Annotated in this window: 31 protein-coding genes; 15 read left to right on the top strand and 16 right to left on the bottom strand. The window is 31.7% G+C overall.

What is annotated here, in order from left to right:
* The first annotated feature begins 108 nt into the window (after positions 1 to 108).
* Positions 109 to 882 carry a hypothetical protein gene (locus EYW44_RS17675; RefSeq protein ID WP_132725712.1) on the top strand — a complete coding sequence of 258 codons (774 nt, stop codon included), beginning with the start codon at positions 109 to 111 and terminating at the stop codon, positions 880 to 882.
* A 114-nt stretch (positions 883 to 996) separates the two neighbouring features.
* Here the strand turns inward: EYW44_RS17675 and EYW44_RS17670 are convergent, their stop codons facing one another.
* A complete protein-coding gene (locus EYW44_RS17670; RefSeq protein WP_132725710.1) occupies positions 997 to 2,607 on the bottom strand; it encodes a CTP synthase in 1,611 nt (536 codons plus the stop codon).
* Between the two features lie 221 nt (positions 2,608 to 2,828).
* Here EYW44_RS17670 and rpmH point away from each other — a divergent pair, with 221 nt between their 5' ends.
* The 3 genes from rpmH to EYW44_RS17655 all read left to right on the top strand — a co-directional run bounded on the left by rpmH (position 2,829) and on the right by EYW44_RS17655 (position 6,675).
* Positions 2,829 to 2,990, top strand: a complete 162-nt coding sequence (gene rpmH / locus EYW44_RS17665) for a 50S ribosomal protein L34 (protein WP_132725707.1) — start codon at positions 2,829 to 2,831, stop codon at positions 2,988 to 2,990.
* A 118-nt stretch (positions 2,991 to 3,108) separates the two neighbouring features.
* Positions 3,109 to 5,961, top strand: a complete 2,853-nt coding sequence (gene carB / locus EYW44_RS17660) for a carbamoyl-phosphate synthase large subunit (RefSeq protein ID WP_132725705.1) — start codon at positions 3,109 to 3,111, stop codon at positions 5,959 to 5,961.
* 60 nt (positions 5,962 to 6,021) lie between these two features.
* Positions 6,022 to 6,675 (top strand): hypothetical protein, encoded by a 654-nt coding sequence (locus EYW44_RS17655; protein ID WP_132725702.1) that lies wholly within the window; start codon positions 6,022 to 6,024, stop codon positions 6,673 to 6,675.
* A 133-nt stretch (positions 6,676 to 6,808) separates the two neighbouring features.
* Here EYW44_RS17655 and EYW44_RS17650 read toward each other — a convergent pair whose 3' ends face one another.
* Positions 6,809 to 9,316, bottom strand: coding sequence for an outer membrane beta-barrel family protein (locus EYW44_RS17650; RefSeq protein ID WP_132725698.1), 2,508 nt, complete (start codon positions 9,314 to 9,316; stop codon positions 6,809 to 6,811).
* 312 nt (positions 9,317 to 9,628) lie between these two features.
* On the opposite strand from EYW44_RS17650, the gene EYW44_RS17645 reads away from it, so the two are divergent.
* Both EYW44_RS17645 and EYW44_RS17640 read left to right on the top strand, forming a co-directional pair.
* Positions 9,629 to 10,933 carry a hypothetical protein gene (locus EYW44_RS17645; RefSeq protein WP_132725695.1) on the top strand — a complete coding sequence of 435 codons (1,305 nt, stop codon included), beginning with the start codon at positions 9,629 to 9,631 and terminating at the stop codon, positions 10,931 to 10,933.
* Between the two features lie 165 nt (positions 10,934 to 11,098).
* Positions 11,099 to 11,464, top strand: coding sequence for a CoA-binding protein (locus EYW44_RS17640; RefSeq protein ID WP_132725693.1), 366 nt, complete (start codon positions 11,099 to 11,101; stop codon positions 11,462 to 11,464).
* Here the strand turns inward: EYW44_RS17640 and EYW44_RS17635 are convergent.
* Genes EYW44_RS17635 through pyrR form a run of 5 tightly spaced genes read right to left on the bottom strand, consistent with a single transcriptional unit; the run spans position 11,448 to position 14,571 of the window.
* Positions 11,448 to 12,395 (bottom strand): ribonuclease Z, encoded by a 948-nt coding sequence (locus tag EYW44_RS17635; RefSeq protein WP_132725690.1) that lies wholly within the window; start codon positions 12,393 to 12,395, stop codon positions 11,448 to 11,450. The two genes, EYW44_RS17640 and EYW44_RS17635, sit on opposite strands and share 17 nt — an antisense overlap.
* Positions 12,396 to 12,400: 5 nt before the next feature.
* Positions 12,401 to 12,721: a T9SS type A sorting domain-containing protein gene (locus tag EYW44_RS17630; protein ID WP_132725687.1), complete on the bottom strand. Its 321-nt coding sequence runs from the start codon at positions 12,719 to 12,721 to the stop codon at positions 12,401 to 12,403.
* Between the two features lie 23 nt (positions 12,722 to 12,744).
* Positions 12,745 to 13,077: a hypothetical protein gene (locus EYW44_RS17625; RefSeq protein ID WP_132725685.1), complete on the bottom strand. Its 333-nt coding sequence runs from the start codon at positions 13,075 to 13,077 to the stop codon at positions 12,745 to 12,747.
* Between the two features lie 4 nt (positions 13,078 to 13,081).
* Positions 13,082 to 14,014 carry an aspartate carbamoyltransferase catalytic subunit gene (locus tag EYW44_RS17620; protein WP_132725682.1) on the bottom strand — a complete coding sequence of 311 codons (933 nt, stop codon included), beginning with the start codon at positions 14,012 to 14,014 and terminating at the stop codon, positions 13,082 to 13,084.
* The gene (gene pyrR, locus EYW44_RS17615) at positions 14,014 to 14,571 is read right to left on the bottom strand and encodes a bifunctional pyr operon transcriptional regulator/uracil phosphoribosyltransferase PyrR (protein ID WP_132725680.1); all 558 of its coding nucleotides are present in this window, start codon (positions 14,569 to 14,571) and stop codon (positions 14,014 to 14,016) included. The genes EYW44_RS17620 and pyrR overlap by 1 nt, the downstream gene beginning before the upstream one ends.
* Before the next feature lie 139 nt (positions 14,572 to 14,710).
* On the opposite strand from pyrR, the gene EYW44_RS17610 reads away from it, so the two are divergent.
* The gene (locus EYW44_RS17610) at positions 14,711 to 16,603 is read left to right on the top strand and encodes a SulP family inorganic anion transporter (RefSeq protein ID WP_132725677.1); all 1,893 of its coding nucleotides are present in this window, start codon (positions 14,711 to 14,713) and stop codon (positions 16,601 to 16,603) included.
* 98 nt (positions 16,604 to 16,701) lie between these two features.
* Here the strand turns inward: EYW44_RS17610 and EYW44_RS17605 are convergent, their stop codons facing one another.
* Together EYW44_RS17605 and EYW44_RS17600 are read right to left on the bottom strand one after the other, a co-directional pair.
* Positions 16,702 to 17,409: a LytR/AlgR family response regulator transcription factor gene (locus EYW44_RS17605; protein ID WP_132725675.1), complete on the bottom strand. Its 708-nt coding sequence runs from the start codon at positions 17,407 to 17,409 to the stop codon at positions 16,702 to 16,704.
* A 3-nt stretch (positions 17,410 to 17,412) separates the two neighbouring features.
* Positions 17,413 to 18,393: a sensor histidine kinase gene (locus EYW44_RS17600; protein WP_243643693.1), complete on the bottom strand. Its 981-nt coding sequence runs from the start codon at positions 18,391 to 18,393 to the stop codon at positions 17,413 to 17,415.
* Positions 18,394 to 18,700: 307 nt separating this feature from the next.
* Here EYW44_RS17600 and EYW44_RS17595 point away from each other — a divergent pair, with 307 nt between their 5' ends.
* Entirely contained in the window at positions 18,701 to 21,019 is a 2,319-nt protein-coding gene (locus tag EYW44_RS17595) for a TonB-dependent receptor domain-containing protein (protein WP_132725673.1), read from the top strand.
* Positions 21,020 to 22,623: 1,604 nt separating this feature from the next.
* On the opposite strand, the gene EYW44_RS17590 is transcribed toward EYW44_RS17595, so the two are convergent.
* The 5 genes from EYW44_RS17590 to EYW44_RS17570 all read right to left on the bottom strand — a co-directional run bounded on the left by EYW44_RS17590 (position 22,624) and on the right by EYW44_RS17570 (position 27,244).
* Complete coding sequence (locus EYW44_RS17590; RefSeq protein ID WP_132725670.1) at positions 22,624 to 23,382, bottom strand: hypothetical protein; 759 nt, start codon at positions 23,380 to 23,382, stop codon at positions 22,624 to 22,626.
* A complete protein-coding gene (locus tag EYW44_RS17585) occupies positions 23,357 to 23,797 on the bottom strand; it encodes a toxin-antitoxin system YwqK family antitoxin (protein WP_132725667.1) in 441 nt (146 codons plus the stop codon). The genes EYW44_RS17590 and EYW44_RS17585 overlap by 26 nt, the downstream gene beginning before the upstream one ends.
* 124 nt (positions 23,798 to 23,921) lie before the next feature.
* Positions 23,922 to 25,673 (bottom strand): M14 family metallopeptidase, encoded by a 1,752-nt coding sequence (locus tag EYW44_RS17580; RefSeq protein WP_132725664.1) that lies wholly within the window; start codon positions 25,671 to 25,673, stop codon positions 23,922 to 23,924.
* A 62-nt stretch (positions 25,674 to 25,735) separates the two neighbouring features.
* Complete coding sequence (coaD, locus tag EYW44_RS17575) at positions 25,736 to 26,188, bottom strand: pantetheine-phosphate adenylyltransferase (protein ID WP_132725661.1); 453 nt, start codon at positions 26,186 to 26,188, stop codon at positions 25,736 to 25,738.
* An 81-nt stretch (positions 26,189 to 26,269) separates the two neighbouring features.
* Positions 26,270 to 27,244 (bottom strand): D-alanine--D-alanine ligase, encoded by a 975-nt coding sequence (locus EYW44_RS17570; RefSeq protein WP_132725658.1) that lies wholly within the window; start codon positions 27,242 to 27,244, stop codon positions 26,270 to 26,272.
* Positions 27,245 to 27,365: 121 nt separating this feature from the next.
* Between EYW44_RS17570 and EYW44_RS17565 the strand changes: the two genes are divergently transcribed.
* The 4 genes from EYW44_RS17565 to EYW44_RS17550 all read left to right on the top strand — a co-directional run bounded on the left by EYW44_RS17565 (position 27,366) and on the right by EYW44_RS17550 (position 42,173).
* The gene (locus tag EYW44_RS17565; protein WP_132725656.1) at positions 27,366 to 27,923 is read left to right on the top strand and encodes a PASTA domain-containing protein; all 558 of its coding nucleotides are present in this window, start codon (positions 27,366 to 27,368) and stop codon (positions 27,921 to 27,923) included.
* A gap of 137 nt (positions 27,924 to 28,060) precedes the next feature.
* Positions 28,061 to 29,092, top strand: a complete 1,032-nt coding sequence (locus tag EYW44_RS17560; protein ID WP_132725653.1) for an RluA family pseudouridine synthase — start codon at positions 28,061 to 28,063, stop codon at positions 29,090 to 29,092.
* Positions 29,093 to 29,621: 529 nt separating this feature from the next.
* Positions 29,622 to 39,881, top strand: coding sequence for a T9SS type B sorting domain-containing protein (locus tag EYW44_RS17555; protein ID WP_132725651.1), 10,260 nt, complete (start codon positions 29,622 to 29,624; stop codon positions 39,879 to 39,881).
* A gap of 66 nt (positions 39,882 to 39,947) precedes the next feature.
* A complete protein-coding gene (locus EYW44_RS17550; RefSeq protein ID WP_132725648.1) occupies positions 39,948 to 42,173 on the top strand; it encodes a gliding motility-associated C-terminal domain-containing protein in 2,226 nt (741 codons plus the stop codon).
* 100 nt (positions 42,174 to 42,273) lie between these two features.
* Here the strand turns inward: EYW44_RS17550 and cmk are convergent, their stop codons facing one another.
* Together cmk and porQ are read right to left on the bottom strand one after the other, a co-directional pair.
* A complete protein-coding gene (gene cmk / locus EYW44_RS17545) occupies positions 42,274 to 42,957 on the bottom strand; it encodes a (d)CMP kinase (RefSeq protein ID WP_132725645.1) in 684 nt (227 codons plus the stop codon).
* A gap of 95 nt (positions 42,958 to 43,052) precedes the next feature.
* Positions 43,053 to 44,099: a type IX secretion system protein PorQ gene (gene porQ / locus EYW44_RS17540; RefSeq protein ID WP_132725642.1), complete on the bottom strand. Its 1,047-nt coding sequence runs from the start codon at positions 44,097 to 44,099 to the stop codon at positions 43,053 to 43,055.
* A 164-nt stretch (positions 44,100 to 44,263) separates the two neighbouring features.
* On the opposite strand from porQ, the gene EYW44_RS17535 reads away from it, so the two are divergent.
* The 3 genes from EYW44_RS17535 to EYW44_RS22335 form a co-directional block, all read left to right on the top strand.
* On the top strand, positions 44,264 to 46,501 hold the full coding sequence (locus EYW44_RS17535) for a gliding motility-associated C-terminal domain-containing protein (RefSeq protein WP_132725639.1): 2,238 nt from the start codon (positions 44,264 to 44,266) through the stop codon (positions 46,499 to 46,501).
* Positions 46,502 to 46,506: 5 nt separating this feature from the next.
* Positions 46,507 to 48,393, top strand: coding sequence for a PorP/SprF family type IX secretion system membrane protein (locus EYW44_RS17530; protein ID WP_132725636.1), 1,887 nt, complete (start codon positions 46,507 to 46,509; stop codon positions 48,391 to 48,393).
* Between the two features lie 99 nt (positions 48,394 to 48,492).
* A partial coding sequence (locus tag EYW44_RS22335) for a hypothetical protein (protein ID WP_165872263.1) occupies positions 48,493 to 55,751 on the top strand: 7,259 nt, incomplete at its 3' end.

Raw genomic sequence — 55,751 nt, 5'->3', positions numbered from 1 at the left:
ATTTTATCGTAATTTGCTTGAAAGTTGTGCATGTTAAATTATGGTGTGGTAACTACAAATTACTGCTTTATAGCAGAATGCTCAACTTTTTTCTTCTTATAATTCAAAATGCACAACGGGTTAATAGTAAATAAATATAAAAGTAGAATGGGGCATCAGTCAATTGTGCATGGTAGAATACTATTGGATAGAGATTTTAAAGCATCTCAAGAATTTATTCGTTCGTTAGGAAACGATGATACATATCCACAATTAAATGCAGAAATGTTTGGTGTTGGTATAAAAGAACCAAGATCTTATCAAGATCCGGTAATTGTGTTTGGTGGAACTTATAAGGCGGTTGAATATGATTGGACAAGTTTTATTTTAAAGTTTGAACATATTTTAAGAAATGTAGGTTTCAATACAGCTAAAATAGAATTAGAAACGGAGGTTTTAGGAACTTATAACTTCTTTTGGAAATCGAAGCATCCAAATTACTTTTTTGAATCAGAAGAGGAATTAATAGAAACGGATGAATGGTTTTTTGGTTATGGAAAACGAGGAATGTGGGGATTTTTAGATACTGATTTAGAAAAGCATCAAATTTTTGATTTAGAAGGTTTCAAATACCCAATTACATTTTCTGATGATCAAAAAAAGGTTTTTCAAGATATTATTGATGCTACAGAAAAAATTGACGGACAAAAGTTCCATCCTTATAAAGATGAATTCCTTTTTAGAGAAACTTATGATTTACTGTTTCCTATTTTAAATAAATTAAGGTTTGAACGTAAAATTGATTTTGGATTTGACCCTGTAAAAGATAAAGATGGGAATAGTATTATGACATCAAAAGGATTTTACATCATATTACATGAAAATATAAGAGCTAAATTGTAAGTGATTGTTTATTTGAAGTAATGAAGTTGGTAGCAAAAAACAATAAAATAGTATAAAAAAAATGACTACTATAGTTACAACCATAGTAGTCATTAAATATTTTATGTAGTAAGTTTATTTTTTAGATTGCGCAATAGCAGCCTCAATAAAACTTAAAAATAAAGGGTGCGGATTTAATACCGTACTTTTATATTCAGGGTGATATTGAACACCTACAAACCAAGGATGTTCAGGAATTTCAACAACTTCTACTAATCCAGTTTTCGGATTAATACCAGTTGCTTTCATACCACCATTTTCAATTTGCTCTTTAAATTCACTGTTAAATTCATAACGGTGTCTGTGTCTTTCGCTAATCAAAGTACTCTGGTATGCGTCAAAAGCTTTAGAATCTTTAGAAAGTTCACAATCCCATGCACCTAAACGCATCGTTCCACCTTTTTCAGTAACATCTTTTTGCTCTTCCATTAAATTAATAACAGCACAAGCAGCGTTTTCATTCATTTCAGTAGAGTTTGCTTCAGATAAACCTAAAACATTACGAGCAAACTCAATTACTGCCATTTGCATACCTAAACAAATACCTAAAAACGGAATATTGTTTTCACGCGCATACTTTACAGCCTTAATCTTTCCTTCAATTCCACGTTCTCCAAAACCAGGAGCAACTAAAATACCATCTAAATTTTCTAAATGCTTTTCAGTATCAGTATCTATTTCTTCAGAATGAATCCAACGAACATTCACTTTAACTTCGTGAGTAGAACCTGCGTGAATAAACGCTTCAGTAATTGATTTATAAGAATCATGAAGTTCAACATATTTACCAATTAAACCAATTTCTATGGTTTGCTTTGGATTTTTATATTTTTGAACAAACTCGTTCCAAGCAACTAATTCAGGTTGTTTTTTAGAACATAAGTCTAATTTTTCTAAAACCACACGATCTAACCCTTGATCAAACATTAAGTTAGGAACATCATAAATAGTTTCAGCATCTAAAGACTGAATTACATCTTGCTTTTTTACATTACAAAATAAAGCAAGCTTTCTTTTAATGTCTTCAGAAATTTCATGTTCAGATCTACAAACTAAAATATTTGGACCAATACCACTTTGCATTAGCATTTTTACAGAGTGCTGAGTTGGTTTTGTTTTTAATTCACCGGCTGCTGCTAAATAAGGAACTAATGTTAAGTGAATCACAATAGCATTGTCTTCACCTAATTCCCATTGTAATTGTCTAACAGCTTCTATATATGGTAACGATTCAATATCACCAACGGTACCACCAATCTCTGTAATTACAATATCATAATTACCAGTGTTGCCTAAAATTTTAATTCGGTGTTTAATTTCGTCAGTAATATGAGGAATTACCTGAACGGTTTTTCCTAAAAATTCACCTTTACGTTCTTTATTAATTACCGATTGGTATATTCTACCAGTAGTAACATTATTCGCTTGCGAAGTTGGAATGTTTAAAAAACGCTCGTAGTGACCTAAATCCAAATCAGTTTCAGCGCCGTCATCAGTTACATAACATTCACCATGTTCGTACGGATTTAAAGTACCTGGATCAATATTAATGTATGGATCTAGTTTTTGAATAGTAACAGAATATCCTCTTTCTTGAAGTAACTTGGCTAAAGAAGCAGCAATAATTCCTTTACCAAGAGAAGAAGTAACGCCTCCTGTTACAAATACATATTTTGTGTTGTTCATGTTAGTGTTAGGTTTGGGCAAAAGTACTAACAATGTCAAATATCGCAAATAAAAAAGCGATGAAAATTTGCTAAATTTGTCCGCGAAAAAAATATTCTAAAAAAAATATTTTTTAGTTTGTTGAAACAAAAAACTGTTGTATATTTGCCAACGCTTTTAGCAGTCGGAATTTCATAAAAGCAAATACATATATTAAAGAATTTTTTTAAAGATATAAACTAATGCCGAAAAGAACATACCAACCATCGAAAAGAAAGAGAAGGAACAAGCATGGTTTCCGTGAAAGAATGGCTTCTGCTAATGGTAGAAAAGTGTTAGCTAGAAGAAGAGCAAAAGGAAGAAAAAAACTATCTGTTTCATCTGAAACTAGACCAAAGAGATAATGATTTATTATTAATCATATAGAGGTGTTACTGTTTATTAGTAGCACCTTTTTTTATACCTAATCATTTTTTTTATTTTTACACAACAACAACATAACAAAAACACAACGTATTACAGATGCCTAAAAGAGAAGAGTTAAAATCGATTTTAATCATAGGTTCAGGACCTATAGTAATTGGTCAAGCATGCGAGTTCGATTATTCAGGTTCACAAGCCCTACGTTCGCTTAGAGAAGACGGAATAGAAACGATATTAATCAATTCTAATCCTGCAACAATAATGACAGATCCGTCAATGGCTGATCATGTTTACTTATTGCCATTAAATACGAAATCGATTATTCAAATCTTAAAAGAACACCCACAAATCGATGCTGTTTTACCAACAATGGGGGGACAGACTGCTTTAAATTTGTGTATTGAAGCAGACGAAAAAGGAATTTGGAAAGATTTTGGAGTTGAAATTATTGGAGTAGATATTGATGCTATTAACATTACTGAAGATAGAGATCAATTCCGTATTCTAATGGAGAAAATTGGTGTACCAATGGCACCTCAAGCTACAGCAACTTCATTCTTAAAAGGAAAAGAAGTGGCGCAAGAGTTTGGTTTTCCATTATGTATTAGAGCATCTTTTACTTTAGGTGGAGCAGGAGCGGCTATTGTTTACAACGAAGAAGACTTTGAAGAAGCATTATCAAGAGGATTAGAAGTATCTCCAATCCACGAGGTAATGATTGACAAGGCAATGATGGGATGGAAAGAGTACGAATTAGAGTTATTAAGAGATGATAACGATAATGTAGTAATTATCTGTTCTATTGAAAATATGGATCCTATGGGAATTCATACTGGAGACTCTATTACGGTTGCACCAGCCATGACTTTATCTGACAAAACGTATCAAAGAATGCGTGACATGGCAATTAAAATGATGCGTAGTATTGGAGAGTTTGCAGGTGGATGTAATGTACAGTTTGCAGTTTCTCCAGATGAGAAAGAAGATATCATTGCAATTGAAATCAATCCGCGTGTATCTCGTTCTTCTGCATTAGCTAGTAAGGCAACTGGGTATCCTATTGCAAAAATCGCTTCTAAATTAGCTATCGGATATACATTAGATGAATTAAATAACCAAATTACAAAGTCTACTTCAGCTTTATTTGAGCCTACTTTAGATTATGTAATTGTAAAAATTCCTCGTTGGAATTTTGATAAGTTTGAAGGTTCTGATAGAACATTAGGACTTCAAATGAAAGCAGTAGGAGAGGTAATGGGAATTGGACGTTCTTTCCAAGAAGCATTACATAAGGCTACTCAATCATTAGAAATTAAACGTAACGGTTTAGGTGCTGATGGTAAAGGATACAAAGATTACAATCAAGTAATAGATAAGTTAACCAATGCAAGTTGGGATCGTGTATTTGCTATTTACGATGCTATTGCTATGGGAATTCCATTAAGCAAGATCTACGATATCACTAAGATTGATATGTGGTATTTAAAGCAATACGAAGAATTATTCCATTTAGAGAAAGAAATTTCTACGTATACTATTGATACACTTGATAGAGAGTTATTATTAGAAGCTAAGCAAAAAGGATATGGAGATCGTCAGATTGCACATATGTTAAAATGTTTAGAAAGTGAAGTGTATAAAAAGCGTGAAGACTTTAAAATTAAGCGTGTTTACAAATTAGTAGATACTTGTGCTGCTGAGTTTAAAGCACAAACACCATATTATTATTCTACTTTTGAACAAGAGATTGAAACAGCAAACGGAGAAAGATTTGTAGATAACGAAAGTGTTGTTTCTGATAAAAAGAAAATCATTGTTTTAGGATCTGGACCAAACCGTATTGGACAAGGAATTGAGTTTGATTATTGTTGTGTACACGGAGTATACGCTGCTAAGGAAGCAGGATATGAAACAATCATGATCAACTGTAACCCTGAAACTGTTTCTACTGATTTTGATACTGCTGATAAGTTATACTTTGAGCCTGTTTTCTGGGAGCATATCTATGATATTATCAAACATGAAAAGCCAGAAGGTGTAATTGTTCAGTTAGGTGGGCAAACGGCTTTAAAATTAGCTGAAAAGCTAGATAGATATGGTATTCCAATTATTGGAACAAGCTATAAAGCTTTAGATTTAGCTGAGGATAGAGGTAGTTTCTCTACATTATTAAAAGAAAATAACATTCCTTATCCAAGATTTGGTGTGGCAACAAATGCTGATGAAGCTTTAGCTTTAGCAGACGAGTTAGATTTCCCAATCTTAGTACGTCCTTCATATGTATTAGGAGGTCAAGGAATGAAAATTGTGATTAATAAAGAAGAATTATTAGAGCATGTAGTAGATTTATTACGTAAGATTCCTAATAACAAATTATTATTAGATCACTACTTAGAAGGAGCAATTGAAGCAGAGGCAGATGCAATTTGTGATGGTGAGAATGTTTACATTATTGGTATCATGGAGCATATTGAGCCTTGTGGAATTCACTCAGGAGATTCAAATGCTACATTACCAGCATTCAATTTAGGAGAGTTAGTATTAGATCAAATTAGAGAGTATACTAAAACAATTGCTTTAGCATTAGACACTGTTGGTTTAATCAATATTCAATTTGCAATTAAAGACGACAAGGTATACATTATTGAAGCAAATCCAAGAGCTTCAAGAACGGTTCCTTTTATTGCAAAAGCTTATAAAGAGCCTTATGTAAACTATGCAACTAAAGTGATGTTAGGAGATAAAAAGGTAACTGATTTTGATTTTAATCCGCAATTAGAAGGATTTGCAATTAAGCAACCAGTATTCTCTTTTAACAAGTTCCCTAATGTAAATAAGAACTTAGGACCAGAGATGAAGAGTACAGGTGAAAGTATCTTATTTATTGATAATTTAAGAGATGATCAGTTTTACGATTTATATGCAAGAAGAAAAATGTATTTAAGTAAATAATAAATTTTCTTCTTCAAAAATTATTTAAAAAAAGCATAAATTAGCTTATAAACATTTATAATGAGTTTGTTTGTAAGATCTAGTTTGTGCTTTTTTTTATTCTTCTATATTTCAGTTTGTTATTCGCAAATTGATGGAGATGCTGTTTTTTCGTTACCAAAACTTACTAATACAGAAATGTTAGGAGTGGTTGCTCCAAACCTTGGAAGTATGGTTTATAATACTACAGATGATGGTATTTACAAGTATAATGGCTCAACATGGATTCGAACAGATGCTTCTAGTTCTCTTAAAACAGTTGTATTAAATAGAACAGGTGGTTACAATTTGCCAAATGCTACGAATACTTATTTTGATTTTCCTATAAATGCAGCGCATACTCAATCTATAGATACTGATGTTTTTACAGTAATTGGTAACGGTCGTATACGAGTTTTACAATCAGGAACATATTTAATTTCTGCTGAATTGTCTACATCTAACATACCTTCTGGTAATACTAAATATATTATTGGAGCTTTTAGAAATAATGGCTTAATAGGATATTTAACTAGAGGCTCAGTAAGTTTATCTAGTCAAGATTGGTGGGGTGGTACAGGTGTTTTAATGTACAATTTAAATGCTAATGATGAAATTAGAATACGTTATGTTTTAAATGCAGGAAGAACACTAAACGGTAGGTTTATGAATATTGGAGTTACTAAAATTAAGTAATCTTTTATTTCAAGTCTTTCATTTTTTCAGTTAGATAAATAAAAAAATCCCCACAATATGAATGTGAGGATTCAAAATCATTAAAAATGAATTTTATTTTAGTTAAATGAGTTTAACAGTGTGTATGTGTTTATTAAAAGAAACCGCCACCGCCTTGTTTCTCATTATTATCTCTACGTCTTCTAGATTTAGCTTTGTTTTTTCCACCACCAAATCTGTAGTTAAATCCAATGTAAGCAGTTCTACTTTCCCATTTAAATCGCCCATTTTGAACAAATGGATTACTTGAGTTAAATTGGAATCTCATTGTATTAAAAATATCATTTACTCTAAAAGTTAAGTTTCCTTTTCCTTTTAATACGGTATAGTTTGCACCTAAGTTAACCATAGACATTGGATCTGTTTTCCATTGAATGTCTTCTTGTGCACCTCTATACATAGCAAATAATTGCAATCTAAGTTTTTTAGATACTGTAAAACTATTGCTAATTCTAGCATTGAAAACATTATTTTGAACTTCTAATCTATTTGCTGAAGGATTTGTTAAGTCGGTTGTTCCAATTTGTGTTTGAGAATAAAAGTCAGTACTTGCATTAGCTCTCCACCATTTTGCAATTCTGTAATTAGCCGATAATTCTAACCCATATGCATTAGTATCATCAAAGTTTTGAAACGTTAATATTTGTCTGGTTTCACTAGGATCTAATGGATCTCTAAAAGTAGCACGAGAAATTACATCGTTAATATTTCTGTAAAACGTACCTAAAGTAATAGAACCACCTTTAATTTTTCTTGTATAATTTAGTTCTACTGAGTTGGTGAATTGAGGAACTAAGTTTTCGTTTCCTACAGAGGTAATTAAAGGAGTACTCCATTCTCTAATAGGGTTTACTTGCTGAATACTTGGTCTGTCAACACGTTTACTATAACTTAATTGAAATTGATTTTTCTCAGATGGATTATATGTAAAGAAAGCAGATGGATATACTGTAAAAATTTCATCAGTTACTTTTTCATAAGTTAAAACTCCGCTATCATTTAAGCTAGAGAAGTTTCCTTCAATTTCGTATTGTTCAAAACGAGCACCTAACTGCATTGTAAGTTTACCAAATTTATGTCCGTAATTTACGTATCCAGAGTATACATATCTATCATAGGTAAAGTTAGAATCTCCAATAGGGGTAGTTCCACTAATTTGAACATTACCATTAGTATCTAAAATTAAATTTCCGTTACCATCTCTTAAAAATGTATTTCTTTCCTGATTTGTATTGTTAATGTTATCTGTTTTATTTGTTCTATACTCTAATCCTAACTCAAGTTTTCCTTTTTTAGAAATCGGATTAGTATAATCTAAATTCATTAAAACATTTTCTCCTTCATTACGAATATCATTGAAATAGTTTAATAATCTAAAATCTCTATCAGTACTTGTTAAAAGTAAGTCTCTGTTAACTAATAATTGAGGAGAATCGTTTAAAGAGTAAGTAGACTCAAATTCAATATTATGACCTTCTTTATCAAAATCATGTTTATAATTTACATTATAGTTTTGTGTTTTGTTGTCAGAAATTTGACTGTTTGGAGCATTGCTTAAAACATTACCAGTTGCATCAGTAATTAAAGCGCGACCATCAGCATCACTATCAAACCAGTTTTGAGTTGTGTAAAAAGAAAAAGTGTTTTTGTCGTTGATGTATATATCTGCACCAAATTTTACTAAATGAGATTCATTATCATTTGCAAAAATGAAATCTTGAGTATTAATACCAGGTCTTCTTACGAATCCAAAATTATAACGCTCACCTCCGTTAAAACCATAGTTTGCAAAGAAATTAACTTTTCCAGTTTTATAGTTCATGTTAGTAGAGGCATTGTATCTTACATAATGACCAGTTTCTACTCCGGTATTAATAGATCCATTAAAGCCCATATTAGCGTTTTTATTAAGCACAATATTAATAATACCACTCATACCTTCTGGATTGTATTTTGCAGATGGATTTGTGATTAATTCAACACTTTTAATTGAGGTTGAAGGTAACTGACGTAATAATTGAGAAGCAGGGATATTTGTAGGTTTACCATCAACTAATACACGTACATTTTCATTACCACGTAAGCTAATATTTCCAGTCTGACTATCAACACTTACAGATTGTACGTTGTTTAATAGTTCAGAAGCGGTAGCACCAGCTGAGGTTAAATCTTTACCTACATTAATTACTTTTCGGTCTACTTTTTGAACGATAGAAGATGTTTCGGCACGAATTTCAACTTCATCTAATGTTGTAGAGTCTTCTTCAATTAAAATAGTACCTAATTTGATATTTCTATTTTTTGAGCTGACCATAATTTCTTTAGAAATGGTTTTGTAACCAATAAATTGTATTTCAACAATACTTTTTCCTTCAGGGATTTTAGGAACGTTAAAAGCTCCTTTTTCATCTGTAATACCTCCTGTTAAAATTTTATTAGCAGTGTCTTTAATAATAATATTTACATAAGGTAAAGGTTCGTTTGTAGCTTTGTCAACCACCTTACCAGAAATTTTTCCTGGTTTTGGTAAGTTTTCTTTTTTCATTTGTGAAAATGAAGTCATACTTATTAGCAGTATGAATACACAAATAATTCTTTTCATTGTACTTGTTGTTAGTTATTCTTATTTGCTTACTAGACATTTTAGAGAATGAATTGTTACTAAAAAAAACTCTTTTAAGTTTTATTTAACTCAAATTAACAGTTTTAAGAAAAGCTGGTTTATTTCTTTTTTGGGTGATTTTAAAAGATTTAATTTTTTGTTTTTGAATGTTTTATTTGAGGTTTAGCTATGGAGTTGTTTAACTCTATAAAAAATCATTTAAAAAGTTAATAAACTAATTATTATGTTAATTACATGTAGGGTTTTGTATGAGTGTGTTGTAATCTATTAAATTATAATACCATAACAAAAATGCATACAAATACTCAAAGTAATAGTTTTTCACAAAAGCTATTTATTCAATTAAAAGCTAAATCAACGCTGTTTTTCATAACAAAAATATGCTTGTTGATATTCACATTGGTAATCACTTCATGTAGTAAAGATGATGATGTAAATATTAATCAGAGCTGTGCGGAGGTTTCATTAAAAGTAAAAGAAGATGAAAATGATAAAACAAAAGTTACCGTTGAGGCAACTTCATCAATTACTGATGGAATAACTTATACATGGAAAGTAACAGATAAAAATGGAAGTAAAGAAGTAGTAAACGGTAATTCTAAAGGAAGTATTTCTTGGCAATTAGAAGAAGGTGAAACTAAGTTTTGTGTTACTGTAAAAACTTCGGATTGTACTGAAGGAGTTGAAAAATGTATTACTTATAATTTTTCATGTGAAAATAAGAAAGAAATAATTGACTCTAAACCAAAGGCTGTTTATTCAAAGCCAGTGTTTAAAGACGGGTATATGTATTATGCAAAACAGCAATTAAATTTTTTGAATATTTCAAAATTAGCAATTTATAAATTGAATCTTACAGATAAAAATGCTACTCCTACACAAATATTGAATGTAGAGGAAAATATATTTGGAGATGTGAAAGATTTGGTTTTCAAAGATGATATTCTATATATTTCATTAGCTCATATTGTTCTTCATTCAAAAGTATTTAAAGTAGATACTAGTGTGGCAAACCCAACACTAGTTGAAGTGTTAGACTTAAAATTTAAAAATCAAATTTTAGGAATGAATGTGAAGGGGAATGATATGTATTCTGTAAGCATGTTAAGAGCTAAATTATACAAGTCTGATTTAACTAAAACAACTTTTGAATTGGATGAACTTACTACTTTTGGAAAAAAGGATCCTTTTGAAGAAAGAACATGGACATTAGATATGGTATCTAAAGGAAATGAGTTATATATATTGGCAAGAAGTAAAGCTGATGGTTACCACGTTATTAAAGTAGATTTAAATGATGCTAGTTTAACACCTACAATAATTATTTCTAATATGAAGGAATCAAATAGTATAGAATTATATGGAGATGATTTATATCTTCTTTTTAAAAATAAAGATGCAGCTGACGATTGGGTTGGTAATTGGATAGGGAAAATTAATACTTTAGATAGTGCTTCTTCGATAGATAAAGTTGGTGAAGATTATAACTTTCAACTTCATGATTTTTCTTTTCATAACGAATTTATGTTTATATCTATACTAGATGTTAGTGAAAGTAAATATGAATTAGTTAAAGTACCTTTGTGTTCATTGTAACTATAAAAGATTATTAAAAATGAATTCCTCAATACTTAAGTGTTGAGGTTTTCTTTTTTAGAGTTTGATGGTGATTTAAAAGTTTTTTAGTTTCTTTATTGAAATATTTTTAGTTCAATTACGACTAGAGAATAAATGCACTTAATTGTTGTTAAATTATAAATAATGAAAAATCAAAAAACATTAGTATTAGGAGCTTCTTTAAAACAAGAAAGATATTCTAATATTGCTATAAAAAGATTGTTAGATAATAATATAGAGGTAGTAGCTTTAGGAGCAAAGAGAGGAGAAGTTTCTGGAGTAACTATTGAAGTATCACCAATATTACTTTCTGATATTGATACAATCACTTTGTATTTAAGTCCGAAAAACCAACAACAATATTACGATTATATAAAAGAATTACAACCAAGACGTGTTATATTTAATCCAGGTACAGAAAACATGGAATTAATTGAAATCTTGCAAAAAGAAAAAATACATGCTGAAATAGCATGTACTTTGGTTTTATTATCTACGAAACAATTTTAATTAATTTCTCAGAACGATCTAATGAATATTTTTTACCTGTTTCAGCAGCAACTACATTTTCAAATACCTTTTCTGCTTCTTCTTTAAAACAAGTTACATCTGAATATCTACTAGAATAATGTCCTACAATTAATTTACCAACATTTGCTTGTTTGGCTATCATAGCAGCTTGTTCCGCTGTAGAGTGCTTTGTTTTTAAACACAAATGTTCTAAATCTTTCAAAAAAGTAGCTTCATGGTAAAGTAAATCTACGTTTTGTATAATTGGTACAATATCGGGTTTGTACATTGTATCGCTACAAAAAGCAAAACTCTTAGGTTTTTCTGGATCGATAGTAAGTTCTTCATTAGGAATTACTTCTCCAGATTCTAAAGTGAAATCTTTTCCTGCTTTTAAATTATGATAATCGCAGGTTTCAATTTCATCGTACATTTTAATATTGTCAATATGTAATTTTCTTGCTTTTGGTTTTTCAGTAAATAAAAAACCATTAGTATACACTCTATGAGTTAAAGGAATTGTATGCACAGTCACCTTATCATCTTCAAAAATTAATTCGCTATTTTTTGAAGATAATTCATGAAAAACAATTTCATATCGTACATGTGACATAGAAAGCTTTAACTGTAATTCAGTAACTTCCTTAATTCCTTTAGGTCCAAAAACATGTAAAGGTCTTTCTCTATTTAAAATACCAAAAGTGGATAATAAACCAATAAGACCAAAAAAGTGATCGCCATGAAGATGAGAAATAAAAATATGATTGATTTTAGAAAAACCAACTTTATATTTTCGCATCTGACGTTGAGTGCCTTCACCACAATCAATTAAGAAGTGACGATTGTTAATTTCAAGATACTGAGATGTTGGATGTGCATTTACTCTTGGTGTAGCAGAATGACATCCTAAAATTGTTAAATGTATACTCATCTATTTTATTTAATGACAAATCGTTTAGATATAATCTCTTTACTAGTTTGTATAGCATAGATGTACATACCTGAACTTAAGTCATTACGTTTAAAGGGGAGCTTGTTTTCTCCTCTATGGGCAGTAACTTTTTTTAAGTATACGGTTTTCCCGAGTACATTTTTAACACTAATCAAAACCTCTTGTTTGTTAGTTGAATTAAATGAAATAGTAGTGTTGTTAAAAAACGGATTTGGTGATGCCACCAGCTTGTTTACTGATTTTTCCTGGGAAAAAATAGCAATGGTGCTTAGGAAGCAAAAAATTAATAGTAATTTTCTAATCATATTTATTGGGGATTGGGTAATTATTAAAAACCTAAGTCACGTTGAATATTCTCCATCTCTAAAACATCTTCAGCTTCTTGCAACGTTGGAACAATGTTAAACTGCTCCGGAAAACGATCTACGTCAATATTTGGGTAAACAACTACAAAAGTTGTGCCGTTATCTTGGTGTAAATCAGAATATTTCAAAAATAAAGAAATTTCGTCGAAACTTATATCTAGTTTCGATGAAAGGTATATAAATATATTGTTTTTAGCAAATTTATGATGATGATCTTCAAAATAAGTCCCAAAAGCAGGAAATCCCCCTTCTTCTAAAGAAAATAAAACATAATCATTTTTCTGTTCGTGTTTCATAACATTACCTTTTTATTTGCTGTGCTAACAAGTATATAACTGCCATACGAACCGCAACTCCATTTTCAACCTGATCTAATATAATAGACTGTGAACTATCAGCAACATCACTTGTCAATTCTACACCACGATTAATAGGACCAGGGTGCATAATAACAATATCCTTACCAACATTATCTAGTATCTGTTTATTAATACCAAACAACTGAGTGTACTCTCTAGTAGATGGAAAATATTTAATAGCCATACGTTCGTGTTGTACACGAAGTACATTGGCAACATCACACCATTCTAAAGCCTTTTTTAAATCAGTTTCAACTTCTACACCTAAGCTAGTAATATATCTAGGAATAAGTGTTGTAGGACCACAAACTTTAACTTGTGCTCCTTGTAATTGAAGTGCAAAAATATTAGATAATGCTACACGAGAATGTAAAATATCACCAACAATAACTATTTTTTTACCTTTTAAGTTGCTGTTTAAAGCTTCACGCATAGAAAAGCTATCTAATAAAGCTTGAGTAGGATGTTCATGAGTACCGTCTCCTGCATTTACAATCTTAGCATCTACATGTTTAGATAAGAAAACTCCAGCACCAACATTTGAATGACGCATCACTACAATATCTACTTTCATAGACAAAATGTTGTTAACAGTATCAATTAGTGTTTCTCCTTTTTTTACGGATGATTGTCCTGCTGAAAAGTTAATAACATCTGCAGATAACCTTTTTTCAGCCAGTTCAAAAGATAATTTTGTACGTGTACTGTTTTCAAAAAATAAGTTGGCAATTGTTATATCTCTTAAAGAAGGAACTTTCTTAATAGGACGATTGATAACTTCTTTAAAATGCGCTGCAGTTTCAAAAATAAGTTCTAAATCATTTTTGTTTAAGTACTTTATTCCTAATAAATGTTCTACACTTAACTGCTTCATTAATAGTCTGTCTTAGCTTGTTTTGGTACTATGTATATTTCGTCTTTTTCGTGCTTTTCTTTCCAATGCACTACTACTTTTTCGTCATTAATGGCATCTACTTGTCTACCTCTGTAATTTGGCTGAATAGGTAAGTGTCTACTAAATCTTCTATCTATTAAAACAAGAAGTTCAATTAAAGTAGGACGACCATACGCTTGTAATGCAGTTAAAGCTGCACGTACACTTCTACCAGAATATAAAACATCGTCAATAATAACTACTTTCTTATTTTCTATTAAAAAATCTATTTTAGTAGGAGTAGCTTCTAAAGGAGCATTTTTCCTTCTAAAATCATCACGATAAAAGGTGATGTCAAGTATTCCTACTTTTAAATCTTTTATATTGTAGTTATTAGTTAAAATTTGATGAATTCTTTCAGCTAAATAAATGCCTTTAGGTTGTAAACCGATAAGAACGGTATTGGAAAAATCGCCATGATTTTCAATTAACTGGCAAGCTAATCGATGTAAAATTATCTCAATTTCCTTTGACGTAAGTAGTGTTTTTCTGCTCATTATGGCTATCAATTTAATTGATAGTTACAGACAACAAAATTATGACAAAAATACTTGAAGGCAAAATTAAACTTAAAGAAACATCAATACTTTAAATAATAACTATATTTGCCAACTTTTACAAAATACTTGTGTTATTATGATGAAATATATTAGAAATAAGAAGATTAACATAAAGGATGATACTTTAGCAGGGGTTACTGTTTCTTTGGCAATGATACCAGAAGTAGTGGCATTTGCATTTGTGGCACAAATTAGTCCAATAGTAGCTTTGTTTGGTGCTTTTGTTATAGGATTGATAGCAGCACTTTTTGGAGGTAGACCTGGATTAATATCTGGAGCAGCTGGAGCAGTAGCAGTAATTTTTGTTCATATGATACAAGAAGGACATGCAAAAGGATTATTATTTGATCAGTCAGTTGAAAATATGGGGTATTTCTATTTGCTAGCAGCTGTGGTATTAATGGGAATAATACAAGTGTTAGCAGGTATATTTAAGCTTGGTAAATTTGTTAGATTAATTCCGCACCCAGTAATGATGGGATTTGTAAATGGTTTGGCTATTGTAATTTTTATGGCTCAGTTAGGAATGTTTAAAGAGAACGTGAAAAACGTTTATGGAAGTAACATGCGTAAAACTGAATCTAAAGAGTTAGTTTATAAAGTAGAAAATAACCAAGTTAAAGATGTTGTGTCAGGAGCTACTTTATTTTCAATCAACAATTCATCAGTTATAAATACTCAAACAAACAATCAAGTATTTAAAATTTCAAACGGGCAAGTATTTGATATTAATACTAAAAAAGTGGTATTTAATATAAATGATGAAGGATTCTTTTCTGTAAAAGATAGTGGAGTAGTGAAGTCTTGGATGCAAGGAAATACATTATACACAATGATAGGCTTAGTTCTGTTAACAATGCTTATTGTTTGGGGACTGCCTAAATTAACAAAGAAAGTTCCAGCTGCATTAACAGCTATTTTAATTGTGACATTAATTTCAATTTTTGGTGGATTGAACTCAATTAATGTAGGTGATTTTATTAGAGATGGAGGAGGAGCAGGATTAAATGGTTTTGATGAAATATCTAGTAAATTAAATATTTTCAGTACTTGGAGTCATCTTCCTTTTAATTTTGATACACTTAAGTTTATTGCTCCGTATGCATTTTTAGCGGCTTCTGTTGGTTTGATAGAAACTTTAATGACGATGAATTTAGTAGATGAATTAACAGATTCTAGAGGTAATGGAAACAAGGAATGTGTTGCACAAGGAGCAGGTAATATATTGAGTGGTTTATTTGGTGGTACCGGAGGATGTGGTATGATTGGACAAACAGTTATTAATATTAATGCAGGTGGTAGAGGAAGATTATCTGGAGCAACAATGGCAGTTACATTATTGATATTTATTTTATTTGCAGATAAGTATATAGAGCAAGTGCCAATTGCTGCGTTAGTAGGAGTAATGTTTATGATGGTTATTGAAACATTTGCTTGGTCTAGTTTCCGAATTATGAAGAAGATACCAAAATCAGATGCTTTTGTTTTAATTATTGTATCTGCGGTTACTGTGTTTTTCGATTTAGCAATTGCAGTATTTGTAGGGGTTATTATTTCAGCATTATCATTCTCTTGGGAGAATGCAAAACGAATTAGAGCGCGTAAACGTATGCGTAAAGATGGTACTAAAGTATATGAAATTTGGGGACCTTTATTTTTTGGAAGCATTACTTCATTCAATGAGAAATTTGACATAAAAAATGATCCTCAAAATGTGGAAATTGATTTTGTAGAGAGTAGAGTATCTGATCATTCTGCTTTAGAGGCATTATTTGTTTTAGTAGAAAAGTATCAGGCAGCTGGTAAAAACATTAGACTAAAACATTTAAATGAAGATTCTAAAGTATTAATGTATAAAGCTAGTGATAAGTTTCATGATGTTATTATTGAAGATGTAGATGATCCTCGTTATCATTTAGCAGAAAATCCTGAAGCTTTTCCAAAATCATTACATGAATATGAGTTTTAAAAATCAGTAAGATTTAAATAAAAAGTCCCAAAATGAAAATTTCATTTTGGGACTTTTTATTTTATAAGCTCGTTAGCAGAGATTATTTTAAAGTAAAACTATTCTTTAAAGCTTTTTAAGAAGCTGGTTACTTCATCTCGATAACTAACTCCAATCGGAATTTCTACGGAGTCAATTTCTATGTTGTTTGTAGAAAAAGCAGTTATTTTTTCAGTGTTTAACAAGTAAGAACGATGTGTTCGAAGAAAGTCTTTGTTCCTTAGCTCATGTTCAATATCACTGATTTTATATTTAGCAACGATACGTTTATCGTTACTTAAATGAATTTTAATGTAATCTTTTAAACTTTCAATGTATAAGATATCGTTTGTAAAAACTTTATGGTGTTTGTTGCCTGATTTTATAAAAATGAATTCATTCACTTGTTTTGGAGGTTCAAAAACAACTGTTTTGTTATTTCTCAATAATTTATCTGTAGCTTTTAAAAAGCGTTCAAAAGTGATGGGCTTTAATAAATAATCTATCACCTCTAAATCGTAACTTTCTGTAGCGTAATCTCTATATGCGGTTGTTAGAATTGTTTTTGGAGGATTTTTTAATGTTTTTAAAAAATCAATACCAGTAAGTTGTGGCATTTTGATGTCTAAAAACAGTACATCTACTGTTTCTGTATTTAATTTTTCAAATGCTTTGATAGCGCTATTACAGGTAGCTACTACTTCTAAAGAATCAATTTTAGCAATATGATTTTCTAAAAGTTTAATAGCCAATGGCTCATCGTCAACAAGTAAACATTTTAAAGGCATTTATTATTTGGTAATAGTTAAGGTTACAGTAAATTCATTCGATGTTTGTTCAATATCTAAATTATAATTATTTTCATAAATCAAGTCTAATTGTTTTCTAATATTCAACAAACCAATTGCTTTTTTATGTTGATTTTGATAATATTTAGAAACTGAATTTTGGATACAAAAAGTCAATTTTTCATCAAAACTTTCTACAGAAATCTCAACACTTGGAGAACCATCATCTTCACCAGCACCATGTTTAAAAGCATTTTCAACTAAAGAAAGCAAAATTAAAGGAGGTACGTTAGTCTCTTCAATAATATTACTGTTTACAGATACTTTTAAACGTTCGTCATATCTTAACTTTTCTAGCTCTATATAATTTTCAATCAGTGTTAATTCATTTTGTAAAGGAACCAATTTACTATCACTCTTATACAAAACTTGGTCTAAAATTTCAGATAGTTTGGCGATAGAGGTAGAGGTTTTTGGTGAATTGTCTATGGATAATGAGTAAATATTGTTAAGTGTATTGAATAAAAAGTGTGGATTTAATTGACCTTTTAAGGTTTTTAATTCTATTTCTGCTTTCTCCTTAGCCAACTTCAGTTTTTTCTCTTTTTCTTTTTCTTCATTTAAAAAAAACTTAACTGCAACAAAAATGAAGCTAGGGAATAGAATATTAGGAATGTATTTTTTTAGTAGCCATGCATAATGTCCAAATATTTCTAATATAGATTCTTGTCGGAAAGGTTGGGTTATAGTTAAAGGTTCTGCAACATATACAATAAGAATTCTACTAACAACAGCTAATAAGTAGATTCCTATAGAAAAAATAAGAATAGCTAATACATATTTTTTTGTTTTTACATACCGAGGTATTAAAAAATAAACGATAAAATATGAGGCTATTATTTTAACAAAGAATCCGCAAGAATTGTAAATCAACTCCTCTTTAATACCAGTGTTATAAGGGTTCTGATCATTTAGTATAATCAAGTCCTGAAAAATAGAAGAAATAAAGAGGATGGCCCAAAAAAGGATGTGTTTGATCACTCTATGTTTTCTAAAAAAGGCTACTGTTTTACTAGTTATTTCCATTAAAACAAATGTAAACTTATTAGTGATATTTAAAGTATGGAATCGACGAATTTAGATTTTTTGATACTAAATTATAATAAATCGTCGACGAATTTTTTAACGTTTTTAAAAGTCTAAAAACGTCGATTAATTCTACTAATTGGTCTACTTCTAAAATTTGACTTTGATCTTCACAACATCTTTGTATCGAACTTAAAACAAAACAATGAAGAGAAACATTTTTTTATTGTTGTTTGTATTTCAAGCAGCAATAGCTTTATCGCAGATACAAGTAAAAGGAAAAATAGTTGAAGAAAGCTCAAATCAGCCTTTAGAATTTGCTACCGTAATTATTATGAAACTAAATTCAGAAGAAATAGTTACGGGTGCTACAACAGATGCTAAAGGAGAATTTTCTTTGAATATAAAACCAAATAGCTATGATTTAAAGATTGAGTTTATAGGTTTTCAATCGTACATTCAAAAAGCAGTTTTATTAAATAAAAGCACAACATTACCTATAATAAAACTAAAAGAGAGTACAGAAAAACTAGATGATGTTGAAATTGTAGCAGAAAAATCTACTACAGAGTATAAGTTAGATAAGCGAGTTTTTAATGTTGGTAAAGATATTTTATCAAAAAGCGGCTCAGCTACCGATATTTTAAGTAATGTACCATCTGTAAATGTTGATATAGAAGGAGGTGTGAGTTTGCGAGGTAATACAAATGTTAGAATTTTAATTAATGGAAAACCATCAGTACTAACAAATAATAATGGATTGGATCAAATACCAGCAGAAACGATTGAAAAAATAGAGGTGATTACCAATCCGTCCGCTAAATATGATGCTGATGGTACAGCAGGAATTTTAAATATTATTTTGAAGAAGAATAAGATTGGAGGTTTTAGCAGTAGTTTACAACTTACAACAGGTCATAGAGCGAATCACGGAGTTAATTATAATGCGAATTTTAAAACAGAAAAATTTAATTTATTTTCAAATGTTAGGTATCAACATTTAAAGTTTTTAGGGGATGGGAGTTTATTCAGAACAAATTATCAGAATAATGTAGAGAGTTCTTTCTTAGACCAAACGATTATTCGTGAAAGAGATAGAAAAGTATTCAATCTATACGTTGGTAGCGATTATTATTTCAACGATTCAAATACAACAACTTTTAGTTATTTCTTCAGAAAAAACACAAATGATAATAATGTAAATTATCAATTTAACTTTTTAGATGCCTTTAAAAATATAGATGATGTTGTAACAGCTGTTGAGACTTACAGGGAGCCACAAACAGCCAATAGAATAGAACTGAATCATGTTAAAACGTTTGAAAAGAAAGGACAAAAGTTGACTTTAGATTTTCAGTATGACTTTTGGAATGATGATGAGAATGAATTTGTTGAAGAGAACAGAGGTGGTGGCATAAGCACATTAAAAAGTAGAGATATTGAGAGCAGTAAAGATTTTTTATTTCAAACTGATTTTAAATTACCTGTTACAGAAAAAACACATTTAGAAATTGGATTAAAGGGAGAAGTAAGGAATATTGATAGTGATTATAAAGTGTGGGACAATAATGTGTTAATCGATAGTTTAGATAACTTATTAAAATATAAAGAGCGCATTTACGGGGCGTATTTACAATATGGAAATAGAAAGAATAAACTACAATATTTAATTGGTTTACGTGCAGAACATTCAAATACAGGGAGTACAGATAGGAAAGATCAGTTTAAAACGGATAAAAGCTATACCAATTTATTTCCAACTGTTCATTTAACGTATAATTTCAATCAAAAAACGAATATGCAAGTTAGTTATAGTAGGCGTATTCGCAGACCAAGATTTTGGCAGTTGAATCCATTTGGAGGTATAGCAGACAGGCGTAATATTCGTATAGGAAATCCTGATTTGAATCCGATGTTTACAAATTCATTTGAAGCTGGTTTTTTAAAACGTTGGAAAAAAGTTACGCTAAATCCATCTGTTTACTATCAAAGAACAGTACAATTGTTTGAAACTCAAATTACCTCAAATGGAGCAGGAGCGATAATATCAAAGCCTATAAATTCTGGAGAAGAAGATCGTTTTGGAGCAGAATTAGCGATTCAGTATTCGCCTTTTAAATGGTGGCGTTTATCTAATGAATTTAATTATTACACTTTTAGTCAACAAGGAATTTATAATGTGAAAGATAATGCTTGGTATACTCGAGTGAATTCTAATGTGAGGTTTCCAAAGTTTAATTTTCAAATGAGTTTTGTTTATCAAGGAGAACGTAACAGTGGTCAAACATTAACCAGTGCAATTTACAGAGCAGATTTTGGTTTAAATAAAGATTTATTTATGGAAAGAGCATCTTTGACATTCAATGTTAGAAATATTTTTGATTCTTTAGTTCAGGAACAATTAGTTACAGGTGAAGATTATAATGTTGTAAGCAATCAAAAATATAGTGGAAGAAGATTAAGTATCACATTTGCATACCGTTTTAATAGAAGTAAAAAAGATAGAGATCGTTTGCCTAATTAACAAAAAAAGTATGTTGTATACTTTTTTGTTGATTGATTTTTAATATGTTGCAAATTATGTGTATACTCATGTATACCAGTTAAAGAATTTAAATTTAACAAACCTGTCACTTTTTGTTACTGAACTTATTGTGATTGAAATATATACGTTTTGTAATTTTGGATCAGAGATATTAGCTGTTAAGATAGTTACCCTTATTTATTATATAATCCCTTGAATAATTAATTATCTGACAATTTTACCAGTTAAAAACCAGCATATGGGGGTATGCTGGTTTTTTCTTTTATATAATCTTATGTTGAATCTAATGCATGTTTTCTCAGTTAGATTGACAATAAGATCAAAATTTAATTAGAATGTTATAACTGATTTCTGAACTTTTTTATCAGTATTTAATGTTTTTTAGAAGTTGTCACTTTTTGTTACTGTATATATTGTTACAGAGGTGTTTGTGTTTTGTAATTTTGAACCAGAGATATTAACTGTTAGAATAATTACCCTTATTTATAATAATCCCTTAAATAATTAATTATTTGACAAATTACCAGTTTAAAAGCCAGCGTATGAGGGTATGCTGGCTTTACTTTTGTATATACTTCATGTTGTTGTTACTCTACACATAAATATTTTATCATTAATTTTTTAGTTAAACAATAAACTTGCAATCTATTAGGTTGTTTTCAAAAGTCTTTCACGTCTGTTTTTAGGTACATTTTATAAAATTTTTAACCCTGTCACTTTTTGTTACTGTATACATTGTTATTGAGGTATTTATGTTTTGTACTTTTGAACCAGAGATATTAACTGTTGAGATAGTTACCCTTATTTATAATAATCCCTTAAATAATTAATTATCTGACAAATTACCAGTTTAAAAGCCAGCGTATGGGGGTACGCTGGCTTTACTTTTGCTGTATGGTTTATGGTGTAATTTCTTTCACACAAACCAAAAGATAACCTACAGTTGGAATTTTAAGAGTTATTAATATTTTTTATCCAGTGTTTTTTCTCTTTTCCTTAGTTTTTAAAGGAGTGTCACCTTTTGTCACTGCTATTTTTGCAATAGAGGTGTTTATGTTTTGTACTTTTGAATCAGAGATATTAACTGTTGAGATAGTTACCCTTATTTATAATAATCCCTTAAATAATTAATTATCTGACAAATTACCAGTTTAAAAGCCAGCGTATGGGGGTATGCTGGCTTTACTTTTGCATATAATCAAAATCATTTTTCTTATTGTTAAATAACAGATGAAATAAAAATAAGAAGTTGTTTTTAATTTCAATTTTGCATCTATTGTTTCAAGAATATGTGTTTATTTTATAGTGAAAATCTTAAGCCTGATGTTTATTAGGTGATTATATGGTTTTTAGTTGTTAATTGTTTGTTTTGTAGGGTTTTAAGGGTTTGTCACTTTTTGTCACCGTCATTTTTAGGTAGTAAATGTATTTGTTTTGTACTTTTGGATTGAACGATGATAACTGATAAGATAATTACCCTTATTTTTTATAATCCCTTAAATAAATAATTGTCTTATAAATTTTATCAGTTTTAGATGCCAGTATCTGGGGGGGTACTGGCTTTCTGTTTTTATATTGTTAGTTTACTGAATCTTTTTGTAAATATGACCATCAAATTTTAAAGTACTTTTGATTAAATTCACTTCATTTTCTCTAATACACTTACCATTTTTGTCAATATTATTTGTTATGCTAGTAAATTTATTTTTTGCTAAAATATCGTAGTAACCATTTGTTTTGTTAGAAGTCATAATGAAAATTTTTTCAGATTTCAAAAACTCACCATAGCAAGAAGCATCTCCTTCACCAGAATATTCCATCATAGTATGGTTGTCTAAAACTTTATTTAGAACATTTGTTTTTTTTATGAAAAGAGACATTGATTCTCGGCTGTAAGGATTAGGTTTTGATTGATTGTAAAAATAAACTCGAACTCCAAAAGCTCTGGTGTTTTTACCAACCATGTAGGGCGCAGTATCTATTTTTATTTCAGCAAGCATAACAGCATCAGAAATCCAGTCATTATCCTCAGCACTTTCATAATATTTATGAATAATTTTATTAGTTTTTGTATCAACAACTAAAACATGGCTATGAAATTCATAGTAACCATTTTCTTCTTCTGCTATTTCAGGAATAACAACTATTGTTTCATTTTTATTATTTGGAAAAGGTTTGGTAACTATTAAACTTAATTCGCATTGTTTTTTTGTAAGTTTAAGTTGTTTTAGAATGGTGTTTAATTCAATATTGTTTTGAGTAAAACCCCAAAGGCTTAAAAATAAAGAAAGAATGAAAGTTATTTTTAAAATAATTTTATTCACAGTCTTTAGTGTTTCCATTTTCATCCCAACAATTTTCATCGATTAATGTATTTAATTCCCAATTTTGTTTTTTTCTTAAAGCACCATTTTCATAGTACAATTCCCATTTACCATGTTTCATGTCTAGGTTAAAGCTTCCTTCAGCACTCATAATGCCATTTTCAGCATTGTAAACTTTCCAAACACCATCTCTTTTATCGTTTAACATAAAACCTTCTCCTGCAAGATATTCGTTTTCATGATACCATTTCATATGTCCGTTAGCTTTGCCGTTAGCATAAGTGCCTTCGGTAGCTAATTGACCATTATCCCACCATTCTTTCTTAATTTCTTTAGATGAATGTATAATGCTCTTATTTTTCTCTGTTTTTGTTGAAGTTTTACAACTTAAAAGCAAAATAAAAGTGATGATAACAAAAAAGTATAATTTCATTACAAATCTGATTATGAGTCTCACATCACAAATTACAAATAATATTCTTATGCAATACTTGTTAATGGATAAATGATAGAACTCAACTTTTATTTGTATAAAGTTGGTTTACATTAATGAATGTTTAAAAAAGTTTATAAACAGGCAGTCTTAAATGTGCTTTTTCGTAGTGCGGAGTTTGTTTATAAATCCAATCTAATTGCATTCTAGTACTTTTTGCAAAACTACTGTCAGTTTTTATTTTAGTTTCAAAATCAGCTTTGATTAGAGGATTTTTTTGTAGAAATTCTTCAGCGATATCTTCAAAAACATAACTGGAAAAACCTTCTTTTCTTTGTAAAATAGTATCGAAAAAGTTCCAGTTAAAAAAACTATCTACAGCTTCTGCTTCTAAAGTTTCTAATAAGTAGCGTATTCCTTCTTGATTTGTCGGAATAAAAATATCGCCTTCACTAAATTTAATTTTTTCTATTGAAACATTAACTTCAGTATTATAATGTAAATAATGACCTTCAAATGGAGAATTAACAGTTTTAAAGTCTTTTATGTGATTAACTGTTACTTCTATTACACTGTCTTTGCTAAGTGCTTTAAAATTAATGTGATTCGTTTTTAAACGCTCTATTACTTTATACCAACCTTTAGGGATTATATATGCTTTAGGAATATTTATAGTTTTAGTTGTTTTGAAGTTATTGTAATAGTTTACTTCTTGTTCATAAGGTTTATTTTTATCATAAAATAATCTTTTTCCATTAGTAACTTTACTGTCAATATATTCACCTACATATCCTTTAAAATTGAATTTTGAGGGATTTTCTTTGTCATTTTTATACTGAATAGGATATACTTTTTTGGCTAAAATATCACTAACGGCATTTTTGCGAAGTTCTTTTATTTTAGCGCTGTTTGTTTCAGTGAAGTCAAACATAGATACCATTAAATCATAAGTTTGCTCAACTCTAATTTTATAAGGTTTTAACATGTGAGTTTCTACCATCATACCAAAAGTATTGAATAGCGTAGTGTACCCTGTAGAATATCTTGGACTGTCCATAAATTGTGACCATCCTTTGTCAGGCGTTGTTCCCCAAACATTCACATAGGGAGTAATAGGTACTCCTTTTTCTTCTAAAGACTTTTCTAAATATGGGCGCATTTCATCTTCTAAAAATGCACCTAATTTTCCGCCTAATTTATTGTGTTGTGTAAATAAATGAGTGATGGCATACTGATAATCTGCACCATTACTAACATGATTGTCTATAAAAACATCCGGATTGACAGTGTGAAAAATATCAGCGAAAACTTGTGTATTTTTAGTGTCTTGCTTTACAAAATCTCTATTCAAATCAAAATTACGAGAATTACCTCTAAAACCATATTCTTTAGGACCATTTTGATTCGCTCTTGTATGCGAATTTCTATTTAAAGAACCTCCAATATTGTATACAGGAATTATGCAAACAATCGTGTTTTTATAGATTTTTTTTAAAGAATCATTCTGAACAATATCTCTTAATAACAGCATAGAAGCGTCAATACCATCAGATTCTCCGGGATGAATTCCGTTATTAATTAAAATCCTATTTTTTGAAGATGTATGAATCTTATTTTTAGCAATTTTACCATCACTATTAAACACCGCTAAATGTAGAGGTTTTCCACTATCAGTTTTTCCAAATTCAAATAGAGAAATTTCAGAATAGTTTTTTGCTAGTTTATCATAAAAAGAAATTACTTCGTCATAGGTTGGCGTTTCCATTCCTTTTGAAGTTTCAAAAAGAGTAGTGAAGTCTTCTTTTGATGTTTCTTTACTGCTTTTATTACAAGAAATAAAGAAAGTCAATAGCAAAATAAAAAGTAAGTTTCTCATTTGGATAAAGATGATGGTAATTAGTATGTAATAATACTTAAATAAGTAATGATTTACAGCTTTTAAATTCTCACAGAATTAGGAACTAATCCAGTATAATCTCCATTATTTCTAATAACATCACGAACAATAGAAGAAGAAATATAACTTTTCCCAGATGACGTTAATAAGAATACTGTTTCTATTTCAGATAATTTTCTATTTGTGTGTGCAATAGCCTTTTCAAATTCAAAATCAGCTGGATTTCTTAAACCTCTTAAAATAAATTGAGCATCAATTTCTTTACAAAAGTTTACAGTTAAACCTTCATAAGTAACAACTTTAATTTTTGGTTCATCTTTAAAAGCTTCCTCAATAAATTGCTTACGCTTTTCTAGCGGAAACATATATTTTTTATCAGAATTTACACCAATGGCAATTACAAGTTCATCAAAAAGAGTAACACCTCTATGAATAATGTCATAATGCCCTAACGTTATAGGATCAAATGATCCTGGAAAAATAGCTCTTTTCATAATTTGTTCTGTTTATGTTTTCTTGTTTAATCTTGTAGAAAAAAAGATTAAAAATATTTGTTTTTCAGTTTTTTATAAAAATTATATCAATGCTTCAGTAATTGCGTTATCAAAAAGTGCAGTTAAGCTAATTCCTGCTTCACTGGCTTGTTGAGGTAAAATACTTTCTTCTGTTAGTCCTGGAACAGTATTCATTTCTAAGAAATGAGGAATATCGTTAACTAAAATATATTCCGACCTAGAAAAACCTGACATATTTAAAACAGTATACACTTTTTTTGCAATTGCTCTTACTTTTTCCTCCTGTTTTTTATTAATTCTGGCAGGAGTTATTTCTTGAGATTTACCTTCGTATTTAGCTTCGTAATCAAAAAAGTCATTTTCACTTACTATTTCTGTAATAGGTAATACGATTGTTTCTTTTTGGTAATTTATAACACCAACAGAAACTTCAGTTCCATCTAAAAAACTTTCAATAAGTATTTCACTATCTTCTTTGTATGCTTTTTCTAAAGCTGCTGGGAATTCACTTTTAGTATGCACTTTTGAAATTCCAAAACTAGATCCAGCATTATTTGGTTTTACAAAACAAGGTAATCCAACATTATCGATAATCGAATCAATATCAATATTATTTCCTTTATTTAAATAAACAGATTTGGCGGTTGGAATGTCATACTTTTTTAAAATACTAAGTGTATCTCTTTTGTTAAAAGTAAGTGCCATTTGATAAAAAGGAGCTGAAGTATGTTTAATATTCAGTAAATCAAAGTAAGCTAAAATAGCTCCATTTTCACCAGGTGCACCATGAATAGCATTAAAAACACAATCAAAAGAGATCTTTTGCTTGTTTACTTCAATGGAAAAGTCATGTTTATTTACAGGTAATTTATCATCAGAATCATTTACATAAAACCATCCTTCTTTTAAAATATGAATTCTAAAAGGATTGTATTTTTCTCTATCTAAATGTTTGTAAACAACATTTCCACTTTTAATTGAAATAGCTACTTCAGATGAGTAACCGCCCATAATAATGGCAATATTTTTTTTCATGGTTGACTTTTATACTACAAACTTACCAAAAAAGTATTTTAAAATTTAATCTTTTAAAAGGATCAAATGGCATTAATATGAATTTTAGTGTACATTTGTTACGTTTTACAAAAAATCGACAATGAAAATATTCCAATTTTTAAAGAGCAAGACATTTTTAAAACAAATAATAATTGCTGTTATAGGCTTTGTATTAGCTATCTTTTTATTGAGGTGGTGGTTAGGTTATACTACAAATCATAACCAAAAAATACAGGTGCCAGATTTACAAAAAATGAGTTTAGAAAAAGTAGCAGATCAATTAAACGAACTAAATTTAGATTTTATAGTAATTGATAGTGCTAGTTACAATCCTGATTACCCAAAGAAATCTGTAATAGAACAAAATCCGGAGGCAGGAGATTTTGTAAAAGAAAAGCGTAAGATTTATTTAACATTAAATCCTTCTAAATATAGAGATGTAGTAATTCCAGACTTAAATGGAAAAACTAAACGTCAAGCAATAACACACCTTAGATCAATAGGTTTTTTAGTTGGAGAAAACTTTACATATGTTCCAGATATAGGTAAAGATGTAGTTAGAGGATTAAAATACAAAGGAAAACAAGTAGGTTTAGGAGATAAACTACCAAAAAAATCAGTTATAAACTTAATTTTAGGTGACGGATCTAGAAACTAATTAAGAATTATAATTTGTAATTCTTTAATACAGAAAAAGTAAAAAAAATACTTTTGATTACTGATTACTGATTACTGATTACTGATTACTGATTACTGATTACTGATTACTGATTACTGATAATTGAAAACAACAACATGCAGGAGACGAATGATATAAATGAAAGCTCAGATTTGTACGAACACTACAGGTTTGAAGCAAACGATGGTCAGGTACCTTTACGAGTAGATAAGTTTTTAATGAATTTTATCGAAAATGCTACCCGAAATAAAATTCAACAAGCAGCTAAAGCTGGAAATATTTTGGTAAATGACTTTGCCGTAAAATCTAACTATAAAGTTAAGCCAAAAGATGTTGTTAGAGTTGTCTTATCGTATCCACCTCATGAAAATTTATTAGTAGCTGAAGATATTCCGATTAACATTGTTTATGAAGATGATGATGTAATTGTAGTGAACAAAGAACCAGGAATGGTAGTACATCCAGGTCACGGAAATTATTCTGGTACTTTAGTAAACGGATTGATACATCATATAGAAAACTTGCCAACAAATAGTAACGAAAGACCAGGTTTAGTTCATCGTATTGATAAAGATACAAGTGGTTTATTAGTAGTAGCTAAAACTGAGTATGCTATGGCGCATTTATCAAAACAATTTTTTGATAAAACTACAGAGCGTTTATACTATGCTTTAGTTTGGGGTAATGTAGAAGAAGATTCAGGAACTATTGAAGGTCATATTGGTAGAAGTTTAAAAAATAGACTACAAATGACTGTTTTTCCTGATGGAGAATTCGGTAAAGAAGCTGTTACTCATTATAAAGTGGTAGAACGTTTTACATATGTAACATTAGTGCAATGTAAATTAGAAACAGGACGAACGCATCAAATACGTGCACACTTCAAGTATATAGGTCATACTCTTTTTAATGACGAACGCTATGGTGGAGATCTAATATTAAAAGGAACAACTTTTACTAAATACAAACAGTTTGTTGAAAATTGCTTTAAAGTATTACCTAGACAGGCTTTACATGCAAAAACATTAGGATTTGTTCATCCAACCACTGGAGAATTCATGCAATTCAATTCTGATATACCAAAAGATATTGAAGATTGTCTTGAAAAGTGGAGGCGTTATGCCGTGAACTCTTTGGAAAATGATTAATTAATAAAGTGGTTGATGCTTTAAGTATTGGTTATTAGATGGTTTTCTTTTTTGAGAGATAGCTGTAAAAATTAACTAATTTGCTTGTTAGTGTTAAAAAAATATTGTTTATTGTAAAAAAAGTATTAGTTTAGCCGTTCCTAAATTAATTAATTTTGGACAGAATTTAAAAGTTCTATATACATAGGTTAATAATTTTCAATAAGTTATTACAGTGAAAGAAAAACTATAACATTATTTGCTATTAATATATTTAGGTAAATCCCTACTTCCTAAATACATTAAATTATAGGTGTCATATTACATTATAAATCAATTGACACTTTTTAAAACTACCCCCAAAATTTATAATATCTCTGTATTCTGGTGATTTTTGTTTCAAACAAAAATGATTAGAGTAATAAATTTGTTTGTAATTATTTACAAGCATTGAAGTTAGTTTTTCTTTTTGTTGAAAAAAACATTGAATGATTTATACCAATTGTAAAGAATTTGAGTTTTACATATAATCCCAAAAAAATCCCTTAAAATGGATAAAAAATTATTTGTAGTAATTGCTGCATTTTTTTTAAGTTTTAGTGCTGTTTATGCTCAGGACCAATTACCTCTTGAAGAGATTAGGAAGCATGCTTTAGAAGAAACTTCAGCTATAAGAGCGTCAAAGGTATCAGAGGTAGAATTTAAACAAGTACTCCCTGGTACTGATGGTATTACTTTAAAAGGTAATATGACTTTCATAGCCAATAGTATTACCAATAGACGAATTGGAACAGATGTTACTACTGCTAACATTCCTTTTAATAATGCGGGAAACAACAATAGTTATAATATTGAATATATAGACATAGATGATGACTTGGGGTTGTCAGGAAATGGATCTACATTTTCATCATCAGGTTCAAAATTAACCTTGCCAGGTTGTTCTGAGGTTGTTTGGGCTGGTTTATATTGGGCGGGGATTTATCCACGTGTCAATGCTACTAGTGGTGTAATTCCTACAGACCCTGTAGATGAAATAAAATTTAGACTACCTGGTCAAGATTATAAGGATATCAAAGGAGATATCATCGCTAGAACAGATATAGTCAATAGAAGACCTTATGCTTGTTTTAAAGAAATGACAAACGAGGTTAAGGCACTTTCCAATCCAAATGGAGATTATTACGCAGCTAATATTAAAGCTACAGTTGGAGGAGCTTGTTGTGGTGGGACAGCAGCAGGTTGGACAATGGTAGTTATTTATAGAAATCAAACAGAATCAAGTAAACACTTTAGTGTTTTTAATGGTTTTTCTTCAATACAAAGAGGAGATGCGCCAGTGACAATTGAATATAAGGGATTTAAAACGGTACCTGTAGGACCAGATCCTGCAAACCCAGCTCCTGTAAGGGCTAATATGATTGTTAGTACTTTAGAGGGAGATTTAAATTTAGAAAGAGATAGATTTGAAATAGAAGACACAGCGGGTGTTTTTCAACCTCAATCAAATAGTTTAAATCCAGCTACAAACTTTTTTAATTCATCAATAACATTAAATAATGCGCCTTTAACTGATAGATTTCCTGCCAGTTCAAATACATTAGGATTTGATGCTGATTTGTTTGAAATCAGCAATATTGATAATAAGGTTATAGATAATAATCAGACTTCAGCTAAAATACGTTTTGTTACAGATAGTGATTCTTATTGGACATTTTTAAATGCGCTTGCAATTGAGGTGATTGAACCAGATATTCAGTTGGTAAAATCTATAGATGATGGAATCAAAGGGAATGATATATCAGGAACACCTGTAGGTTTAGGTAGTGATTTATGGTATAATGTAAGTTTCCAAAATAAAGGAACAGATGATGCAATCAACACAATTATCACAGATAAATTACCTAAGAATGTAGATTTAATTCCAGGAGATGTTACTTTACCAACAGGAGTTACATTATTAAGCTATGCACCACCAACTGCACCTGAATTTAGAGGAGAGTTGAAATTTAGTGTTGATAATAGTTTGGTAAAAGAAGGAGGAGCTTTACATGATATTCGTTTTCATGTTAGAGTTGTTTCTGACTGTAGTCAGTTAAGAGATGTTTGTTCTAATGTAATAGAGAATCAGGCTTTTGCAGCATACAAAGGGTTACGAGGAGGTATAACAATTGATAATGCACCAAGTGTCTCTGGTATAGATGCTTGTGATTTTGGAATTGCGGGTTCTTCTAATTTTTTAATAGATACAAGTGGGTGTGCTTTTGAAACAGATATTGAGTTTTGTGGAGCTTCTGTTGAGTTAGCAGCCGGTTTAGGTTTTGCGTCTTATACATGGAAAGATAGTACAGGTGCAGTAATTGGAAATACTCAAAAAATTACAGTTAGTAGTACTGGAAGATATACAGTAGAAAAAACAAATCCACCAGGAGTTTTTGCAGCCTGTGTTGCAGCTGATGAGGTATTTAACGTTATTCCAGTTGGAGCGGGAGTGAATCCATTAATACCATTTGAAGATAGTCACGAAATATGTTCTTCAGACGGGGTAACAAGAACTTCTGAAATATTTTTATGTGGAAGTGGAGATTCAATAGATATTGCAACAGGAGTAAGTGCACCTACAGTAGTAAGATGGCAACAATTAAAAGCTTCATGTGTACCAGACCCATTATCAGATTGTCCAATTTTTAATGATTCATGTTGGGAAGATGTAGCAGTAAGTCCTAATGCTACTACAAGACCTTTTTCTGACGAAGGTAGATATAGATTATTATTAGAAACACCATCTTCAGGTGGAGGTATTTGTCCTAAAACCTATTATTTCAGAATATTAAAGCCTTCGATAAGCCCTACTTTTAGTAAAAAAGATATTGTATGTAATACACCAGGAAACATCACAGTTAATGGAGTACCAGTTGATTATCAGTATGCGTATGTTGTTGCTGGTTCACCTACACCAGGAGCTTCATCTTACACTACTTCTAATGTTTTCAATACAGGTATCATAGCAAATAATTATGACGTTTACGTAAAGAATGATGCTACAGGTTGTGTTTTTGGACCTCAAAAAATATCAATTAGTAAGATAGATTTAGATGTAGATGTAAAATTAACAGATCCTAATTGTTTTGATGATAAAGGTAAAATAAGATTAGAAGTTACTACTTCGTTACCAAGTACTACTTTGTATAAATACGAGATTTTTGAAGGAACTTCAGTTGTGGCTACAGCTACTACAACTGATAGATCTGTTGAATTTGATGTAGCGTCATCAAATACTTATACAGCAAGTGTTACAACGACAGATTGTTCTTTTACGAGTCCAAACATTACTTTTACAATTCCAGATGAATTAAAGTTTACTGCAACTGCTATAAAAGATATTGATTGTACAGATGCTCAAATTAAGTTAGTAGCAAGTGGAGGAACAGTAGGAGGAACAGGTTATCGTTATGCAGTTTGGACATACACACCTGCAGCTACGGCAACTGCTCCAGTAGTTTTAAGTACAGATCCTAAAACATATTTTTTAAATACAGATTTTACGGTTTCAGCTGGAGCAGAGGGAGTTTATGAATTTGTAGTTGTAGACAACAATAACTGTAGAAAAATATCAAATCCTGTAACTGTAAATTTAGAAGAGCCTTTAAGATTTGATGCTGTTGTAACAAATCCAACTTGTTCAGGTGGAAAAGATGGCTCAATAACAGTAAATGCTATAACACCTCCTGACTTATCTGGGTATACACTTGAGTATAGTATCAACGGAGGCGCTTTTGGACCCTCAAATATTTTCTCAGGGTTAGAGGAAATTGCTGGAGGATATACCATCGATATTAGAGCTACAAAAGGAGGCTTTTCATGTAGTTATTCAATAAAAGATATAAAAGTTACATCACCAGATCCTTTAAATGGAGGTAATGCTTCTACAACAAATCCTACTTGTAATACTACAGGAGGAACAAATCTTGGAAGCATAATATTTACAGCTCCTACATCAGGAGGAACAGGAGTATATGAATATTTTTACAAAACAGCAGGAAGTACAACACCATTTATAATGTTGCCTGCAGGTACTTTACAAGTAGAATTATCAAGTGGTGACTATGATGTTAAGATAGAGGATACAAATAATTGTTTAGGATTTACAGATACTGTTACAATTGATCCATTACCAACTACACCAGTATTAACACCATTAGTAGATTATAACTGTGATGGATCTGGAAATATTAGTGTTGGAACAGCACCAACTGGTATATATACTTATGAATTATCTAATGCAACAGGAGTTGTTGCTACTAATAATTCAGGAAACTTCAGTAATCAACCAGTAGGAAGGTATACTATAGAAGTGGCTTACGGATCATCTTGTACCACTGATGTTTCTGTAGAAGTATTAGCTAATAAGGAGTTTGTAGCTTCAGCAAACGGATCAATTTTATCATGTAATGGAGGAAGTGACGGAAGTGTTGAAATTATAGCAACTAATTTTGGTACTTCATTTGATTACAATATAAACGGTACGGGTTGGGTTATTGGAAATGCAACAACCAATACAACAAGTCCTTTAACAGTAACACCAACAGGAGTTGGTAGTTTAGGTTTTGGTAATCATACAATTCAAATCAGACCAACAGGTGCAACAATAACTTCATGTATTATAACTAAAACTTTTTCAGTGACACAACCAGAGGTAGTAGTTGTTGAAAAAGTAGAACAAACAAAATTAGTTACTTGTGTGCCTAATACAGGAGCTACACTTGTACCTTCAGCTAAAGGAGGTAATGGACCAGTTTATTCATTTGAGTTATTCAATAGTACTGGAGGATCATTAGGAACAACAACAACTGAGTTTACAAATGTACCAGCAGATACTTATACAATTGTAGCAACTGATGGTTCTACAGTGTGTACTTCTGTTCCATTTCCGGTAACAGTAATTGATAAAGATGATGTTGATTTTACAGCTGAGCCAGAATGTTTTGATGGAGCAGATGGAGTTATTAATGTAAATGTATTAGATGGAAACGGTAACTATCAATTTAGATTAGATACGAATCCATGGCAGAGTCCAGCAACAGGAACACCAAATGATTTTACTTTTACTGGCTTAGCAGCGAATGTAAATTATAATATTACGGTTAAAGATCAAAAAGGGTGTGAAAAAACAATTCCAGTAACAATTAATCCAGAGTTAACAGCAACAGCTGATCATAAAGATGTAAACTGTAATACAACTTCAGGAGAAATAAGTATTACTCCAAATGGAGGTTCTGGTACAGGTTATGAATTTTCGGTAGTAACTGATGGAAGTCCTGCAGGAACTTTCTCAACAACTAACCCTGTTACTACAGGTTTACCAGTAGGTACTTATGATGTTTATGTAAGAGACGATAAAAACTGTCAGTATATAATTCAAGATGTAATAATCGGTACAGTTACAGATCCATCAATGGTAGTAACTGGAAGTGATCCAACATGTTTTGGAGGTACAGGAACGGTAACAGTGAAGTTAAGTGATGGAGCTATTCCTTACACTGTAAATATTACGAATCCTAGCGGAACAGTAAATCAAACACAGTCAACAAATACTGACGAAGTTAATTTCTTTGCATTGCCATTGAATGAAACTTATACAGTGCGTTTGACAGACGTTAATGGATGTCCAAATCCTGCAATTACAAGAACTATAACTTTAGTAGAGTTACCAGAGATAGATGCTGCAATTAGTAGTCTTTTACCAACAGATTGTAAACCATATGTTGGTAACGAAGATGATTTTGGATTCAAATATGATTTACCAGCAGCACTTTCGTCACTTTCTTTACCTTATGTAGTACAAGTAAGAGACGAAGCAGGAACTTGGTTTGATGATGATTCAGTTAATGAATTTACAAGAATTCCTCCAGAAACTACTTTAAGTCCTGCGGTACGTATAATAAATAGAGATCCAGTGACTGGAGTAGAAACTGAGGTTTGTATTAAGGTGTTGGATGATTTTAAAACATCTTTCAATTTAAATAGTTTAGTAAGATTCATTTCTTTTGATGGAACTAGATGTGAGAATGGAATGACAGTGAGAGTAGGAGGCTCAGGAGGATCTGGTAACTACGGATTTGCCATTGATGCTGTACCAGCAACTGTTGCAGGTTGGACTGTTACAGGATTTGATTTTATAGATTACCTGAACTTAATTCCTGGTAGCACGCATATTTTCTATGTCAGAGATATGGTAAGTGGATGTATTGAGCAACAAGAAGGAACTTTTAATCCAACTATAGCTACGGATAACATTCCAATAACACCTACAGTAATTTCTGACAGTTGTGGAACAGCGGATGGAGAAATAGAGTTTTTAGTTGATAACTCTAGTGCTAATGTAACAGGAGGAACTGCTAGTTGGTATATATACGATGCAACTAAGCCGTTAACCACTCCTTTAGCAACAGGAGCAGAAGAATCTGGTCTTGTACCAACAAGTACTACATTTACTATTACTAGTTCAGTGGCTTTATCAGCAGGGACTTATTATTTAATATTAGAAGAACCAGGAGGAACTCCAACATGTAGATGGTCAAGTGAAGATGTTGAGATAAAAGATGGAACTCCTATAGAAGCTGATCTTAAAAAAGTGAGAGATATAACATGTACAGTTGATGGTGTTATTAGTATTGATAATATTCGTGGAGGTATTGCAGGATATTCTTTTGTATCTAATGTATATGAAACAGGTGATATTACGAATGTAGTTCCAACAGCAGATTATAGTTTAACAGGTAATGTGGTTACTTTACCATATTCAGCGGTGCCAGTTGGAGTTACTTCATTAACTGTAGATGTTACAATTACTGATAGTAAATCTTGTAATGAAACATTTAGTCAAGTAATATCTGTAAGTACTTTACCAGTTTTAACAGCAACACCAAATAGTTGTGGAGCTAATAAAACAATAGAAGTTTCGGCAACAGGAGGAAAAGCTCCATATCAATATTCTGTAAATGGAGGTACATTTAGTGCGTCTACAAGCACTGCTTTTTTAATTGAAGGATTACTTCCAGATAGTTATAATGTAACAGTTAAAGACGCAAATGGTTGTACTGATACAATAACAGGGGTTGTAATTCAAAATACATTGGATTTTGAATTAAAATTAACACAGTTGATTGATTGTGTTTCTCCTTTGGCATCAGAAGCTAGTTTTGATATAAATATAATTTCAGGTTCTGGTAGTTATGAGTATGAAATTTCAAGAGATAATTCAGGAACTCCTGTAGTAGTAGTGCCAAGAACTGCATTTGCTTCGCCATTTACTACATCAATTCCTGATACTTATACTGTAACAATATATGATTTAGCAGAAACACCAAATTGTTCGGTAACAAAAACAATTGAGGTACCAGCTCCAGTATTTCCTAATTTTACAGCTATTGGAGTAGACGCAGTCTGTGATGGAAATGATAATGGAACAATTAAAATTACGCCATTATCGGGGGTAGATCCAGTAGTATACACAGCTACTAATATTGCAGGAACAGTATCTGGAACTTGGGTTGCTGCTACTAGTTCAATAACAGGATTAGAGGCAGGAACATATACAGTTACAGCAGTCGGAGCGAACTCATGTACTTTTGTATTACCAACAACGGTAACAATTAACGATTTTGATCCAATAAGAGTTCCAAATATTGCTGCAAATGGATTTACTTGTAACACCGGAACAAACTTTGCAAATGATGCTACAATTACATTTAATAGTAATCTTATTACAGGTGGTAGTGGAGCTTATACTATAGATTTATATAAGGTAGATCCTTCAGGAGATATTAAAATAACTTCAGGAGTAAGTGTTGTAAGTGGAGTGTATACATATACAATTTCAGATGAATCTGGAGGGAGTTATTATGTGAGAGTAGTAGATAGTAAAGGTTGTGGGGGAGATTTAAATGTATCAAACACAGAAGTTATAGCTCCTTATGAAAAATTAACAAATATTTCCGCTACACTTAATGAAGCTATAAGTTGTGTAAATGGAGGAGAAGTAATTGATATCACTTTTACATCTACAGTTCCTATAACAGGAGCTACAGTTACTATCAGTAACAGTACAGGTGCTGTTCAAAATATAACAGGAGCAAATAGTGGAGCGGTATTAAATTCTAATCGTTTAGCTCCAGGATTATATACAATAAGTGTTGTACATCCTGTTACAGGTTGTCAGTTAGATACTAGTTATGAGGTGAAAGATTTAATTGATCATTTAATTAATATTAAGCAAACTGCACCTGTAGTATGTGTTGGATCTGATACAGCAGAAGTAAGTATTGTTTTTGATGCAAGTACACCTTATGCTGGGGCATATACTTACACAGTTCATAATGCAGTTTCTGGTTTACCAGTAACACCAGCAATTACAGGAAATGGAGTTTCTGGAAATACACCTCTTACTATTGGAGGATTATCTGCAGGTGAATATTTTGTGCAAGTTGTTATGACTGATTTACCTGAATGTACAAGAAGGACATCAGATATTAAAATTGATGAACCTACGAATGCTCTTGATTTTACTTTAGATACCAATTTAATAAGTTGTGTTAGAAATGATAGTGGAGAAATCAAAATAAACGCCACTGGTGGTTGGGGAGGTTATGAGTATATGTTAGTTAATAATACTACTTCAACTACAGTTCAAAGCTTTAATGGTAATTCAGTAATAAGAGGTCTAACTGCAGGTAATTATACTGTAACAGTTAAAGATGTAAATGGATGTGAAGATACCGATACATTTACTTTATCAGATCCTGCTGCTTTTGTTGCTACCCCAGTAATATTAAGCACTATTCTTTGTGAAGGAGATGAAACAGCTAGTGTTAGATTAGATGTTACTGCTGGAGGACAAGGAACATCACCAGTTTATTATTATACAATTAGAGAAGATATCGCTGGAAGTTTTGAATCAGCAAGGCAATCTTCAAATACATTTAGTAATCTAGGTGCAGGAAACTATATTATTACAGTTTATGACGAGTACAGTTGTTTTGAAACTTATGATGTAGTAATAATTGAACCAACAGAAACAAAAGCTACAGCAACAATTAATAGTGGTATTACTTGTACCAGTCCTAATGCAAATATTGAAATAACAGGAGCTGGTGGAACTGGACCTTATGAATATTTATATAGTGCAGATGGAGGAGCTACTTTAGTTACTTTAACTTTAAATACTTTTGCAGTTCCAGCAGGAAATTATCAAGTATATGTTAGAGATACTGAAAGTTGTTTGTCAGATCCATTTTTAATAACTGTAGAGCCTTTGGAGCCTTTAGTTGTTGATTTAGATACTTCTTTAGGAATTATAACATGTACTGGTAATGCTAATGCTGTTTTATCAGCAAATGTTAGTGGAGGGTTAGGAAATTATAGTTTTGAGCTTTTAGATAGTGCAGGAGCAACTGTGCAAGGTCCTCAAGCAGATAATACTTTTTCAAATATTGCTCCAGGTACTTATAGTATTAAAGTTACTAGTTTAGATTGTGAAGAAACTACCACTAGTTTTGTAGTAGTTGATCCACCATTATTAGAAGCAACCGCAGTCATTGAAAATATTACTTGTAACGGAGCTAATGACGGAAGTGTAACGATTAACACAGTTGGAGGAACAGGTAATTATACATATGAAATAGATTTGCAACCTGGTAGATTCCAAACAGAAAATCAGTTCTTCAACTTACCACCAGGTGATTATGTAGTTACTGTTCAAGATGAAAGAGGTTGTAATGATACTGTTGATGTAAAAATAATTGAGCCAGCATTATTAGAAGCAAGCATAGATATGAGTTCGGTACAAGAGCAATTATGTATTGATGATCCAGCACCTTCTTTCAAAGTAGATGTAATTGGAGGAACTGCACCATATACTTTAGAGTTAAGTGATGGTACAGTGATTACTTTAGGAATCTCAGAAACTAGTTATACGTTTACAGGATTAAATGCAGGGCAATCATATGTGGTTAAGGTTTCAGATAGTCAAAGATGTGAGGCACCAGAATTATTAAGGATATCATTTGATGAAGCTGCAGATTTACAGTTTACACATGAAGTAACTTATGATTGTAATGAAAATGCAATCATTACAGGTACAGTAGCTGATAGATATAAAGATCAAGTAATTTATACCTTATCAGGACCAGAAAGTGGAACTAATGATACAGGTATATTCAATGTATCCTCAGTAGGTTTTTATAGTTTAGAAGTAGAGCTAATAAAAGCTTCAGGTGATCCTGGTTGTATTCAGGTGATAAATGATATTGAAGTAGAAGATATTCAACCATTACAATTCACAGTAGATGATTCTCAAATAAATACATTAATTGTAAATGCTACAGGAGGTATACCTCCATATGAATACAGTATTGATGGTAGTGCTTTTACTTCTAATAATGAATTTATAATCAGTGAAACTAGAGATTATGTAATTGTAGTAAGAGATGATAGAGGATGTAAAGAAACACTTACAGTTCCTGGAGAGTTTATTACTATTGAAGTACCTAATTTATTTACTCCTAATGGAGATGGACAACAAGATTTCTGGTATCCTATAGATGTACAACCTTATCATAACTTGAAAGTTTATATCTATGATAGATATGGAAGGTTCCTAACTGAATTTAGAGGAGTTCAACAAGGTTGGGATGGTACTTATCAACAGAGACCATTACCATCTGGTGATTATTGGTATAGGTTAGAGTTTGAAGAAATAACAGGAGAACGAAAAGAACAAATGGGACACTTTACATTGTACAGATACTAAGAATTAAATTAATAGTTATATTTGTTAGGCATACACAAGAGTGTATAATATAAATCTCCAAATGTTATGTCTAAAAATATTAAAAAAGAAAAATTATTAATTCTATTATTTTGTTTATTATGTACAATTTGTACCTATGGGCAAAGAATACTAAAGCCTGTTTTAGAAACCAGTACAAACTGTAAAACTTTAAGAAATAGAAGTATTGAGTTTACGCTAGAATTTCGAGGGGATTTTCCTGATGATAATGAGTTTATAATGCAATTATCAGATGAATCAGGAGATTTTACATCCCCTACTATTCTAGGTAGGATAAACGATAGAAATGATGATCCTTTTGGTACTGGGGGAGTAGTACGATTTGATATTCCAATTGGAACTAGAGGAGATGATTACCGGTTACGAATAGTATCATCTACCGATACATCAATAGAGAGTCCAGAATCGGATAAATTTGCAGCATATTTTATTGAAGAAGAGGATATGACTTTGGTAACTGAAGATCAAGCACAAGTATTATGTGCTGGTGAAACGGTTACTTTAGCTTTAAAAAATCCAAATGCTGAGTATGAGTATGTTTGGTACAAAGATTTTACAGAGATTCCCGGTGAAGTTCAGTCTTCGTTAGTTATAACAGAACCTGGACAATACCAGGTTTTTGTTAATTATGGAAATTGTAATGGAACAACTCCTGCTATAGCCAACTCATCTCTACGTATTCCTGTAACTAGGGCTACAGCTCCTTCAGGTTTGAGAATTGAAGCTCCTTCTAGCAATATAGTAGAGCTATGTGCAAATGAAAGTTTTGAATTGAAATCGAGTGTAATTGATCAAAGTTATACATATAAATGGTATAAAGACGGATCAGAAATAAGAGGGATAAATAGTGAAACTTATACACCTCCAATAGGAAATCAGTTTGGAGTTTTTCATTTAGAAGTTTTAGTAGGTAATTGTGTAACACGGTCAATGAACGACGTAACTATACGTCAAAGAGCATCTGCAAATTTTGATATTGGTATTGAAGGACCTGCAACCATCGTTAGGCTTCCCAGAGAATCACCAGTATTAAAACTAACTAATGTTCCTAGCAACTCAACCATTACTTGGTTTAATGGAACAAGACAGTTAGACGGTAGTAATGTTACGGAATGGTTAGCTGTAGAAGAAGGTGAGTATAGAGCCGTAGTTGTTGATAATTCTTTTACTTGCCCTGTTTCTGATACATCTCCTATAGTTACAGTTCTTGATGTAGTGTCTATAAATCCGAAAATTCGTCATAAGAATAGTTACAGAGATTGTTCTAATGCGTCAACAGACATAGAGATAGAAGGTATTGAAGTTGGAGCTACAGATGGTAATACATATAATTTATCATTTGAGCAGATAAATCACCCAGATTATATTCGATATAAATGGTTTAAAGAAGGTAGTGAGATAATAGGAGAAACATCTACATTTTTATCTTTAGCTTCATATAATGAAAATGGAACGTATACTTTAGAAGCAAACGCGAGTCCTTCTGTTATTGATAGATCAGAAGATTTAGATACATTACTTACATTAGAAAATGTAGAAATTCTTTCTTCTTCTGTATCAAATACACTATGTCCAGGAGGAGAAATTACTTTTGAAGTAGATTTAACTTCAGGTTTTACCTATAGGTGGTTCAAAAATGAAGAAGAGTTAGTAGTAGCTGATCCGAGTAATTTAAAGGTTGATGAAGTCGGAGTGTATACTTTAAGTTACGAAGGTTTTGGTTGTTTGGTGAGTTTACCAGAAATTGAAGTAAAAGAGTTTGATGAAACAGTGTTACAAGTAACACCATCTTCAACTGCATTGTTAAATCCTGGAGAAACTGTGAGATTTCAAGCTTCGGGAGCAGATTCGTATGAATGGTATAATGAATCAGGAGTTTTACTTTCGTCTACAGATGTATTAGAGGTTGATATTTTAGGTAATTATACTCTGGTTGGTTTTGTAGATTCATGTAGAGTAGAGAAAGAATTGAAAGTAGTGGAGGATGACGGAAAATTAATGATACCTAATATTCTGAGTCCTTTAAATGATGATGGTGTAAATGATACATGGGAATTACCAAATAAGTTTGCTTTTCAAACCGATGTAAATGTTGTTATTTATAATTCTAATGGAAAAGAAGTTTTGAATACAAACGATTATCAGAACGATTGGCCTTTAGAAAATAATTTGAAAGAAGGGATGCTTTTTTATTTTAAAGTTATAAAAAACGAAAATTTAGTAAAAGCAGGAACAATTTCGATTTTACAATAATTATAGAGAAAAGCTAAAATTTTAATGATTTCTGAGAATCGAGTATTTCGTACATATGTAAAGAAAAAAACAAATACGCGATTCTCAGAGATTTTATTTCTTAAATAATATCATTGACTAAACTAAGAATTCTTTCAAATTGTTCTTTTAATCCCATATCAGAGTTGTCAAATTCAACTGCATCCGAAGCTTTAACCAAAGGAGAATCTTCTCGAGTAGAATCTATTCTATCACGTTCTTGAACATTTTCTAAAATTTCTTCATAGTTAACATCGTCACCACGATCAATAAGTTCTTTGTACCTTCTTTTAGCACGCTTATCGGCAGAAGCTGTCATAAATAATTTTAATTCAGCATCAGGAAAAACAACAGTTCCAATATCTCTACCATCCATTACAATTCCTTTATTCTTACCCATTTCTTGTTGTGCAGAAACTAGTTTTTTTCTTACCTCTGAAATAGCCGCTACTTTACTTACCCATTTAGAAACTTCTATAGTGCGTATTTCTTTCTCAACATTAATGTCGTTTAAATACATTTCAGCAAAACCTAAAGAATCGTTATAAACAAAATTCAATTTAATCTTGTCTAAATCATTTATAAGTAGTTCTTTTTTTAAGTCTTCTTGTATTAAATTGTTATTAATAGCATAAAGGGCTACAGCTCTATACATAGCTCCAGTATCTACATAAATATAATTCAAATGCTTCGCAAGTTGCTTTGCTATAGTGCTTTTTCCTGTTGAAGAAAATCCGTCTATAGCTATTGTAATTCCTTTGTTCATTTTAAAAAATTGATAGTACAAATATACTTGTATATCTTCAATTACATTAGTGTATTAAAAAGATAATCTGTGATCTTGTTTTAGTATGAAATATTTTAATACTTAGTTTTATTGTCTAAAGATCTTTCCTTGTTGAGGTCAATAGAGATACCAAAAGTACTCACATCTGAAGCAAAGTGAAATTTAGAATAAGCATAATTAATCTTTATTTTGTTCATTCTTAATCCAAAACCAAAAGAAATACCTCCAAAAGTTCTAACGTTTTGTAACTGAAGTTCACTTCCTCGTCTAAAATTATATCCAACTCTAAGATTAATAGCTCTTTTTGGAAAAAGTTCGGCACCAATAATTACATGTCTAAAAGCATTATTAAGAAATGATATATTCTCTTCTGTAGTGTTCCCGTCTAAATCAGAAGTACTATTTGATGGATTTGGTACACTTACATTCCATTTCTGAAGATTATCTATTGTAAGATATCCTCTAATAGGAACATTTTCTAACATGTAAGAAGCTCCCAAAGCAATTTCAAAAGGTAGTTTTTCAGAAGTTCCATTAAAAGAACTAAGTTGAGTTCCAATGTTTCGTAGTACTAACGAAAAAATATAAGGTTTATGAGGAGTGTAATACATGATACCTAAATCCCCCGCAATTCCTGTAGAAGAAAAAGAAGCAATAGTACTGTAAATAAATTTAAAATTAGCACCTACATGAATATCCGTATTAGGTATTTGATATGCATACCCAACAGAGAGTGCAATATCACTTGCATTAAAAGTTCCAGTTTCTGTTCCATCGGCATCGGCAGCAATTAAAGTACCATAATTTAAGTAGGTTATATTAGAGTGAATCGTTTTAGAGTATCTACTAAAACGATGTGCATAAGAAACTGAACCTATAGAAATATCTGCTAAGTAACCAGTGTAGTTTACTGAAAGTTTTCTATCTATGTCTAAATTAATACTTGCAGGATTCCATTTAGGTTGATCAACATCATCTACTAAAGTGAAAATTTTCCCTCCTAAAGCAGTTTGTCTAGCGTTAGTAGAAGTATTTAAAAAAGAGAAAGCATTCGTTCCTCCAGTTTGGGCTTGTATGATAAAAGGGAAAAATATTAAGAAGTATATGTAAATTTTACGCATATAGTGTACAATAATATGGTAAAATTAACGTAATAATTTGAGTAAAAGTGTTTATAAAATAAAAAAATAAATAAATAAATGCACTTTTTTTTTATAAAATATATATATTTGTTTGTTAAATGTATCTTTTTGATACTTAAAATTTTTATAGTCCCCATCTATTTATGATGTATAAGTATGTTAAAATAGAAAAATTAGTTTTTTTATTACTGTTCTTGTTGTGCGGTGTATATACCCATGGGCAAGACTTTAATGGACCACCAACTTTGGTGACTAATACTAATTGTAAAGAACCAACAAACACTAGTATAGAGTTTGGTTTTAGGTTCAATCTTGCGTTTCCAAACGATAATGAATTTAGAATTGAGTTATCAAATGCTGATGGGGTATTTGATGACCCTGCTGATATGCATCAAGATGTTGGTGCTGTAGCCAGAGTTATTGGAGGAGTTGATACCAATCAAGCTTTTTTCGTTGATGGAGCAAGGTTCGATTTACCAGCAGGTTCTTACAGTCCTAACTACAGAATAAGATTAGTTGCAAGTAATCCAGCAGTAACAAGTGCTCCTTCAGATCCTTTTGAAGCTTATTATATTGTTCCTGAGGATATGAGTCTTGTAAATGCAGGTGCAGAGACATTATGTGGTGGAGAAACTAAAACTATTGCTTTAGCAAATCCAAAATCAGAATATACATATACATGGTTTAAAGATACTATAGAGGTTCCTGGAGAAACAGGACCTTCGTTGGTAGTTTCTCAACCAGGTCAATATTATGTAGCAATAGATTATGGAGCTTGTACAGCGAGTGGTGTTAGTAATCAATCTATTATTATACCAGTAACCACAGGGGTAGCACCTTCAAGTGTTAGGATAAACGGTCCTGATTTAATTGAAATTTGTGCTAATGAAACTTATGAATTAGAATCTAGTATTACAGATCCTAGCTATACATATATATGGTACAAAGACGGAGCTGAAATTACAGGAATCAATAGTAGTACATATGAACCGCCAGTAGGAAACCAATTTGGAGTTTTTCATTTAGAAATTTCGGTAGGAGGTTGTGTAACAAGGTCTCAAAATGATGTGACAATTCAACAACGATCAGCTGCTGGTTTTGACATTGGTATTGAAGGTAGTGCTACTGTTATAAGGTTACCAAGAGAAACAGCGACTTTAGAGATAAACAACGCTCCTAGCTCTGCTACAATTGCATGGTTCTTAGATGGAGTTGAATTACCTGGAAGTAACTCAACAGAATGGAATGCAGTTCAAGAAGGTGTTTATACTGCAGTTGTAACAGATAACACGTCAACATGTCCTGTGTCAGATACTTCACCAGAAATCACAGTATTGGATGTTACGGCTGTAACACCTATAATAAGACCAGGAAATGGTTATGCTGATTGTTCAAATGGAGATACAGATTTAACTATACAAGGAATTAAAGTGATAGCATCTGACGGAAATGAATACGACCTTACAGATGAACAAATAAATCATCCTGATTATATAAGATACCAATGGTTAAAGGACGGTGTTGAAATTACAGGAGAAACACTAACTCAATTATCCTTAGATTCTTACAATGATAATGGGAGTTATAGTTTAGAAGCAGATTTAAGTCCTTCTTTAGTAGGATTGTCAGATGAAATAGATATACTTCTTACATTAGAAAATGCTGAAATAACATCATCTTCTATTTCAAATAAGCTATGTCCTGGAGGAACGATTACGTTTAGTATTCCAGTAGAACCAGGATTTACATATAGATGGTTTAAAGATGATGTAGAATTAACGGTTGCAGATCCTAGTACTTTAGTTATTAGTGAAGTAGGTGTTTATAGAGTGACTTTTGAAGGATTTGGTTGTCTTATAGATGTACCAGAGATAGAAGTAGTTGAATTTGATGAAACTGTTTTAGAAGTAACACCTTCATCAACAGCTGTTTTAGAGCCAGGAGAAACAGTAAGATTTGAAGCTACAGGAGCAGATTCATATGAATGGTATAATGAAAACGGAGATTTACTATCTTCGTCAGACGCACTAGAAGTAGATATATTAGGGACATATACGTTAGTAGGTTTTGTAGATTCGTGTAGAGCTGAAAGAGAATTGAATGTAGTAGAAGATGATGGGAAACTAATGATTCCTAATATAATATCTCCTTTTAACGGAGACGGTGTAAATGATACATGGGAATTACCTAACAGATTTGCATTTCAAACTGATGTTCAGGTAATTATTTATAATTCTGGGGGTAAAGAAGTATTAAATACTACTGATTATCAAAATGATTGGCCTTTAGACAATAATTTAAAAGACGGAATGTTATTCTATTTCAGAGTTATTAAAAACGAAGATTTAGTTAAAGCAGGAACAATTTCTATTTTGAGATAAGATTTATGGTAAAGAAAATTACTTTAGTACTATTTATTACGATTCATTTATTAGGCTTTTCACAAGCTATAAGTGACGATCAGTATAATGCGTTTTCATCAAGAGGTTTCATGAAGTTTAATAATTTCATGTCTGTACCTACGTTTTCTTTATTACACAGAAATGGATCTACAATAGAGGCTATTTCAAGAAGTTCTAATATAGAATTTGAAGATGCTTCAAGGCTTCATTTAGTAAGTTATTCAGGGAAAATGCGTTCAAATGTAGGAGCAGGTATTGCTGTTTTTCAACAAGAAATAGGTGTTTTTAAAGATTTTGGAGCAATTGGAAATTATGCTTACCAATTAAAATTAAATGATAAAACTAAATTAACTTTTGGGTTTAACTTTTTATATAGCAGAAGAAGTATAGATCAACCTAGAATTTTATCTAATGGTGTTGATCCGCTAATCAATAACTATCAAGATAAGCCTGTTGTGGTTTTTCAGCCAGCAGCAACAGTATCATTCGGTAATTTTGATGTAGGAATATTTTTTGAAAACTTAGGAGATTTTAACTTGAAAACCAGTGAAATGGTTACTGACTTTGCCGATAAAACAATATCGGCTCATGCAGCTTATTCATTCAAGTTAAATTCAATGAAAGGTTTTTTTGAAGATACAACAGTTAGAGCTATTGGGGTTGCTAGAAGAGGTCCAGAAAGTGAACTGCAAGAAAGCTTTTCTTATGGAGCAACTGTTTTAGCAGACTTACCAAAAGCAGGTTGGATTAAAGTAGGTTACGATAATAGATTTGGAATAAACGCAGGTTTTGGCATTAATTTAAATAAACGTTTATCTATTGGTTTTTCGTATGAAAAGCCAGAAAACCTAAGTGGAACAAATGAAGTTGGATTAATTTATTCTCTCGGAAGAAGAAGAGGAAGAAGAGTAGATTCAAGAACGAGCGAAGTAAAAGTAATTTTACCAGACAATGCTCCACCGCCACCAGCAATAGATACCAGAAAGAATGTATACGAAGATCCTGAACATGAGGGCTTATCTGATGAAATACGTACAGCACAAGATTCAATTATCAAATTAAATAAAAGGGTAAATGATATCTTGAAGTTATTAGAGAACACCCCACCAAAAAAGGTTACAGATGTTCCTAGTACAGAAGAAAATAACGAAGAGCAAGTATTACCTGAAGAGGAGAGAGATCAAACCTTACCTAGAAGAAGAGCAAGACCATGGAGAACTAGTACAATAACAAGAACTGGTGGAGGTGGTACAATGTATTATGTTGCTTTTGATCAGTTTAGAGATATTCAGAAGGCTAAAGATAAAGTTAATGAGTACAAGAGAAGAAAAGTTAAGGCAAGATATGTAAAGGATCCTAAGTATAATTCTTATGTGGTATACTTTAAGCGTTTTGCAAAGAAAGAAGATGCTGAAGAGATTGTAGAAGAAGTAAATAAAAAAGGTGATGCTAGGTTCGAAAAAGAAAATACTTCTGAAGATAGTGATTTAGGAAGCTTAAAAGCTGCCAAAGGAGGAGGAAAAGGAGACCCTATTTATGTGATGAAAATTACATTGGGAGCTAAAGGAGAGACATATAAAGAACCTAAAACTCAACCAAGAGCGAGAGTTACTACAGTTAAAAAGACTGGTAACTTAGAAGAAGGTTATTATATGCAGGTAGGTGTTTTCTCTAAGAAATCTTATGCTGACAGATTCTTGGATGAATTAGAAAATGATGGAATTAATGCAGGATATTACATAAACCCTAAGACAGGTAATAGACATATATATATTCATAAAACAAGTGATCGTGCTGAAATTATTAAGTTGTATAATAATAATTTAAATGGATCATATTATGATAGAAAAAGCATCATACATATAAGATAGCTTATGTGTTAAATTAAAATATAATGCTATTTTTAATGGTATTATATTTTAATTTATTAAATTATAACGGTTAAATATTTATTCTTAAATCCCCAAATGATGAATAAAAAAATACTTTTTGTATTAGTAATTCTTTATGCTACCTTAGGTTTTGCTCAAAGCAAAATAAACGTGACTAAGTTAGAAGAAATCCAACCCCAGAGTAAAGATTTCGCAAAAGAATCAGTAGTAAAAAACAAATTATTAGAAGCAACCCACGCGGACGCAATGAAATCAAGGCTACCAGATGTAGACTTTACTCAAAGGCTAGGTAGTGGTGGTATAAATGTAACAGGTAATGTTACATTTGCAGGGAATAATATTTTGAACAGGCGTCATACCAATGATCTATATAGAAGAGGAGGATTCTTCAGATGGAGAGATCGTTGTGGTAATCGTTATCGTGACTATGAATATATACCTGTAACAACTTCAATAGATCCTAATACACCGCATCCAAATAGAAGTGATTTGTATGTATTAACATTTACTAATGGTTGTGGAAGATCTTTTTTCACAAGACTAGATCAAGTGAACAATGGAGATGTATTTATGGATTATATAGATATTGATGATGCAGACGGCATAGCGGGGAGTGCAGCTACTTTTTCATCATCTAAGTCTACGGTAGATTTACCAGATTGTTCAAGAATTGTTTATGCGGGATTATATTGGGCAGGGGTTTTTCCTTATCAATCTTGGGAAACAGAAAATGCAAGACCAGGTGACTATAGGAATATAAAGTTTAAAATGCCAGGTCAAAATTATTTAGATATAACTAGTGATCAGGTAATATATGATGGAGGTGCTGTAAATCAGCGCCCTTATGTGTGCTATAAAGATGTTACTGCATTAGTTCAAGGATTATCCAATCCTGAAGGGGAATACTACGCTGCAGATATTAGAGCTACAACTGGTAGAGATGATAATTATGGTTTAGGTGGTGCAGCCGGTTGGGTAATGGTTGTTATATATGAAAATCAAACTGAGTCAAGTAAAAATATAAACGTATTTGATGGTTTTGCAACAATTGATGGTTCAAATAGTGCAGATGTTAGATTCCAAGATTTTGTAACTATTCCATCGGGACCAGTAAGAGCTCAGTTTTTAACAGCAGCTTTAGAAGGTGATGGTTTTATTCCTGGAGATAGCTTTCAAATAGAAAATACTTCTGGAACTTATATTAATGTAAACACACCTAATAGAAATCCAGCAACAAACTTTTTTAATGGTAGTATAACTCGTTATGATAATTTTGTAACTGATAGAACACCAGATAGTGAAAATACATTAGGATTTGATGTAGATTTATTTGATGTAGATGCTTTAAATGCAGGAAATTCTTTGATTACAAACGGTCAAACAGAATTAGATGTTAGGTTTACAACAAGTGGAGATGTGTATTGGCCATTTTTAAATGTAATGGCAATAGAAATTATTCAGCCTGATATTCAGTTAGTAAAAGCTATTGATGATGGAACTATCGGAAATGATATCTCTGGAACAACAGTTAATTTAGGTGATACATTATGGTATGATATAAGCTTCCAGAATGTAGGTACCGACGATTCTGTAAATACAATTATAACAGATGATTTACCTGCAAATGTTGATTTAGATGAATCTACGCTTGTTTTACCTATAAATCCTGATACAGGAACACCAATAAATTATACATATACACCACCAACAGGTTTAACAGGAGGAAGATTAGAATTTGAAATTCCTGATAATTTAGTTGAAGAGGGAGGTGCAGTACACAGTATTAGATTTAGAGTACAAGTAGTTTCAGATTGTAGTCAATTAAGAGATGTCTGTTCTAATATTGTAGAAAATCAGGCTTTTGCAGAGTATGATGGACGAACAGGTGGGGTTAGCGTTGATAATTCACCTAGTGTATCTGGAATTGATGCTTGTAATTTTGGTATAATAGGAGCTTCTAACTTTTTAGTAGATACAAGTGGTTGTTCGTTTACTTCAGATGTCCCATTTTGTGGTGCTTCTGTAGATTTAACAGCAGGTTCAGGATTCGCTTCTTATACATGGAGAGATGGTTCTGGAACTGTTATTGCTACAGGTAATGTACCAACAATTACAGTAAATGCTGTAGGTACTTATACTGTTGAAAGAACTAATCCAGCAGGAGTTCCTGCGGCTTGTGTTACTGCAACAGAAACTTTTAACGTAGTTAATATTGGAGCTGGTACTAATCCTTTAATAGCTTCAGAAGATGGACATGTTATTTGTCCTGCAGATGGTGTTACAAGAACGTCAGAAATATATCTGTGTGGTGACGCAGATGTAAGAAGTTTATCGGCAGGTGTTAGTGCTCCTACAGTAGTGAGATGGCAGCAATTAGATACATCTTGTGCCCCAGAGTCAAGTGTTGACTGTCCTAATTTTACGGATGCTTGTTGGGTAGATGTAGCAACAAATGCAAATGACCCAACCAGAACATTTTCAGATGAAGGAAGGTATAGGTTACTTTTAGAAACACCTTCTTCTGGAGGAGGAATTTGTCCACAAACTTTTTACTTCAGAATTTTTAAAGCTACAGTAAACCCTACAATTGTAGAAGAAAATATTATTTGTTCTACACCAGGTAGTATTACTGTAAATAATGTTCCTGCAGGTTATGTATATGCATTAGTAACAGCTGGTTCACCAGCACCAGCAGCAGGTGCATACCAAACATCAAATGTTTTTTCAGTAACTACAGCAGGAAATTATCAAGTTTATTTTAGAAATAATGCAACTAATTGTGTTTATGGTCCAGAGGATGTATCTATAAGTAATATTGACATAGATGTAACTGTAGGATCTACTCCAATATTGTGTGCAGGAGATACAGGAGAAATTAATGTTCAAATTAATAGTGCAATTCCAGGTCCTTATACTTACACTGTTTTAAATGGTACGTCAGTTGTTAATAGTCATGGACCTACAACAGATAGATCAAGAGATTTTTCTATAACAACATCAGGTAATTACACAGTTCAAGTAACTACAAGTGATTGTTCATTTACGAGTAGTGTGATACCTTTTACTGTTCCAAGTGCATTAACAATAACAGCTGTTAATACTAAAGATATTAATTGTACTGATGGAATTATAAATTTATCAGGTGCTGGAGGAACACCAGGCTATAATTATGCTTTATGGTCTTACACGCCTGCAGCAACAGCAACAGCTTCAGCAGTTTCATATACAAATGTTTCTAGTATACCTTCTAGCATAAATTTAGATGGTGTAGCTGGAACAGCAGATGATTTATTAGGTTTTACTACTGGTACAACTTATAATATTCCATCTGGAGCAGAGGGAACATACGAGTTTATTATAGTTGACAATAACAACTGTTCTAGTGTTTCTTCTCCTTTAACAATGATTGTTGAAGAACCATTACAGTTTACTGAATCTCATACAGATGTTACTTGTACAACTGGAGGAACAATAACAATAACAACAGTAGATCCACCTGGAACAATTGGACACACTTTAGAATATAGTTTAAATGGAGGTGCTTTTGGAAGTTCAAATATATTTAACGGTTTAGCAGCAGGAGATTATGATATAGATATCAGAGCTACAAAGAACGGATTCTCATGTAGTTATTCTGTTGGTACAATAACTATTGAAACAATTTCATCACCAAGTAGTACAGCTTCTTTAACACAAGATTCAACATGTCCTCAACCAAACGGAGTAATAACTTTTACTGCTGCAACTGGAGGAGTAGGACCTTATCAATATGGAATTAATGGAGTTTATTCTAGTTCTTTAATTAAGAACAATATTACACCTGGTACTTATGTGTTAACAGTAAGAGATAGTAACGGTTGTGAGTCACCAGTAGATACAATAGTGGTAGATCCTCATCCTGTTATTCCAGATATTCCAGCAACTGTTGATTACAATTGTGATGGAACAGCTACAGTAACGTTCAATCCACCTGCAACACCAGCTTTAACTTATACATATAGTTGGAACGGTGCTACACCTCAAGCTTCTAATGTTTTTACAAATGTAAATCCAGCTACTCATACATTTACAGTAAGAGCTGATAGAGCTTGTCCAAGAGACTTTTTAGTAAATGTTCTTCAAAACCAACAATTTACTGGTAGTATTATAGGAAGTACAAATTCTGAATGTAATGGTTCTGACAATGGGACAATTACAATTCAAGCAAGTAATTTTAACGGAGGAAGTTATGAATACAGTATTGATGGAGGTACTACATGGGCATCAACTTCAGATAATCCATTTAGAATTGTAGGGGTTGCAGCAGGAACTCACGATGTAAGTATTCGTGAAACTTCTGGGGCAATAGTATGTTTAAGAGATTTAGGAAGTGTAGTAACTACAGAACCAGACCTTTTAAACGTAACTGGTTCAGTAACAACTACAGCAAATTGTACAGCAGCAAATACAGCATCAATTACAGTTCAAGGTTCAGGAGGAATTCCTCCTTACGAATTTAGTATAGATGGAGGAGCTACTTGGCAGACATCGAATGTTTTTTCAGGTTTAGGGACTGGTACTTATACAGTTAATATTCGAGATGATAATAATTGTACAGAATGTGGTTGTTCAACTGATGCATTTGTAAACGGAAGTTTTGAAAACGTACCAAGTTCTTTTTCAACATTCAGAATATTCCCAGAAACTTCTGTGGAAGGTTGGGATACAGATGCAGATAATAGAATAGAATTGTGGAGAGCTGGATACCAAGGAGTACCAGCTGCAGATGGACAATATTTTGCTGAGTTAAATGCAAATTTACCATCAGCATTATATCAAGAGTTTTGTACAATACCTGGAGATATAATCAATTGGTCTTTAAATCATAGAGGTAGATCTGGAGTCGATGTAGCTCAAGTAAGAATTGGAGGAAGTATAACATCTTCTGCTTCTGATTTTACACAGAATATGTCAGATGATAATACAGCTTGGGGTACTTACAGAGGAAGCTATACTGTACCAGTAGGTCAAACATCAACAGTAATTGCTTTTGAAGCTATTTCTACAGCAACAGGAAGTTTATCAGTTGGTAATTTTATAGATAATGTAAGTATTACGGTAACTAAAGTTGGATGTGTTCCTTTTGAAGTAGTAGTTGATCCTCCTGAGGATGTAATTTTTACATTGGATCCGGTAACATGTTATGATGGTAGTAATGAGTCAATTGAAGTTAGTATTACAAGTGGAGAATCTCCATTTGAAATTTTCTTAAATGGTTCTACAACAGCTTTAACAAGTGTAAGTGGTTCTGCAAGTTCAGGAACACCATTAACATATACAATCAATTCAGGATTATTAATAGGAAGTAATAATTCAGTACGAGTAGTTGACGGGAAAGGTTGTGAGAATACATTAACAGCTTTAATCAATCCACAATTAGCGGCATCGATTGATTTAACAGATGCGAATTGTGGTGTAAATTCAGGATTGATAGAAGTCAATGTTACACCAGGCACAGGAACAGGAACAGGTTATGAATATGCAATAGTAGCTGATGGAGTAACTCCAGCAAGTTATGTAACAAGTAATTCATTATCAGTATCAGCCGGTACTTATGATGTTTATGTACGCGATAGTGCAGGTTGTCCGTTAGTTATACAAGACGTAGTAATTAATCAAATACCAAATCCAACAGCAAGTGTTGTAGTAACAGAGCCATTATGTGATGGAAATGATGGAAGTTTTAGTTTGACATTTGGATCAGGCGAAGGGCCATATGATATAAGTGTAGTAAGTTCAGGAGGAGGAGATGCTATAGCTCCACAAACAGGAGTAACTTTAGGTGCAAGTCCATTAAACTTCCCTAATTTATCAGCAGGTACTTACGATATTACAGTAGAAGATGCAAATGGATGTACGGCAACAGCTCAGGCAGTAATCACAAATCCAACACCAATTGTATCTACTACCGATCCAACAGCAACAGATTTAGAATGTTCAGTAACAGGAGTAGTTCAAGGAAGTATTACTTTCACAGAGCCAACAGGTGGAACAGGAAGTGGAACTTATACCTATTATTATAGAATAGATGGAAGTGGAGCAGCATTTACATCTACGACATCGACTACAGTAACTGGATTACCAGCAGGAGTTTATGATGTACGTGTAGAAGATGCTAATGGATGTTTCTTAGATTATCCAGATGTAACGATCGATGCTTTACCAGCAGAGCCAACATTAAGCGAAGTTGTAGATTATAATTGTGATGGAAGTGCAACAGTAACGATTACAGCAGTTCCAGGACCAACAACATTTACACATAATTATACAATTTCACCAGCTATAGCAAGTGGAAGTACGAATACTACAGGAGTTTTCACAGCAGTACCAGTAGGGGATTACACGATCACTTTAGATTATGGACAAAATTGTGAGACTACTATAGCTGTTCGAGTAGAAGCCAATAGAGAGTTAATGGCAAGTTCATCAGGAACACCAGTAAGTTGTAATGGATTAAGTGATGGAACTATTGAGATTGTAGTAGATAACTTAACAAGTACAGCAGCAGGCACATTTGAATATAGTATAGACGGAGGAGCTACTTGGTTACCAATAGGTGGATCAGGAACAAGCACTAATCCATTTACAGTAACAGGATTAAGTGCTAATACATATAATGTAGAAGTAAGAGAGACAGGAAATACTTCATGTGAGGTATCAGCAGGAACAGTTGTTATCACTCAGCCAGATCCAGTAGTAGTTACAGGAGTAGCAGAATTAAAAGGAGTTACTTGTAGTCCAGCTACAGGTGCTACTTTAGATCCTAGTGCCACAGGCGGAAACGGACCAGCTTATACTTACGGATTATTTACAAACCCAGCAGGAACAGGAGCTCCAATACAGACATCAGTACCATTTACAGATGTAGCAGCAGGAAACTATTGGGTTGTAGCAACAGATGTTACAACACTTTGTAGTTCAGCACCATTTGCAGTAGTAGTAACAGCACCTACACCATTATCAGTTTCAGTTAGTCCAGAGCCATGTTATAATGGAACGAATGGAGAGTTAGATGTAACTATCACAGGAGGAGAAGCACCATATTTAGTTTCATTAAATGGAGCAACTCCAGTTTCAATAAATACGTTAACATATACCTTTACAGGATTAGGCGCACAGAATCATGTAGTAAATATTACCGATAATAATGGATGTACAGCAACAGCAAATGATGATATCAATCCACAATTAGCGGCATCGATTGATTTAACAGATGCGAATTGTGGTGTAAATTCAGGATTGATAGAAGTCAATGTTACACCAGGCACAGGAACAGGAACAGGTTATGAATATGCAAT

This window comes from Tenacibaculum sp. M341, from assembly GCF_004337695.1.
In the GTDB taxonomy this organism is placed as follows: Bacteria; Bacteroidota; Bacteroidia; order Flavobacteriales; family Flavobacteriaceae; genus Polaribacter.
This window is presented reverse-complemented; position numbering and strand designations above follow the sequence as displayed.

What these genes read in the sequence shown, in the direction of transcription:
- EYW44_RS17675 (WP_132725712.1), top strand. Translation starts at nt 109, where the DNA reads ATGCACAACGGGTTAATAGTAAATAAATATAAAAGTAGAATGGGGCAT.
- EYW44_RS17670 (WP_132725710.1), bottom strand. Translation starts at nt 2,607, where the DNA reads ATGAACAACACAAAATATGTATTTGTAACAGGAGGCGTTACTTCTTCT.
- rpmH (WP_132725707.1), top strand. Translation starts at nt 2,829, where the DNA reads ATGCCGAAAAGAACATACCAACCATCGAAAAGAAAGAGAAGGAACAAG.
- carB (WP_132725705.1), top strand. Translation starts at nt 3,109, where the DNA reads ATGCCTAAAAGAGAAGAGTTAAAATCGATTTTAATCATAGGTTCAGGA.
- EYW44_RS17655 (WP_132725702.1), top strand. Translation starts at nt 6,022, where the DNA reads ATGAGTTTGTTTGTAAGATCTAGTTTGTGCTTTTTTTTATTCTTCTAT.
- EYW44_RS17650 (WP_132725698.1), bottom strand. Translation starts at nt 9,316, where the DNA reads ATGAAAAGAATTATTTGTGTATTCATACTGCTAATAAGTATGACTTCA.
- EYW44_RS17645 (WP_132725695.1), top strand. Translation starts at nt 9,629, where the DNA reads ATGCATACAAATACTCAAAGTAATAGTTTTTCACAAAAGCTATTTATT.
- EYW44_RS17640 (WP_132725693.1), top strand. Translation starts at nt 11,099, where the DNA reads ATGAAAAATCAAAAAACATTAGTATTAGGAGCTTCTTTAAAACAAGAA.
- EYW44_RS17635 (WP_132725690.1), bottom strand. Translation starts at nt 12,395, where the DNA reads ATGAGTATACATTTAACAATTTTAGGATGTCATTCTGCTACACCAAGA.
- EYW44_RS17630 (WP_132725687.1), bottom strand. Translation starts at nt 12,721, where the DNA reads ATGATTAGAAAATTACTATTAATTTTTTGCTTCCTAAGCACCATTGCT.
- EYW44_RS17625 (WP_132725685.1), bottom strand. Translation starts at nt 13,077, where the DNA reads ATGAAACACGAACAGAAAAATGATTATGTTTTATTTTCTTTAGAAGAA.
- EYW44_RS17620 (WP_132725682.1), bottom strand. Translation starts at nt 14,014, where the DNA reads ATGAAGCAGTTAAGTGTAGAACATTTATTAGGAATAAAGTACTTAAAC.
- pyrR (WP_132725680.1), bottom strand. Translation starts at nt 14,571, where the DNA reads ATGAGCAGAAAAACACTACTTACGTCAAAGGAAATTGAGATAATTTTA.
- EYW44_RS17610 (WP_132725677.1), top strand. Translation starts at nt 14,711, where the DNA reads ATGATGAAATATATTAGAAATAAGAAGATTAACATAAAGGATGATACT.
- EYW44_RS17605 (WP_132725675.1), bottom strand. Translation starts at nt 17,409, where the DNA reads ATGCCTTTAAAATGTTTACTTGTTGACGATGAGCCATTGGCTATTAAA.
- EYW44_RS17595 (WP_132725673.1), top strand. Translation starts at nt 18,701, where the DNA reads ATGAAGAGAAACATTTTTTTATTGTTGTTTGTATTTCAAGCAGCAATA.
- EYW44_RS17590 (WP_132725670.1), bottom strand. Translation starts at nt 23,382, where the DNA reads ATGGAAACACTAAAGACTGTGAATAAAATTATTTTAAAAATAACTTTC.
- EYW44_RS17585 (WP_132725667.1), bottom strand. Translation starts at nt 23,797, where the DNA reads ATGAAATTATACTTTTTTGTTATCATCACTTTTATTTTGCTTTTAAGT.
- EYW44_RS17580 (WP_132725664.1), bottom strand. Translation starts at nt 25,673, where the DNA reads ATGAGAAACTTACTTTTTATTTTGCTATTGACTTTCTTTATTTCTTGT.
- coaD (WP_132725661.1), bottom strand. Translation starts at nt 26,188, where the DNA reads ATGAAAAGAGCTATTTTTCCAGGATCATTTGATCCTATAACGTTAGGG.
- EYW44_RS17570 (WP_132725658.1), bottom strand. Translation starts at nt 27,244, where the DNA reads ATGAAAAAAAATATTGCCATTATTATGGGCGGTTACTCATCTGAAGTA.
- EYW44_RS17565 (WP_132725656.1), top strand. Translation starts at nt 27,366, where the DNA reads ATGAAAATATTCCAATTTTTAAAGAGCAAGACATTTTTAAAACAAATA.
- EYW44_RS17560 (WP_132725653.1), top strand. Translation starts at nt 28,061, where the DNA reads ATGCAGGAGACGAATGATATAAATGAAAGCTCAGATTTGTACGAACAC.
- EYW44_RS17555 (WP_132725651.1), top strand. Translation starts at nt 29,622, where the DNA reads ATGGATAAAAAATTATTTGTAGTAATTGCTGCATTTTTTTTAAGTTTT.
- EYW44_RS17550 (WP_132725648.1), top strand. Translation starts at nt 39,948, where the DNA reads ATGTCTAAAAATATTAAAAAAGAAAAATTATTAATTCTATTATTTTGT.
- cmk (WP_132725645.1), bottom strand. Translation starts at nt 42,957, where the DNA reads ATGAACAAAGGAATTACAATAGCTATAGACGGATTTTCTTCAACAGGA.
- porQ (WP_132725642.1), bottom strand. Translation starts at nt 44,099, where the DNA reads ATGCGTAAAATTTACATATACTTCTTAATATTTTTCCCTTTTATCATA.
- EYW44_RS17535 (WP_132725639.1), top strand. Translation starts at nt 44,264, where the DNA reads ATGATGTATAAGTATGTTAAAATAGAAAAATTAGTTTTTTTATTACTG.
- EYW44_RS17530 (WP_132725636.1), top strand. Translation starts at nt 46,507, where the DNA reads ATGGTAAAGAAAATTACTTTAGTACTATTTATTACGATTCATTTATTA.